Origin of the sequence: Pseudomonas boreofloridensis, assembly GCF_030580795.1 — a bacterium.
Taxonomy (GTDB): Bacteria; Pseudomonadota; Gammaproteobacteria; order Pseudomonadales; family Pseudomonadaceae; genus Aquipseudomonas; species Aquipseudomonas boreofloridensis.
This window is the reverse complement of sequence record NZ_JAUQOQ010000006.1, coordinates 172298-229968: the sequence shown is the minus strand read 5'-3', so window position 1 is coordinate 229968 and position 57671 is coordinate 172298. Positions and strand designations below refer to the sequence as shown.

50 protein-coding genes, 1 pseudogene and 1 riboswitch (2 of these 52 running past the window's edge) are annotated in these 57671 nt (G+C 62.6%); of the genes and pseudogenes, 21 read left to right on the top strand and 30 right to left on the bottom strand.

Annotated elements, in window-relative coordinates; genetic code table 11:
- The 3 genes from Q6A47_RS09930 to Q6A47_RS09920 all read left to right on the top strand — a co-directional run.
- A protein-coding gene (locus Q6A47_RS09930; RefSeq protein WP_029612011.1) for an ExbD/TolR family protein crosses the window boundary here: on the top strand, positions 1-180 show its final stretch. Its footprint begins 222 nt before the window's first position; 180 of the gene's 402 nt are visible here — the last part of the coding sequence; its start codon lies beyond the left edge, outside the window; its stop codon occupies positions 178-180.
- Between the two features lie 152 nt (positions 181-332).
- The gene (locus tag Q6A47_RS09925; RefSeq protein ID WP_304484199.1) at positions 333-1520 is read left to right on the top strand and encodes an acyl-CoA dehydrogenase family protein; all 1188 of its coding nucleotides are present in this window, start codon (positions 333-335) and stop codon (positions 1518-1520) included.
- A gap of 8 nt (positions 1521-1528) precedes the next feature.
- Complete coding sequence (locus Q6A47_RS09920; protein ID WP_162889532.1) at positions 1529-2629, top strand: sigma-54 interaction domain-containing protein; 1101 nt, start codon at positions 1529-1531, stop codon at positions 2627-2629.
- A 53-nt stretch (positions 2630-2682) separates the two neighbouring features.
- Here the strand turns inward: Q6A47_RS09920 and Q6A47_RS09915 are convergent, their stop codons facing one another.
- From Q6A47_RS09915 to Q6A47_RS09835, 17 genes are all read right to left on the bottom strand, one after another.
- On the bottom strand, positions 2683-4506 hold the full coding sequence (locus Q6A47_RS09915) for an ABC transporter ATP-binding protein (protein WP_304484198.1): 1824 nt from the start codon (positions 4504-4506) through the stop codon (positions 2683-2685).
- 83 nt (positions 4507-4589) lie between these two features.
- Entirely contained in the window at positions 4590-5102 is a 513-nt protein-coding gene (locus Q6A47_RS09910) for a GNAT family N-acetyltransferase (RefSeq protein ID WP_304484197.1), read from the bottom strand.
- Positions 5103-5253: 151 nt separating this feature from the next.
- Positions 5254-6618 carry an MFS transporter gene (locus Q6A47_RS09905; RefSeq protein WP_304484249.1) on the bottom strand — a complete coding sequence of 455 codons (1365 nt, stop codon included), beginning with the start codon at positions 6616-6618 and terminating at the stop codon, positions 5254-5256.
- A 121-nt stretch (positions 6619-6739) separates the two neighbouring features.
- Positions 6740-7948 (bottom strand): acyl-CoA dehydrogenase family protein, encoded by a 1209-nt coding sequence (locus tag Q6A47_RS09900; RefSeq protein ID WP_304484196.1) that lies wholly within the window; start codon positions 7946-7948, stop codon positions 6740-6742.
- Between the two features lie 26 nt (positions 7949-7974).
- Positions 7975-9690: a dipeptide ABC transporter ATP-binding protein gene (locus Q6A47_RS09895; protein ID WP_304484195.1), complete on the bottom strand. Its 1716-nt coding sequence runs from the start codon at positions 9688-9690 to the stop codon at positions 7975-7977.
- Complete coding sequence (locus tag Q6A47_RS09890; protein ID WP_116888328.1) at positions 9687-10550, bottom strand: ABC transporter permease; 864 nt, start codon at positions 10548-10550, stop codon at positions 9687-9689. Before Q6A47_RS09890 ends, Q6A47_RS09895 begins: the two co-directional genes overlap by 4 nt.
- Complete coding sequence (locus Q6A47_RS09885) at positions 10547-11539, bottom strand: ABC transporter permease (RefSeq protein WP_116888329.1); 993 nt, start codon at positions 11537-11539, stop codon at positions 10547-10549. The genes Q6A47_RS09890 and Q6A47_RS09885 overlap by 4 nt, the downstream gene beginning before the upstream one ends.
- Entirely contained in the window at positions 11536-13221 is a 1686-nt protein-coding gene (locus Q6A47_RS09880) for an ABC transporter substrate-binding protein (protein ID WP_304484194.1), read from the bottom strand. Before Q6A47_RS09880 ends, Q6A47_RS09885 begins: the two co-directional genes overlap by 4 nt.
- Positions 13222-13604: 383 nt before the next feature.
- Positions 13605-14144 (bottom strand): GNAT family N-acetyltransferase, encoded by a 540-nt coding sequence (locus Q6A47_RS09875; protein WP_037027336.1) that lies wholly within the window; start codon positions 14142-14144, stop codon positions 13605-13607.
- A 40-nt stretch (positions 14145-14184) separates the two neighbouring features.
- Complete coding sequence (locus Q6A47_RS09870; RefSeq protein WP_304484248.1) at positions 14185-15588, bottom strand: LLM class flavin-dependent oxidoreductase; 1404 nt, start codon at positions 15586-15588, stop codon at positions 14185-14187.
- Positions 15589-15621: 33 nt separating this feature from the next.
- A complete protein-coding gene (locus Q6A47_RS09865) occupies positions 15622-17286 on the bottom strand; it encodes a dipeptide ABC transporter ATP-binding protein (RefSeq protein WP_304484193.1) in 1665 nt (554 codons plus the stop codon).
- Positions 17283-18083: an ABC transporter permease gene (locus Q6A47_RS09860; protein ID WP_304484192.1), complete on the bottom strand. Its 801-nt coding sequence runs from the start codon at positions 18081-18083 to the stop codon at positions 17283-17285. The genes Q6A47_RS09865 and Q6A47_RS09860 overlap by 4 nt, the downstream gene beginning before the upstream one ends.
- 225 nt (positions 18084-18308) lie before the next feature.
- Complete coding sequence (locus tag Q6A47_RS09855; RefSeq protein WP_116888335.1) at positions 18309-19361, bottom strand: NADP(H)-dependent aldo-keto reductase; 1053 nt, start codon at positions 19359-19361, stop codon at positions 18309-18311.
- A gap of 37 nt (positions 19362-19398) precedes the next feature.
- Positions 19399-20751 carry an LLM class flavin-dependent oxidoreductase gene (locus Q6A47_RS09850; protein ID WP_304484191.1) on the bottom strand — a complete coding sequence of 451 codons (1353 nt, stop codon included), beginning with the start codon at positions 20749-20751 and terminating at the stop codon, positions 19399-19401.
- Positions 20748-22022 carry an acyl-CoA dehydrogenase family protein gene (locus tag Q6A47_RS09845; protein WP_116888337.1) on the bottom strand — a complete coding sequence of 425 codons (1275 nt, stop codon included), beginning with the start codon at positions 22020-22022 and terminating at the stop codon, positions 20748-20750. Before Q6A47_RS09845 ends, Q6A47_RS09850 begins: the two co-directional genes overlap by 4 nt.
- A gap of 40 nt (positions 22023-22062) precedes the next feature.
- Positions 22063-22995: an ABC transporter permease gene (locus Q6A47_RS09840; RefSeq protein WP_116888338.1), complete on the bottom strand. Its 933-nt coding sequence runs from the start codon at positions 22993-22995 to the stop codon at positions 22063-22065.
- Positions 22992-24695, bottom strand: coding sequence for an ABC transporter substrate-binding protein (locus tag Q6A47_RS09835; RefSeq protein WP_304484190.1), 1704 nt, complete (start codon positions 24693-24695; stop codon positions 22992-22994). Before Q6A47_RS09835 ends, Q6A47_RS09840 begins: the two co-directional genes overlap by 4 nt.
- Before the next feature lie 520 nt (positions 24696-25215).
- Between Q6A47_RS09835 and Q6A47_RS09830 the strand changes: the two genes are divergently transcribed.
- The 4 genes and pseudogenes from Q6A47_RS09830 (at position 25216) to Q6A47_RS09815 (ending at position 29747) form a co-directional block, all read left to right on the top strand.
- Positions 25216-27375 (top strand): TonB-dependent receptor family protein, encoded by a 2160-nt coding sequence (locus Q6A47_RS09830; protein WP_369811452.1) that lies wholly within the window; start codon positions 25216-25218, stop codon positions 27373-27375.
- Between the two features lie 86 nt (positions 27376-27461).
- Positions 27462-28193 carry a class I SAM-dependent methyltransferase gene (locus tag Q6A47_RS09825; RefSeq protein WP_304484188.1) on the top strand — a complete coding sequence of 244 codons (732 nt, stop codon included), beginning with the start codon at positions 27462-27464 and terminating at the stop codon, positions 28191-28193.
- Positions 28194-28317: 124 nt separating this feature from the next.
- Positions 28318-28659: pseudogene (locus tag Q6A47_RS09820) on the top strand (transposase); the annotation flags it as partial.
- Between the two features lie 452 nt (positions 28660-29111).
- Positions 29112-29747 carry an SEN1982 family lipoprotein gene (locus tag Q6A47_RS09815; protein WP_304484187.1) on the top strand — a complete coding sequence of 212 codons (636 nt, stop codon included), beginning with the start codon at positions 29112-29114 and terminating at the stop codon, positions 29745-29747.
- 84 nt (positions 29748-29831) lie between these two features.
- Here the strand turns inward: Q6A47_RS09815 and Q6A47_RS09810 are convergent, their stop codons facing one another.
- Together Q6A47_RS09810 and Q6A47_RS09805 are read right to left on the bottom strand one after the other, a co-directional pair.
- Positions 29832-30041 (bottom strand): beta/alpha barrel domain-containing protein, encoded by a 210-nt coding sequence (locus Q6A47_RS09810; protein ID WP_029614805.1) that lies wholly within the window; start codon positions 30039-30041, stop codon positions 29832-29834.
- A 136-nt stretch (positions 30042-30177) separates the two neighbouring features.
- Positions 30178-30960, bottom strand: coding sequence for an IclR family transcriptional regulator (locus tag Q6A47_RS09805; RefSeq protein ID WP_039577928.1), 783 nt, complete (start codon positions 30958-30960; stop codon positions 30178-30180).
- 152 nt (positions 30961-31112) lie between these two features.
- On the opposite strand from Q6A47_RS09805, the gene Q6A47_RS09800 reads away from it, so the two are divergent.
- From Q6A47_RS09800 to Q6A47_RS09785, 4 genes are read left to right on the top strand one after another with little or no spacing between them, the layout of a single operon-like run.
- Positions 31113-31871: an ABC transporter substrate-binding protein gene (locus Q6A47_RS09800; protein WP_029614806.1), complete on the top strand. Its 759-nt coding sequence runs from the start codon at positions 31113-31115 to the stop codon at positions 31869-31871.
- 45 nt (positions 31872-31916) lie between these two features.
- On the top strand, positions 31917-32573 hold the full coding sequence (gene ehuD, locus Q6A47_RS09795; RefSeq protein ID WP_029614807.1) for an ectoine/hydroxyectoine ABC transporter permease subunit EhuD: 657 nt from the start codon (positions 31917-31919) through the stop codon (positions 32571-32573).
- Complete coding sequence (locus Q6A47_RS09790; RefSeq protein WP_039577929.1) at positions 32570-33313, top strand: amino acid ABC transporter ATP-binding protein; 744 nt, start codon at positions 32570-32572, stop codon at positions 33311-33313. The genes ehuD and Q6A47_RS09790 overlap by 4 nt, the downstream gene beginning before the upstream one ends.
- Positions 33310-34593: an NAD(P)/FAD-dependent oxidoreductase gene (locus Q6A47_RS09785; RefSeq protein WP_304484186.1), complete on the top strand. Its 1284-nt coding sequence runs from the start codon at positions 33310-33312 to the stop codon at positions 34591-34593. The genes Q6A47_RS09790 and Q6A47_RS09785 overlap by 4 nt, the downstream gene beginning before the upstream one ends.
- A 93-nt stretch (positions 34594-34686) precedes the next feature.
- Here the strand turns inward: Q6A47_RS09785 and arfB are convergent, their stop codons facing one another.
- A complete protein-coding gene (gene arfB, locus Q6A47_RS09780; RefSeq protein ID WP_304484185.1) occupies positions 34687-35100 on the bottom strand; it encodes an alternative ribosome rescue aminoacyl-tRNA hydrolase ArfB in 414 nt (137 codons plus the stop codon).
- Positions 35101-35323: 223 nt separating this feature from the next.
- Between arfB and Q6A47_RS09775 the strand changes: the two genes are divergently transcribed.
- Complete coding sequence (locus Q6A47_RS09775) at positions 35324-36382, top strand: DUF1176 domain-containing protein (protein ID WP_304484184.1); 1059 nt, start codon at positions 35324-35326, stop codon at positions 36380-36382.
- Between the two features lie 20 nt (positions 36383-36402).
- Here the strand turns inward: Q6A47_RS09775 and Q6A47_RS09770 are convergent, their stop codons facing one another.
- Complete coding sequence (locus Q6A47_RS09770) at positions 36403-37149, bottom strand: sulfite exporter TauE/SafE family protein (RefSeq protein ID WP_304484183.1); 747 nt, start codon at positions 37147-37149, stop codon at positions 36403-36405.
- Positions 37150-37238: 89 nt separating this feature from the next.
- Between Q6A47_RS09770 and Q6A47_RS09765 the strand changes: the two genes are divergently transcribed.
- Both Q6A47_RS09765 and Q6A47_RS09760 read left to right on the top strand, forming a co-directional pair.
- Complete coding sequence (locus tag Q6A47_RS09765; RefSeq protein WP_304484182.1) at positions 37239-38129, top strand: LysR family transcriptional regulator; 891 nt, start codon at positions 37239-37241, stop codon at positions 38127-38129.
- Positions 38130-38256: 127 nt separating this feature from the next.
- Positions 38257-39525, top strand: a complete 1269-nt coding sequence (locus Q6A47_RS09760; RefSeq protein WP_304484181.1) for a DUF2254 domain-containing protein — start codon at positions 38257-38259, stop codon at positions 39523-39525.
- Positions 39526-39547: 22 nt separating this feature from the next.
- On the opposite strand, the gene Q6A47_RS09755 is transcribed toward Q6A47_RS09760, so the two are convergent.
- The 3 genes from Q6A47_RS09755 to Q6A47_RS09745 form a co-directional block, all read right to left on the bottom strand.
- Positions 39548-40840: an MFS transporter gene (locus Q6A47_RS09755; protein WP_116888347.1), complete on the bottom strand. Its 1293-nt coding sequence runs from the start codon at positions 40838-40840 to the stop codon at positions 39548-39550.
- Between the two features lie 112 nt (positions 40841-40952).
- Positions 40953-41558 carry a DJ-1/PfpI family protein gene (locus Q6A47_RS09750; protein WP_304484180.1) on the bottom strand — a complete coding sequence of 202 codons (606 nt, stop codon included), beginning with the start codon at positions 41556-41558 and terminating at the stop codon, positions 40953-40955.
- A gap of 33 nt (positions 41559-41591) precedes the next feature.
- Positions 41592-41996 (bottom strand): DUF2251 domain-containing protein, encoded by a 405-nt coding sequence (locus Q6A47_RS09745; RefSeq protein ID WP_295481984.1) that lies wholly within the window; start codon positions 41994-41996, stop codon positions 41592-41594.
- A 111-nt stretch (positions 41997-42107) separates the two neighbouring features.
- Positions 42108-42314, top strand: a riboswitch (cobalamin riboswitch).
- A 109-nt stretch (positions 42315-42423) separates the two neighbouring features.
- On the opposite strand from Q6A47_RS09745, the gene Q6A47_RS09740 reads away from it, so the two are divergent.
- The 3 genes from Q6A47_RS09740 to Q6A47_RS09730 are packed head-to-tail and all read left to right on the top strand — an operon-like array spanning position 42424 to position 45187.
- Positions 42424-43200, top strand: coding sequence for an ABC transporter ATP-binding protein (locus Q6A47_RS09740; RefSeq protein WP_039583185.1), 777 nt, complete (start codon positions 42424-42426; stop codon positions 43198-43200).
- Positions 43197-44165: an ABC transporter substrate-binding protein gene (locus tag Q6A47_RS09735; protein ID WP_304484179.1), complete on the top strand. Its 969-nt coding sequence runs from the start codon at positions 43197-43199 to the stop codon at positions 44163-44165. Before Q6A47_RS09740 ends, Q6A47_RS09735 begins: the two co-directional genes overlap by 4 nt.
- Complete coding sequence (locus Q6A47_RS09730) at positions 44165-45187, top strand: FecCD family ABC transporter permease (RefSeq protein WP_295481980.1); 1023 nt, start codon at positions 44165-44167, stop codon at positions 45185-45187. The genes Q6A47_RS09735 and Q6A47_RS09730 overlap by 1 nt, the downstream gene beginning before the upstream one ends.
- Before the next feature lie 76 nt (positions 45188-45263).
- Here the strand turns inward: Q6A47_RS09730 and Q6A47_RS09725 are convergent, their stop codons facing one another.
- A complete protein-coding gene (locus tag Q6A47_RS09725; protein WP_029614246.1) occupies positions 45264-45785 on the bottom strand; it encodes an acyloxyacyl hydrolase in 522 nt (173 codons plus the stop codon).
- Positions 45786-46006: 221 nt separating this feature from the next.
- The gene (gene ptrR, locus Q6A47_RS09720) at positions 46007-46873 is read right to left on the bottom strand and encodes a putrescine utilization regulator PtrR (protein ID WP_304484178.1); all 867 of its coding nucleotides are present in this window, start codon (positions 46871-46873) and stop codon (positions 46007-46009) included.
- Between the two features lie 117 nt (positions 46874-46990).
- Between ptrR and Q6A47_RS09715 the strand changes: the two genes are divergently transcribed.
- The 4 genes from Q6A47_RS09715 (at position 46991) to Q6A47_RS09700 (ending at position 52523) form a co-directional block, all read left to right on the top strand.
- Positions 46991-48376: an aldehyde dehydrogenase family protein gene (locus tag Q6A47_RS09715; RefSeq protein ID WP_304484177.1), complete on the top strand. Its 1386-nt coding sequence runs from the start codon at positions 46991-46993 to the stop codon at positions 48374-48376.
- A 257-nt stretch (positions 48377-48633) separates the two neighbouring features.
- Positions 48634-49704, top strand: coding sequence for an enoyl-CoA hydratase/isomerase family protein (locus Q6A47_RS09710; protein ID WP_304484176.1), 1071 nt, complete (start codon positions 48634-48636; stop codon positions 49702-49704).
- A 15-nt stretch (positions 49705-49719) separates the two neighbouring features.
- A complete protein-coding gene (locus Q6A47_RS09705; protein WP_304484175.1) occupies positions 49720-50871 on the top strand; it encodes an acyl-CoA dehydrogenase family protein in 1152 nt (383 codons plus the stop codon).
- 587 nt (positions 50872-51458) lie between these two features.
- Positions 51459-52523, top strand: a complete 1065-nt coding sequence (locus Q6A47_RS09700) for a 3-deoxy-7-phosphoheptulonate synthase (protein WP_304484174.1) — start codon at positions 51459-51461, stop codon at positions 52521-52523.
- A gap of 24 nt (positions 52524-52547) precedes the next feature.
- Here Q6A47_RS09700 and Q6A47_RS09695 read toward each other — a convergent pair whose 3' ends face one another.
- The 4 genes from Q6A47_RS09695 to Q6A47_RS09680 all read right to left on the bottom strand — a co-directional run.
- Positions 52548-53924 carry a hypothetical protein gene (locus tag Q6A47_RS09695; RefSeq protein ID WP_304484173.1) on the bottom strand — a complete coding sequence of 459 codons (1377 nt, stop codon included), beginning with the start codon at positions 53922-53924 and terminating at the stop codon, positions 52548-52550.
- A 51-nt stretch (positions 53925-53975) separates the two neighbouring features.
- On the bottom strand, positions 53976-55376 hold the full coding sequence (locus tag Q6A47_RS09690; protein ID WP_304484172.1) for a hypothetical protein: 1401 nt from the start codon (positions 55374-55376) through the stop codon (positions 53976-53978).
- 49 nt (positions 55377-55425) lie between these two features.
- Complete coding sequence (locus tag Q6A47_RS09685) at positions 55426-56295, bottom strand: Ig-like domain-containing protein (RefSeq protein ID WP_304484171.1); 870 nt, start codon at positions 56293-56295, stop codon at positions 55426-55428.
- Positions 56296-56358: 63 nt separating this feature from the next.
- Positions 56359-57671: the final stretch of an RCC1 domain-containing protein gene (locus tag Q6A47_RS09680; RefSeq protein ID WP_304484170.1), read on the bottom strand. 2815 nt of this gene lie beyond the right edge of the window; only the last 1313 of its 4128 coding nucleotides appear in the window; its start codon lies beyond the right edge, outside the window — the gene reads right to left on this strand; the stop codon is at positions 56359-56361.

Below are 57671 nucleotides of genomic sequence, written 5' to 3'. Positions count from 1 at the left end.
AAGGACGAGGTCCAGCCGGACCTGCTGGAAACCAACCTCAAGGCCGCTAAGGACAAAAACGCTGACGTGCGCGTGCAGTTGCAGGCGGACAACGGCGTGAATTACGGCGAGGTGGCGCGGGCCATGGCTTCGATTGAAAAGGCCGGGATTACCAAGCTGTCGGTGATTACGGCGAAGTAGCGCGCCACTGGGTATTCCCATTGTAGGAGCGCGCTTGCCCGCGATTGCGTTCAATCAGACGCTGCTGCGGCGCCTGACACCGGCAAGCGCGCTTCTACAGGGATGCGCTTGATCAAGCATCTGCATTAGCCCCCAAGGAAGAGGTATCCCCTGTGACTGTCACTTATTTAAACGCTCGCAAAGCGCCATTGGACATTGCTCGGGAACTGGCGAGTGAATTTGCCCGCACCGCGGTCGACCGCGATGCCCAAGGGGGGACGCCCAAGGCCGAACGCGACCGGCTGCGCCAGAGTGGCCTGCTGGCCTTGAGCATTCCCGCTGCGCTGGGTGGGCTGGGCGCGTCATGGTCGGAGACGTTCGAAGTTGTGCGGGAATTTGCCAGGGTCGACAGCTCCATCGGTCACGTGTTCGGTTTCCATCACTTGATGCTGGCCACGGTGCGTCTGTTCGCGCGGCCAGAACAATGGCAGACGTGGTTCAAGCTCACCGCCAGTCACAACTGGTTCTGGGGCAACACCCTGAACCCGCTGGACACCCGGACCGTCTCAAAAGGACGCAACGGCTGGCGCGAGTTTTCCGGGCAGAAAAGCTTCTGCTCCGGTGCCAATGATTCTGAAATGCTGATCGCTTCGGCAGTCGATGAAGCGGCAGATGGCAAGCTGCTGATCGCGGCCATTCCCAGCGGTCGCACGGGCATCACCCTGCACAACGACTGGCATAACATGGGCCAGCGCCAGACCGACAGCGGCAGCGTGACCTTCAAGCGAGTGCGCGTTGAAGATTCCGATCTGTTGCTCGATCCCGGCCCGCTGAGCACGCCCTTCGCCTGTTTGCGTCCATTGATCGCTCAACTGCACTTCGCCAACATTTTCCTCGGCATCGCCGAAGGCGCTTTTGAAGAAGCTCGCCAGTACACGCTCAAGGAAACCCGGCCCTGGTTTCGCTCTGGCGTGGAGAACAACACGCAGGACCCTTACGTGCTCAGCCATTACGGTGACTTCTGGGTCGGGCTGGAAAGCACTCGCATGCTCGTCGAACGTGCCGGTCAGGTGCTGGACGATGCCTGGGCCAAAGGTCCGGCGCTGACCAGCGAAGAACGTGGCGCCGTGGCCATCGCCATTGCCACGGCCAAGGTCGCCGCCAGCCGCAATGGCCTGGAACTCTGTAGCAAGGTTTTCGAGGTTACCGGCGCCCGGGCCACCCACGCCTCAGTGGCGCTGGACAGGCACTGGCGCAACCTGCGCACCCAGAGCCTGCACGACCCGCTGGATTACAAACTCCATGAGCTGGGTGACTGGGCACTGAATGGCACCCCACCCATCCCGACCTTTTATTCATAGGGATCATCATGCATCTTCTGACACTCCCCCCCTCCCCCGCGCTGGCGACGTCGATCCGCGCCACCGCGCAAGTCTTTGAAGACCCCAAGTCCAAAGCGCTGCTCAAGCACCTGCAGCAGGTTGCGCCCAGCGAAGCCAGCGTGTTGATCATTGGCGAAACCGGTACCGGCAAGGAATTGGTCGCCCGCCATATCCATAACCTCAGCGCCCGCAAAAGCCAGCCGTTCGTGGCGGTGAACTGCGGCGCCTTTTCCGAATCGCTGGTCGAGGCCGAACTGTTTGGCCATGAAAAAGGCGCCTTTACCGGCGCACTGAGTGCCAAGGCCGGCTGGTTCGAAGAGGCGAACGGCGGCACCCTGTTTCTCGATGAAATCGGTGACCTCCCGATGCAAATCCAGGTCAAGCTGCTGCGCGTGCTGCAGGAGCGAGAGGTGGTCAGGCTCGGCTCGCGCAAGAGCATCCCGATCAACGTCAGGGTGCTGGCGGCCACCAACGTGCAGCTGGAAAAGGCCATCAATGCCGGGCATTTTCGTGAAGACCTGTTCTATCGCTTGAACGTGGTCAATCTCGACCTCAGCCCACTGCGGGAACGGCCCGGCGACATCATCCCGCTGGTGCGTCACTTCATCGATAGCTACAGCCGGCGCCTGAACTACGGCGAAATCGTGCTGAGCCCCGATGCCGAGCGCAAACTGGTCGGCTACAGCTGGCCCGGCAACATTCGCGAGCTGGAAAACGTGATCCATCACACCCTGCTGATCTGCAAGGATGGAGTGATTCGCAGCGACGATCTACGCATGTCCAACCTGCGCATCGAACGGCAAGACGATCCGACCAGTCAGGACCTGTCGGCACTGGATCTGCTGGAGCAGGCCATGCAACGGCTGTTCGAAGAGCAAGTGGACAATTTGCATGAGCAGGTCGAACGCACTCTACTCGGCGCGGCCTACCGTTTATGCCACCACAATCAGGTGCACACCGCCGAACTGCTGGGCCTGAGCCGCAATGTGACCCGCACTTTGCTGATCAACCTGGGCGAGCTGAAGGTCAACAAACGCCGTCCGTCCAAGGCCCTGCTCGACGAGCGCCCTTTGCACCTGTCGATCTGAACGCCTCATCGCGTGGCCTTGAGTCTCGACATCGACTCAAGGCCACGCTTTCTTCACACCGCTTCGCCCAACTCGTCACTGAACTGCTGATTCCACAACCGTGCGTAGTGCCCGCCCTGTCGTAACAGCTGCGCGTGGCTGCCGTCCTCCACCACACGCCCCTTGTCGAAGACCAGAATCCGATCCAGGTGCGCGACCGTCGACAGCCGATGGGCCACCACCAGCACGGTTTTGTCCTCCATGATTTCGTCCAGCTTGTCTTGAATGAAGCGCTCAGTGATCGAGTCGAGGCTCGAAGTGGCCTCGTCCATCACCAGAATTGGCGCGTTCTTCAGCAGCACGCGAGCAATGGCGATCCGCTGCCGCTGGCCGCCCGAGAGCTTGACGCCTCGCTCGCCCACCAGCGACTCATAGCCCTGTTCCATGCCCTCGATGAACTCGCTGGCACCGGCGCGGTGGATCGCTTCGGCGACTTCATCCATGCTCGCGTCCAGACGGCCGTAATGAATGTTCTCGCGGATGCTGCGGTGAAACAGCCCCGGTTCTTGTGGAATGAGGCCAATCTGTTGATGCAGCGAATGCTGAGTGACGCTGCGCACGTCCACGCCGTCGATCAGCACTTCACCTTTCTGCACGTCGTACAACCGCAGTAACAGGCTGAGCAGCGTCGATTTGCCTGAGCCGGATGAGCCGACCAGACCGACTTTTTGCCCCACCGGGATGACGATGTTCAAGTGCTCGAAAATTGCCTGGTCCCCGCCGTAGCTGAAGCCCACATCACGAAACTCAATGGCGCCGTGCTTGACCTGCAGCACCTTGGCACCGGGGCGGTCGATCACTTCATGAGGCCGGATCAGCGTACGCACCCCGTTGGAGATGTTGCCGGTGGCCTCGAAAAACTCCAGAAAACGCCGCGACAGGTTGCCGACGTCGCTGATGATCAGCAGCGACAGGGTGGTGGACATCACAAACGCGGCGATATCGATGCGCTGGGTGCGCCACAGGTACAGGGCCAGCAACAGCAGGCCCAACTTGAGCAGTACGCCGCAGCCGGTCTGGAACCAGCGGATCTTTTCCATGTAGCCCAGCGATCGATAGGCCGCAGCGACCTCCTTGTCGAGAAAGCTGCCCAGATAACTGTGTTCGAACGCATGACGGGCGAAGAGACGGATGTTGGCCAGGTTCGATACCGCGTCCACCACCTTGCCCGAGCTGGTGCTGCGCGCCGCCGAATACTGCTGCGCCAACGGATGGCTGCGTCGGGCCAGCAGGTAGCACACGATGATGAACAGCGCTGACCAGCCCCCCATGAACGCCGCCATCAAAGGCGACGCGGTCCACAGCAACACGGTGGCCAGGCTCAACGTCACCAACAACGGAATCAGGTCGAACAGCAAGATGCTCAGGGTCTGGTTCACCCCTAGCGCGACTTCGGAGACCCGATGGGCCAACGCACCGGCGAATTCGTTGCTGATGAAGCGGTGGGAATGTTGCTGCAGGTAGGCGTACACCACATGGGTCACGGTGCGCCGCTGCAACGGCAGCACGTGAATATGACAGCCTGCCGCCGCCCGGGTGAACAGCACTTCGCACACCAGCAAGGCGCCGAACAGGGTCAGGGGCCATTGCAGGACCGCGAATGCCTGCTCGGCATCCAGGCCGTTGCTGACGGTGCGAGTGATTTGTCCCAAGCCGTAGGGGATGAGAATCGCGCAGACCACCGCCGCGGTCTGGAACACCAGAATCGCCAAATACCAGGCTTTGAAGTTGTTGATAAAAAAGCGCACGAACGCGCCGGGGGTTGCCGGCAACTGTCGGACGTTCCAGTTGCGCAGCCGAACGTCTCGAGGCGCGAAGGAAGAAAAGGACGAACTCATGACGGTAAACGTTCCTGAATGACGCCTGTGGCCGCGCAGCTTTCAGGCAGGAATGGACAGGCTTGCCCGGTGGTAAAGCGGTCTCAGAGCGGCGTGTGGTAGCGCACTTCCTCCAGTGTGCGGCCGCCTCGGCTCAGCTTGCGTGCCGATTCAGGCTCCGCAGTCAGGCCGACCTTGCGATAGAACGTGATGGCGCACGTGTTGGCTGCGAGCACCCAGAGGGTCAGCGTGGAAAATTCCCGGGCAATCAATGCGGCCCGAGCGTCGATCCATAGCGCGCGACCCACTCCCGTGCCCCAATGTTCGGCCAGCAGGTACACGGCGGTGATTTCGCCGGTGTGGCCTGGTATCGCATCCTCATCTCGACTCGCGCCGTAAGCGATCCAGCCCACCACTTGTCCCTCGACGATGGCGACCAGCACTTGCTCGCGGCCCTCGTCGAGGGTGCTGCGCCAGTAGCCGGTACGCCGTACCAGCGTGTCGTCCAGCGATCGCAGGTAATCCTCGGGCATGAGGGCGTGGTAAGCCTGCTGCCAGCTGCGGATGTGCACACGGGCAATCGCCGCAGCGTCCTCCGGAACGGCGGGACGGATCATCGGACAAGCTCCTGAACGGGATAGAGACTGTCAGTTATCAGGAATCGTGCCAGCCCGAGAAGGCCGTATTCCGGGGTTTTCCCACCAATACGGCGCGGAAAAGCTGGAATCTGGACAGTGGCTGTGCAACCACTGTCGTCACGCCGACAGTTCAGCGCGGGCGTCGGGCGACCACAGCACTGCCCGCACTGGTCGACAAGCGCTGATAGATCAAGGCTGACGCGACGCACAACGCGCCTGCCAGCGCCATGACCCAGGCCACATCGCTTTGCACGACAGTGGCATGTCCACGCAGCGCCATGATCAGGCTGAGCAAGGCGGCTGCCAGCCCCACTGAAACGCTCATGGTCAGCTGAATGCTCATGGCCGACAGGCTGCTGGCGCCGCTGGACTGTTCGGGTGGAACGTCAGCGTAGGTCAGCGCGCCGAGGGTGCTGAACTGCAACGAGCGAATGACCCCGCTGACGAACAGCACCAGTACGATGACCCAATACGGCGTCGAGACGTCGAACTGGCCCGTGGCGGCGAGGGTCAGCCCCGTCAGCAAGGCATTGCCGATCAAGGTGCGCTTGAAGCCGAACCGGCTGACGATGCGCACCGCCAGCAGTTTCATCACGAACGCCCCGGCGCCGCCGACGAAGCTCAACAGCCCCGCTTGCAGCGGGTTGAGCCCGAAACACAGTTGAAACAGCAGCACCAGCAAGAAGGGTTGCGCCGCACTGCCGATGCGCATCAGATTGCCGCCCCAGAAGGTGATGCCGAATGTGGGAATGCGTAGCAGTGAAAGATCGATCAACGGGTGCGCGCTGCGCCGGGCATGCAGAACATAGCCGACCGCACTTATACCGCCCAGTGCAACCAAGCACAGTGCCCAAGGACGCGGCATCAGGCCGTGGCCAAAGGCTTCACAGCCGAATACCAGTCCTGCCAGTCCCAGACCGCTGAGCAACAGGCCCGGAGCGTCCAGCGGCTGACCACGCACCCCGGGGTAATCCGGGATGTGACGCCGCACCAGCCAGACACCCAGCACGCCAATCGGCACATTGATCAGGAAGATCCATTGCCATGACAGCAGCGTCACCAGTAACCCGCCCAGCGGCGGGCCGAGCACCGGGCCGATCAGGGCCGGAATCGTCAGGTAAGACATCGCCCGCAACAGGTTGTCCCGCGATGACCAGCGCAACAAAATCACCTGCCCCACCGGCACCATCATCGCGCCCGCCGCGCCTTGAACCAGCCGTGCCAGTGACAACTGCAACAGCGACCCGGCACACGCACAGGCCACCGACGCCGCGGTGAACAACACAATCGCGCTGACGAAGACCCGGCGCGGGCCGAAGCGGTCTGCCGCCCAACCGCTGACCGGCACGAACAACGCTGCCGCCAGCAGGTACAGCGACACCACCAGGTTCATGCGCACGCTAGGTTCGCCAAACTCATGGGCCATCTGTGGCAGTGCTGTGAGCACCGCTGTCGCGTCGATCAGCTCCATGAACAGCGCACACCCGATGATCATCGGAATCCGCCGCAGGTGGGCGCCGTTCTGAGTCCGATCGTGCAGCGCTTCGGCACTGTTGGCACTGTTATTGTCGGCCCGTGTGTCGAGCCTTTGATTGATGCCCATGCCGCCTCGCTCGTCAGAACAATCCGGAGGTCGGCGGTGGCGTGCCTTTCAACTGCCAGGCGCCTACCGCAGCGGCCTTCCATTGACGCGGGTTGTGGTTGGCCACGGTGCGGGCATTGCGCCAGTGGCGATCCAGGTTATGGCTGCGACCGGTCGTGGATGCACCGCCCACGTCAAACACCAGCTCGGCCGCTTTCAACGCCGACTCGGCCGCGATGTACTGGGCTTGCGCCACATCAACGGCGGCTTGATCCACCGCCTGTGCATCCAGATCCGCCGCCCAGGCGCGGTCAATGGATTCCGCAGCCTGCAGCACCACGGCTTCGGCGGTGAATGCACGGGCCGAGACATCGCCCACGCTCAGCTCCACATAGGGATCATCCACCGAACGGCTGGCCGTGCTGTGTTTGATCGGTCGCGCATGGTGGTTGGCAAAGTCCACGGCGTCGTTCAACGCATTGCGGGCAATCCCAGCCTCGACGGCCGCCAGGAACACCTGCAGAAACGGCGTAACGATGGTGCGCTTGCCTTCCTCCACGGTGCGGGTGCGGATTTCCTCGGGTTTGACCAGCACATCGCGCAGGTGCGTGGTGCCACTGGCGGTCAAGCGCTGTCCCATGGCATCGAAATCGTCCAGCAACTCCAGCCCTTGACGGTCGCGGGGCAGAATGAACGATACCGGTTGCTCATTTTCGTCCAGCGCCACCGCGCTGACCCAGTCGGCGTACAGCGAGCCGGTGCTGTAATACTTGCTGCCTGTGGCCCGATAGTTTTCGCCGTCGCGTACGATGCGCGCACTGACCGAACCGTTGGCACCCCCAATCTCCCAACCGGCATTGCCCACCACCGCACCTTGCAGATAACGGGCAAACCAGCGCTCGCGCTCGGCCTCGGCGCCTTCGGCACGAGAGGCCAGCAGTCCTTCGACAAAACCAAACCCGGGACGCAGCGCCTGCGCGACGTTGGAGTCCGCTGAGGCGATGCGAATCAGCAGCCCGATCACGTCCTTGACCGCACCACCCGCTCCGCCGTAACGGGTGGGTATGCGCGTGGTGAATATCCCGGCCTTGGCCAGTTGCGCCACGGCTTCGTAGGGCAATTGGCGCTCGCGCTCACGTTGCGCAGCGCCTGCCGCGATCTGCGGCAACAGGCGATCGAGCCGTGCGTTGAGTTCTTCCACCGAGATCACGGCGGGTTTGGCGACAGCAGACAGCGTAGTCATGAGAAGTCCTTCATCAGCATTCAGCGCTAGATAGCGATTTTCCAGAGACGGGATTCGTCGAACAGCCAGGCCGGGTTTTCCGGTTCCAGCGGCGGCACCACCAGTGCGTTGCCCGCGCCCGGCAGCCGTGGCACCGCACCGAGCAGGCGACGGGTGTATTCGTGTTGTGGGTGATCGAACAGCGTGTCGACCGGAGCGCTCTCCACCACCTGACCGTGGCGCATCACCAGCACGTCATCGCTGACGTGACGAATCACCCCCAGATCGTGGGAGATGAACAGATAGGCCAGGCCCAGTGAGGCTTGCAGGTCTGCCAGCAGGTCCAGCACTTGCGCCTGAACCGACACGTCCAAAGCCGACACCGGCTCGTCGCAGATGATCACTTTCGGGTTACTGGCGATGGCGCGGGCAATGGCCACGCGCTGCCGCTGACCGCCGGACAATTGCAACGGGCGACGTGTCGACACCTCTACCGGCAAGCGCACCTGGTGCAGCAGTTGCGCGATACGGGGCCGCTGCTGATCGAACGGCACGCCCGCGACATCCAGTGCATCCGCCAGAATCTGTCCCACGCTCCAGCGCGGATCGAATGAACTGAGCGGGTCCTGATAAATCACGCTGATGTCCCGACGATGCAGACGGCGGGTTCGCTCTTCGATGCGCCCTTTGCCCGCCACTGACCACGGGATGTCGAGAAACTGCACGCCACCGGCATCCGGCTCCAACAGGCCCAAGGCAATGCGTGCCACAGTGGTTTTCCCGGAGCCAGACTCGCCGACAATGCCCAGCGTGCGTCCGGCGCGCAGTTCGAAGCTGACGCCATTGACCACTTGGCGAACCTGCTGATCCGGACCGATATAACGTTTGCCCAGCCCGGACGCCTTCAGCAGTACGGGCGCATCGGGACGTGACAGCCGCGTCAGTGGCTCACTCCCGCTGTCCGGCGAAAGCCGCGTGCCCCTCGCGTGTTCGGCGGGCACGGCGTCCAGCAGGGACCGGGTGTAGGCATGACGAGGATGGCGCAGGACCTGATCTGTCGGCCCTTGTTCGACCACATCGCCGTGGCGCAGCACCAGCACTTCATCGGCCAGTTGCGCGACCACTGCCAGGTCATGGCTGATGATCAGCAGCGAATCGCCACGCGCCTTGATCTGTTGCAGCACCTCCAGAATCTGTGCCTGCACAGTGGCATCCAGCGCAGTGGTGGGCTCGTCGGCGATCACCAGCCCCGGGTTCAGCGCCAGCGCGCTGGCGATCAGGGCACGCTGACGTAAACCACCCGACAACTGGTCCGGGCGTTGCCGGGCACGCAGTTGTGGTTCGGGAACGCCCACGGTTTCCAGCAGCTCGATCACGCGTTCGGCGCAGCTGACGCGATCCCCCCAGCGGTGGGTTTCCAGCACCTCCAGAATTTCTTTGCCCACCGGACGCAACGGATCCAGCGACACCAGCGCATCCTGCAACACAAAACCGATGTCCTTGCCGCGCAGGTCGCGCCAGCCACGTTCGGACAAACTCAGCAAGTCCTGCCCCGCGTAACTCAAGCGGCGCGCCGTGACGCGGGCGCCCTCCCCAGCCAGCCCGATCAGACTGCGGGCGGTCACACTTTTGCCCGAACCGGACTCGCCGACCAACGCCAGCGTCTTGCCCGGTTCCAGGGTGAACGACAGGTTGCGCACCACTGACTGCCCGGCGAATTCGATGGACAAGCCTTCAACGATCAATTGCTTCGCCGCACTCATGACAGGCGACCCTCCAGGCGTTGTTGCAGGTAACGGCCGACGACGGTGGTCGACAGCGTGGTCAGCACGATGAACAGGCCGGGGAAGAACGTCAGCCACCAGGCGTTGGCGATGAAGTCACGCCCCATGGACAACATGGTTCCCCACTCCGGCGCCGGTGGCCGCGCACCCAACCCCAGAAAGCTCAACGCCGAAGCCCAGACGATCGCCTGGCCGACGCCCATGGTCAGGGTCACGATCAGCGGACGCATGGCGTTGGGCAGCAGTTGCCGGGCAATGATGCGCAGCGGCGGATGGCCCAGCGCCCGCGCCGACTCGATGTAACCGGCGTTGCGCACGGCCAGCACCTGGCCACGCACCATGCGTGCATAACCGGGGGCGCCACCCAGCCCGGTCGCAACGATCAACGGGCCGATGCCGCTGCCGAACACCGCCACGAACAGCAGCGCCAGAATCAGGCTGGGAAAGGCGAACAGCACTTCCAGCAGCCAGCCCACGGCGCGGTCAATCCGGGCTCCGCCCAGGCCACTGAGCAGGCCGAGCACGATGGCGATGCTCATCGCGATGGCCGTGGCCGCCAGACCGATGAACAGCGACTGTCGCGTGCCGTAAATCACCCTCGAAAAGATGTCACGCCCCGACTGGTCGGTGCCGAACCAATGCGCCCAACCCGGCGGGTGGAAGGCATCGCGGGGGACGATCGCCAGCGGGTCGCTGTGGGCGAACCACTGCGGCGCAATGGCGGCCACGATCACCAGCAACAAGAAGATCACCGCCAGCAACGGCCCCACACGCAGGCGACGCGATGTCCGTTGCACGCGCAGCGCGGGCAACGGGGTGTTCAAGGTCAAATCACTCATGCCGCATTCCCCTGTTGGCGAGGGTCGACCCAGTGGTACAGCAGGTCGACGACGATGTTGGCCAGCACATACCCGGCGGCGACCACCAGACTGATGCCGATGGTCAGTGGCAGATCCTGAGCCTGCACGGCCTGGAACAACTGACGGCCCAACCCTTTGCGGGAAAAGATCACTTCGATGACCACCGCGCCGCTGATCAGCGCGCCAATGGCCCAGCCCGACAACGAAATGCCGGGGAGCACGGCGTGGCGCAACGCGTGCTTGAAACGCACGGCGACGTCAGACAGTCCCCGTGTCCGCGCGGTCAGCACAAACGGTTGCTCCAGGGTGAGGTCCAGCGATTCACGGGTGACCTGCGCGATGAATCCCGCCAGCGGGATCGCCAAGGCAAACGATGGCAGCACCAGCGTGCGCCAGCCATCGCTGCCCGCGGGCGGGAACCAGCGCAGGCCAAACGCAAACACCGCCAGAAGCAGAATGCCCAGCCAGAAATGCGGCAACGCAGCGGACACCGTCTCGGCCAGCGACGCCAGGCTGCTCAAGCGCCGACGACGGCCAGCCGTGAGCACGGTCAACGCCAGCACCAACAGCCACGACAGCGCCAGCGCCGAGAACGTCAATTCCAGCGTCGGCCATGACTGCTCGGCCAGCACGCGGGTGACCGGCAGGTGTTGGGAATAGGACACCCCCAAATCTCCCTGCAACAAGCGCCCCAGATACAGCGCGTATTGCACCGCCAGCGGTTTGTCCAGGCCGTATTCACGGGTTGCCTCGGCGATGGTTTCTGGCGTCGGGTTCCCGCTGGGGCCGCCGAGAATGGCCTGCACCGGATCGCCCGGCATCAGGCGCAAGGCAAAGAAGGTCAGTGTTGCCACTGCCCACAGCACCAGGATGCCGCCCCCCAGGCGCCACAGGGCGCGGCGTCCCAATTGCTGTAAACGCTCGCGGCGCGGATTGGCCGCCGTATCGATCAACGCAGCACTGCTCATTTGTTCACCCATGCGTCATAGAGGTAAGTCACCGCCAGCGACGGTTCAAGGCGCACCCCCTGAGTGGTCTTGTAGATGCCCAATCGAGTGCTTTGCGGGTACGTCGTCAACTGCAGGTACTGGCTCGAGGCGATCTGCTGCACCTTGTAGTACAAGGCCTTGCGCTGCTCGGGATCTTGAGTGACCAGCGCCTGCTGCACGGCCGCCTCGAATACCGGGTCGGTGTAACCTGCGGTGTTCTGGTGATAGCCACCGACGCCTGCGGGCTGGATGAAGTCGGCGCCGAAGATGATGCGCAGCACGTCGGCGGTGTTGGTGTTCCAGTAACCCAAGCGAATGTCGTAATCCCAGTCCGCCTGACGCTTGGTGGCCAACACGTCGCTCATCTGATCGATGATCAACTCGAACCCCGCCTGCCGCGTGGTGGCCTGCACTTGCTCCCACAGCGTGTATTCCGAAGGCGGTGTGCGGTTGCCCATGACCACGTAGACACGCAGGCGTTTGCCATCCTTGGTCCGATAGCCCTCGCTGTCGCGCTGGGTCCAGCCGGCTTCGTCGAGCAGCTGTGCAGCCTTGGCAGGGTCGTAATCTTGCGCATGCTGGAAGTCCGGGCTGTAAAAGCGCGTCGCCGGGCTGAGCGGACCGCCAGCACGGGGGAACTCGTTGAAATAGACACTCTTCAGCGCGCCCTCGATATCGGCGCTGCGCACGAACGCTTCGCGGACCTTGATATCGTTGAATGGCGCACGGGTGATGTTCAGCGTGCCATTGGTGGGGTTGCCGGGGCGCTGCGCAATAAGCAATTGCAGGTCAGGGTTGCGCCGGGCCGCTTCGTGGGACTCGGGCGGCAAGGCTTCGATCACGTCCACCTCACCGGCTTGCAGTGACGCGAAACGCACCGACGGCTCTTGAATGAATTTCCAGATCACCCGGTCCAGCCAGGCCGGTCCCTGATGTTTAGCGGTCGGTGGAGCCCAGTTGTAATCGGGATTGCGCACCAGCTCGACCTGGCTCTGCCGGTCCCAGCGCACCACCTTGAACGGGCCGCTGCCCACCGGGCTTTCGCAGTTGACATCCCGTGGTCGCTGCAACGCGGTGGGCGATTCGATCCCCAAAAACCCTTGGGCCAACACTTCGAGAAACGCCGCGTAAGGCGTGGCCAGATGGACCACGGCGGTGTCGTTGTCGATCACCTCGGTGCTGCGGTACTGACGAATGTAACCACCGGCGGTGCTGGACTGGGTTTTCGGGTTGGCCATGTGGTCGAGGTTGGCCTTGACCGCCGCCGCGTTGAACGGCGTGCCATCGGTGAAGTGGACGTCATTGCGCAAGTGGAAGGTGTAGGACAAACCATCCGCCGAGACCTCCCAGCTTTTTGCCAGCCATGGGCCAATGCGTCCATCGGCATCCATCGAGACCAGCGAGTCCAGATACTGCTGGCCGATGAACACTTGGGGCATGTCCCCAGCTACGTGGGGATCAAGGCAAGTCGGTTCGCGGTCAGTGGCGTATACCAGGGTGCCGCCTTTGACCGGTTGATCGCTGCGGGTGACCGAGGCGGTGTTTTGTCCGCAGCCCAGCAACAGGCTGCACACCGCAACGACGCTCGCCAGGTATGAAGGTTTGAACAACGACCTCGTGCTACTGCCAACGGGTCGTAAAAACAGAGCGGGTTCTCGCATGGGTCCTGATGCCTCTCGTCCTGGGACAAGGACCATTGCACAGGCCATGCCGGTTTTTTCAGCCCGTAGATACGGGGTTTTAGGGGGATAAGTGCGGCGCGCAAGCGACAAACTGTGAGGCTGCTGTTGGGTGGCCAACAGTGTCGTGATCAACACGAAACACCGAGGCGACTGGCTTTGCTGCGCAATTCGCTTCTGCCGAAGGCGTAGGAGCGTGGCTTGTCCCGCGATCTGGCGCGTAGAGGCAGTAAACCCTGACGACTGTGCTGACCTGACACACCACATGTTCTGGTTTCGCTGCCGCTGCGCGCCAGATCGCGGGACAAGCCACGCTCCCACAGCGTCCTGCTCAGATTAGAAAGCGGAAAACCGTCGGGCGGCGGTTACAACGCGATCCGATAACGAACCAACGGCAAAGGCTCTCCCCGGTCAATCACTGTGGTGGCCGTGTCAGGCTCTTCGACAAACCCGACCGCCTCATAAAAACCGACCGCCCGGGCGTTACCGGGAATCACCCACACGGTGACTGTATTGAACCCGGCGGCCTGCAACTGATCGCGCACGGTTTCCCACAGACGACGGCCCAGCCCTTGCGCCCAGACCTCCGGCAACAGGTTGATCGCACGCAATTCCCCGCTATCGGCTGCCGTCCCTTTATCGCGACTGAGACCAAAAGACGCCCACGCCACCACTCGGCCGCCCTGCTCCACCACCCACACCGAATACGCGTGGCGTGCGATGGCGTCACGCAGTACTTCGGCGCGCTCTGCCACTTGCGCGGTCAACGCATCGAGATAGCCATCCGACAGCAGGTTGCGGTACGTCGCCTGCCAGGTATGAAGGTTAACCTGTGCCAGGGCCGGCGCATCGTCCGGTGTCGCCGGACGTATACGCGCAGCGTCAAATAAACGTTGATCCGTCATACCGGTTCGATGAGCCTCCTTTCATGCTGAACACCGTCCCTTACACGGACGGAAAGCGCAACGGCTTCGCCGGTAGATGCAACGCAGCCGGGTCGCGGTAACGGGCACCGTAGTGGTCGTTTGGCAAGCGCGCCTGACCGGCGCCGAACAGGCGCTCGCGCAGGGTTTCGCCGTCGCGATACCCCTCCCGGAAACGCCCGCGACGGCGCAGCTCAGGAATCACCAGTTCGATGAAGTCACGGGCTGTTTCGAAGCTCAGGTATTGGCGCAGGTTGATGCCATCAATGCCATCGACATCCAGCCATTTCTCGATTTCGTCGGCCACCACGGTCGGCGTGCCCGCCACGAAAAAACGTTCACGGTTAAAGCCTTCCAGCTGCGCGAGCACCGTGCCCACCGTCCATTCAGGCTTGTAGCGTGACAGGCTTTCCCATCCTGCGACCCGACGCTCGACCAGCTCGCGGATCAACGTATCCCGTGGCCAGGCGGTGAGATCGATTTTCGCCTGAGCGTGGGCCAGCGAGGCTTCGACACTCATCAGCTTGCGGTAGCTGTCCAGCTTGCGACTGACTTCCTCATCGGTACGTCCGACGATCACCCCCGCCATGACGATGAATTTAAGCCCCGCAGGATCGCGCTCATGGGCGATGGCCTTGTTGCGCATCGCCTGAATATTGGTCCTGACCGCAGCGGTATCGATGCCACCCGTAAACACCACCTCAGCGTGACGCCCGGCGAACTCGATACCCGCCGGTGAGCCGGTGGCCTGGAACAACACCGGCGTGCGCTGCCGCGAAGGCTGGCACAGGTGTGGACCGGCCACTTTGAAATGCTCGCCGATGTGATCGATGTAACGCACTTTTGCCGGGTCGGTGTACACCCGTTTTTCGCGGTCCTGAATCACCGCATCGTCGTCCCACGAGCCTTCCCACAGCTTGTACAGCACGTCCAGATACTCGTCGGCGATTTCGTAGCGGTGGTCATGCACCACCTCCGTGTCATGGCCGAAGTTGCGCGCCGCGTTGGGCAGGTACGAGGTGACGATGTTCCAGCCCACTCGGCCCTTGGTCAGGTGATCCAGCGTGCTCATGCGCCGGGCAAAGGCGAACGGCGGCTCGTACGTGGTGGAAAAAGTGGCGCCGAAGCCCAGGTTCCTGGTCACTGCGGCCATCGCCGGAATCACCAGAAGCGGGTCGTTGCTGGGGATCTGCATGCCTTCGCGCAGCGGGGTTTCCGGACTGCCGCGAAAGGCGTCATAGGTGCCGATGACGTCGGCGAGGAATACGCCGTCGAACGTGCCGTACTCCAGCAGTTGCGCCAGCTCGGTCCAGTAATCCAGGTCGTTGAAGCGGTGCCGGTTATTTTCGGGGTGCACCCACAGGCCATGCACGATGTGGCTGACGCAGTTCATCTCGAACAGATTGACGTGCAGTTGCTTGGGCACTCCGGCCTCTGCTTTTTCGCTCATGGCCGCTCCTTAAATGGCGATCTGCAGGTAGAACTCGCTCGGCGGGTATTCCGCGTCGAGGGTCGGGATCGCGGCAATCAACGACCGGGTGTACGCCTGGACCGGTCGGTCAAATACCGCGCGCACCGGGCCGGACTCCACCACCTCGCCGTCCTTCATCACCAGCACCCGCTCGCTGACATGGTTGATGACACCCAGGTCGTGGGAGATGAACAGACAGGCCAATCCCAGACGCCGCTTGAGGTCGTCCAGCAGTTCGAGAATCTGCGCCTGCACGGACACGTCCAGTGCGGAGACCGGTTCGTCGCAAATCAGGATCTGCGGTTCGGACGCCAGCGCCCGGGCGATGGCGATGCGTTGGCGCTGACCGCCCGACAACTCGATGGGCCGACGGGACAACACCGATGGCGTCAGCCGGACCAGCTCCAGCAGTTGCAGCGCCCGGTCTCGCCAGGCCTGACGCGGCAAGCCTGCCACGGACAGTGCTTCGAACAGCACCCGCTGCACGGTATAACGCGGATCGAAGGAATTCTGCGGGTCTTGAAACACCACCTGTACGGCACGCCGGGCCTGACGTTTCTGTGCGGCGTCCAGCGCGGACCATTGTTGTCCGGCAATCCACACCTCGCCGCTGTCGGCGGTTTCCAGGCCCAGGATCAGACGCGTCAAGGTGGTCTTGCCTGAACCTGATTCACCCACGACGCCCAGTGTTTCGCCACGGCGCAGGTGCAGTGACGCCTGTTTGAGCACCGTGCGACGATGGCCGTCCGGGCCGATGAAAGATTTAGTCAGATCGCGGGCTTCCAGCAGCACGTCGCCCTCCGGCGGCACGGCTGTCGGTGTTTCGACCAGCGTCAATGGGCTGTGCGTCGGCTGAAAGTGCACGGCACGGGCTGCCCGGAGCAGCGATTGGGTATAGGCATGGCGCGGGTCGTGGAGGACTTGCTCGGTGCTGCCTTGCTCGACGATCACCCCGTGACGCATCACCGCCACCCGGTCAGCGAGCCGCGACACCACTGACAGGTCATGGCTGACCATCAACAGCGCATTGTTTTCTCCGCGCAGGCTTTCCAGCAGCGCGATCACTTGCGCCTGCACGGTGGCGTCGAGGGCGGTGGTCGGTTCGTCCGCGATGATCAATTGCGGGTTGCAAGCAATCGCCGAGGCAATCAGCGCCCGCTGACGCAGCCCCCCGGACAATTGCCACGGATACTGGCTGGCACGCAGTTCAGGCTCGGAAATGCCGACTGCACGCAGCAGCTCCAGCACCCGTAAGCGGCGGGCTTCTGCGCCGAGGCGAGTATGCAGATGCAGCGGCTCTTCGACTTCCGAGCCGACCCGACGCAAGGGGTCCAACGCGCCCAAGGCGTCCTGCATGACAAAACCGATGCTGGCCCCGCGCAGACGCTGCCACGAGCGCTCGTTCAATGAGCGCAGATCGATGCCCTGAAACGCCAGTTTCGCGGCGTCGATCTGCGCACCTTTGCCCGCCAGACCGGCCAGGGTGCGTGCGGTAACGCTCTTGCCTGAACCGGACTCGCCGACGATCGCCAGGCATTCGCCGTGTTCGATGCGCAGGCTCACGCCATGCAGCACCGGTTGGGCATGGCCGAAGCGTACGCTCAAGTCACGGATATCGACCAAAGGCCCAAGGGCATGAACATTCGTATTCATAGCGGTTTTCCTTCGCTGCGACGCAGCAATTCACGGCCAATGGCACTGATGGAAACGACAGTCAGGGTGATGATCAGCGCAGGCCAGGCCACCAGCCAGGGCGCGTTGGCCAGAAAGCTGCGACCGATGGCCATCATCCCGCCCCACTCTGGCGCCGGTGGTGGCGCGCCAAAGCCAAGAAAGCTCAACGCGGCGCCTGCGGTGATGGTGCCGCCGATACCGATGGTGGCGAGGATCAGCACCGGTTTGATGGCATTGGGCAAGATGTGTCGCAGCACCACGACCCATTGCGGCTGACCGAGGGTCACGGCGGCTTCGACGTAACCGGCCTGGCGCACGTTGAGGGTCTGGGCACGCACCAGCCGGGCGTAGCGTGGAACCCCAGCGATGCCCACTGCGAGAATCAGGTTGGCGGTGCCCTGGCCGAAGAAGGTGATGATCACCAGCGCCAGCAACAGGTCCGGGAACGCCAGCAGCACATCGATTCCGCGCATCAGGGAGGCGTCCAGCCAGCGCGGGCCTAGCCCGGACAGCAGCCCCACCAGCGTGCCCCAGGCCAGGCCCAGCGCCGTTGCGGCCAGGCCCATGAACAACGAAGAGCGCACGCCGAAGATCAAGCGGCTCAGCACGTCCCGCCCGTTCTCGTCGGTGCCCAGCCAATGCAGCGTGTTCGGCGGTTGAAACGCCTGTCGCGCCGTGGCGTCCAGCGGGTCGAATGGCGCCAGCCAATGCGGCACGGCGGCAGCCAGCAGCAGCATCAGCACGAACAACCCTGCGAGCCACAAGCCGGGTCGCACGTGCGCTCAATTGCCGAGCCTCAGCGGACGGGTGCCACCGGTGCCGATGGCCGGACCGGTGATCACGGTTTCAACGGTTTGAGACATGTGTGTCGTCCTCTCCATACACCTCTGTAGCAGCACGGCTTGCCGACGGTAGCCATTTCACAACCGCCACCGCCGGCAAGCCGTGCTGCTACAGGGTGTGTGTCGGTCATGAAACCATGGCGCCCACCGGATGGGTGTCTAAGGCGCCGGGTTGGGAACGCGCTGATGAACAGCCTGAACCTGCGCCTTGATGTCTTCGCTAAGTTCGACGTTCAGCGCGCTGAGGTTGTCCCGCAGTTGCGCCAGCGTGGTTTGCCCGGTCAGAGCGCTGGTGACGAAGGGTTTGTCGATGAGGTACGCCAACGCCAACTGCGCCGGGGTCAGACCGTGCTGGCGTGCGATTTCGACGTAACCGGCAATGGCCTCCTGAGCCGAGGGGCTGTCGTAGCGATTGAAGGTGCGATACACCGCCGACAGCCGCGACCCTTCCGGGCGGGCGCCATTGAGGTATTTGCCGGTCAGCGCGCCGAACGCCAGTGGCGAATAGGCCAGCAGGCCCACGCCTTCGCGGTGGCTGAATTCCGACAGCCCGCCCTCGTACAGCCGGTTGAGCAGGCTGTACGGATTCTGAATGCTGACAATGCGCGGCAACCCCAGGCGTTCGCTCTGCTTGAGAAATTCCGCGACACCCCACGGCGTTTCATTGGACACGCCAATGTGGCGAACCTTGCCTGCCTTGACCTGATCGGCCAGCACCGACAGGGTCTCCTCGATGGCTACGCTGCCGGTGTCGTCCTGATACGGGTACTCGCGCTGGCCAAAAATATTGGTGGTGCGGTCTGGCCAGTGCAGTTGGTAAAGGTCCAGATAATCCGTTTGCAGGCGCTTGAGGCTGCCGTCCAGTGCTTCGACGATGTTGCGCCGGTCGTGGCGGCTCAACCCGTCGCGGATGTGCCGCTGGCTGTTGGCATCCCGCGCTGGCCCCACGACTTTGCTTGCCAGCACCACGTCGGCGCGGCGTCCGCTGGCGGCCAGCCAGGTGCCGATGTAGCGCTCAGTGGTGCGCCATGTCTCGGCCTTGGTGGGTGTGGGGTACATCTCGGCGGTGTCGATCAGGTTGACGCCTTCGGCCAGCGCCAGGTCAATTTGCTGATGAGCATCGCTTTCGCTGTTCTGGTGGCCCCAGGTCATGGTGCCCAGACCCAGCACGCTGACCTTGATGTCGGTGTTGCCCAATTGGCGATAACGCATGGTGATTCCTTGCAGTGGCAAAAATGAACGCCGTGGCTCAAGCCCGCAGCGCGTATTGATTGGTCGGGAATGGCAGCCCCAGGTGTTCGCGCAGCGTGCTGCCGGTGTACTCATGGCGGAACAGGCCTCGCCGCTGCAGCAACGGCACCACCTCGTCAACGAAGATCTCGACGCCGGACGGGAACATGTCCGGCATGATGTTGAAGCCGTCGGCGGCATGAGCCAGGTACCAGTGGCTCAAGGTGTCGGCCACTTGCTCGGGCGTGCCGACCAGCAGACGGTGGCCAACCAGAATGCGCCGCGACAACTGACGAATGCTCAGGTTTTCCCGGCGAGCGAGGTTCAGCTGGGCTTCGAGAAAACCCTGCGAACCGCGCTCAAACTCCGCCACAGCGCCGATGCGTTCCCATGGCAGCGGCGCATCCGGGTCTAGCTCTTTCGCTGGAATGCCAATGCGCCCTGCCACTTGTTCCAGCAGGCCATGTTCACCGTGCCAGGCATTGAGCGCGTCGAAGCGGGCATGGGCTTCGGCTTCGGTGCTGCCGATCACGGTGGATAGCCCCGGCATGATCTTCAGGTACTCGGGGTTGCGCCCCCATCCCGCTGCACGCGCCTTCATTTCGCGATAGAACTGCTGCCCGTCCTCAAGCGTGGTCTGGGTGGTGAAGATCGCATCGGCGTAGCGTGAACCCAGTGCCTTGCCGCCTTCCGAAGAGCCCGCCTGAACCAGCACCGGTCGCCCTTGGGGCGAGCGCGGCACGTTCAGCGGACCCTTGACCGAAAAGTGCTGACCGACGAAATCGATGCTGTGCACCTTGCGCGGGTCGGCGAAATGGCCACTGCGGGCATCGCCGATGATGGCGTCGTCTTCCCAGCTGTCCCACAGCTTGAGGGCCACGTCGAGAAATTCGTCGGCGCGGGCATAGCGGTCAACATGCAGCGGTGCTCCGGCCAGACCGAAGTTCTGCGCGGCGGCGTCACCGGCGTTGGTCACCACGTTCCACGCAGCCCGTCCACCGCTGATGTGATCCAACGAGGCGAACCGGCGGGCGATGTTGAAGGGGTCGTTGTAGGTGCTGGATGCCGTGGCAATCACCCCGATGCGCTGCGTCGCCAGCGCAACAGCGGTGAGCAGCACGGTGGGTTCCAGCCGGCCACCTGGGTGTTTCGATACATCCCCTGCCAGCGCCGGGCCGTCGGCGAGGAAAATCGCGTCCAGACACCCCCGCTCGGAAATGCGCGCGATGTTGCGGTAATAGTCCACATCCAGATAGGCGTTGACGTGGACTTCAGCCTGCCGCCAGGCCCCGGAATGCGCGCCAAAACCGAGGATGTTCATGCCCAGGCTCATCTGCCCGTCACGCAGGTTGCTGTGTTGGCTCGTGCTCATGCTGCGCTCGCTTCGTCACGGGCGCCTGCGGCCTGCTTCTCGGCATCGGCTGCCTGCAGACTGCGCCACGCCGCGTTGGGGGTGATGTCGTTGAGGTAGTAGTTACCCAGCGCCCGCTCGCGGTAGATCGCCGGGTTGTGCGAGGCCAGGGTCCGGGCATTGCGCCAGTGGCGGTCGAAGCGCCGGGTGACGCTGGTGGCGGATGCCCCGCCCACTTCGAACAACAGCGTGGTGGCTTCCAGCACCTGTTCCAGCACAATCTGCTGGGCCTGGTAGGCGCGGATTTCCGCCTCGGTGTAATGCGACTCCTGGGCATACCCGCCCTGCTCCGCCTCATGGACCTCCTGCAGCACCTGCGCCACCGCCAGCACTTGCGTGCGGGCGGCATAGGCCAGACTCGACAGTCGCCCGATGACGCGCTGCACCAGCGGATCATCTTTAGGGCTGGACTGCCCCGGAATGCCGAACCCCCGCGTGCGGGCTTTGACGAAGGTGGTTGCATCGCGCAACACGGCGTTGGCGATGCCCGCCAAAGTCGCCAGATGGAACAGTTGGTAGAACGCACTCAGGTAGGATTCAGCGCGCAGTTCGTCCTTCTTGAAACGCCGCACGATGTGTTCCTGCGGCACCTTCACCGCTGAAAAACGCGTGGTGCCGCTGCCGGTCAGGCGCTGGCCGAAACCGTCCCAGTCATCCTCCACCGACACCCCGTCGGCATCGGTGGGCACCGCCAGGCTGACGAAATCCTCACCGTCCAGTGCCACGGCGGCGATCCAGTCGGCGTACAGGGTGCCGGTGCAGTAATACTTTTCGCCATTGAGCGTCCAGCCGGCATCGGCGTTGCCCGGTTCCAGCGGGTCTAGGGTCACGGAGTTACGGGTGGTGTCCGTACGCTCGGCCATGGCCGCTCCCCACAACTGGCCCGCCACCACCTTGGGCAGCCAGTAGTCCTGCGACGCCTCATCGCGGCTGGACAGTCGCCCTTCCACGAAACCGAAATGCGCACGCACGATCTGCGGCAAATTGGAATCGGCTTCACCCAGATCGATCAGCAGACGGAACAGTTGCGGCAGGCTGGCGCCCAGCCCGCCAAGGGCCTGGGGGACGCGCAACGCGCCAAACCCCGCATCGCGCAGCCATTGCACGGCCTCAAAGGCCAGCTCGCGCTCTTGCTCGCGGGCCACGGCGGTGTCGGTGATTCGCGCGAACACCTCGGCGAAACGCCGGTGCAGGTCTTCGTAGGTCACTTCGGGGACAGTCGGAGCACTCATGATTTTTCCTTGTTCAGGGACATTGCGCCCGCCCGGCGACTCATTCGTGAGCGCCTCGCGGGTCGATCCAGCGGTTGATCAGGTCGACGGCCAGGTTCACCACCACGTACACCGCAGCGGCCAGCAGGGTCACCCCCAGCACCATGGGCACGTCCTTGTTGCTGGTAGCGTCGAGCATCAGGCGGCCCAGGCCCTGGCGGGCGAACAGCAGCTCGATGACCACCGCGCCGCCCAGCAGACTGGCGAAAATGAACCCGGCCAGGGTCACCAGCGGCACCAGCGCATGGCGCAAGGCATGGCGCAGACGCACGGCGGTCTCGGACAGCCCGCGTGCACGGGCCATGGCGATGAAGGAGTGTTCGAGGGTGTCTTCCAGCGACTGGCGCAACAGTTGGGTCAAGACCGCTGCCAGGGGCAGTGCCAACGCGACGGTCGGCAGAATCAGCGAGCGCCAGCCCACCGAACCCGAAGGCGGCAGCCAGTGCCAGTGAAAGGAGAACACCAGCAACAGCACGATGCCGATCACGAATGAAGGCGACGACGAGATCACCAGTTCGCTGCCTGAGGCCAGTGAACGGACCCACGACGCACGATTGGCGGTGAGAATCGCGCAGGTCAGCGCCAGAACGATCGCCACGATCGCGGCACTGATCGACAGCTGCACGGTGGCGCCAATCTGCTCGCCGATGGCCTGAGCCACCGGGATTCGCAAACGATAGGACTCGCCCAGATCCCCTTGCAACAAGCGGCCGAGGTAATGCCCGTACTGGACAATCAGCGGCTGATCCAGACCGTATTCAGCGCGCACCCGTGCCAGCAATTCCGGCGTTGGCAGCGCTTCCGGGCCGCCGAGAATCGCCAGCGCGGTGTCGCCACCACTGAGGCTGACTGCCAGGAACGTCAGCGTGGCCGCGCCCCACAACACTCCAAGCCCCGCCAGCAGGCGCTGGCCAATTTGTTTGAACAGGCTCATGGTTGTCCCCGGTCTAGCCAGACGCTGGTGAAGTACGGCACGTTATGCGAGGTGTCGAAGATCACGCCTTTGACATCGCGTCGGTAAGCGGCGAGTACCTGGCTTTCCACCGACGGCACCGCCGGTACGGTCTCAGTCAGGCGTTGCTGGGCGATGCTGTACAGGTGCTGCAGCTCAACGGGATCTCGGGACTGGCGTGCGGCACTGAGCACGCGGTCCAGCTCGGCATCGCGGAATTTGCCCGCGTTCTGCCCGATCAGTTTGGCCGTGCTGATGGACTGACTGTGGTAAAGCACGAAGAGCCCGTCTGGCGTATTGGTGTGCCAGTAACCCGCCGCCAGCGCCTGAAACTTGCCTGCATAGCGCCGCTCGGTGACGCGGGTCAGCGGCAGCATTTCGATGGGCATGTCGAAGCCGACCTTTTTCAGGTCCGCTTGAATGGCCACCGACACGCTGGCCGGGAAGGCCGGGTTGTCGTAGGTCAGCAAAGTGGCTTTCAAGCGCTGGCCGTTTTTGGTCCGGTAGCCCTGGGCATCGCGCCCGGTCCAGCCTGCCTGATCGAGCAAGGCGTTGGCCGCGTTGACGTCGTATGCCAGGGCATCGTTGTTGGGCTGATAAAAACGGGTGTTGGCGGCCAGAAAATCCGCCTTGGCGATGAATTCGCCGAAGCCGGAAATCCACGCCAGCCCTTCACGGTCAATGGCCTTGGCCACTGCGCGTCGAATCAGCACATCGTCAAACGGCGGCTGCTCGACGTTGAAGGTCATGCTGCGGCTGGGGTTGCCCTTGCGGATACGACTGCGCAACACCAGATCCGGGTTGGCCCGAATCGCGGCGGCGTTCTGCGGCGGTGCGTCCAGTGCGAAGTCCGATTGACCGGACTCCAGCGACGTGAAGCGAATCATGGCCTCGGGCACGTAGCTCAACTCGATCCGGTCCAGATAGGCCTCGCCCTGATGACGAGTCACCGGCGGTGCCCAGTGGTAGCCCTTGCGCTTGACGAACACCGCACCCTGATCGCGGGTGTAGCTCAAGAGTGTGAACGGGCCGCTGCCGACAGGGTGCTCGGCAATGCTTTTCGGTGCCTCGCGAATCTGCTTCGGCGAAATCATGCCCAACCAGGACTGTGCCAGCACGTCCAGAAACGGCGTGTATGGTTCACGCAAATGTGCTTCGAAGGTGTACTCGTCAATGATCCGACCTCCGGTGTACGGCGCGATATAGGCGGCTGCCAGCGGCGATTTGGTGGCTGGATCGCGCATATGGTCAAGATTGACCTGCAACGCGGCGGCGTTGAATTTTTCGCCGTCGCTGAAGGTCACGTCGTCGCGCAGGTGAAAGGTGTAGGTCTTGCCGTCGTCGGAAATGTCCCACGACTTTGCCAGCCAGGGTGAAATGTTGCCCTGCTCGTCCTGCGCCACCAGGCAGTCGAACAGAATGCGCCCCATCCACTGCATGTTGCCGTTGGACAACGCGTGAATGTCGAAACTGCCCGCGTCCGACGCCGCTGACACACGAAGGGTGCCGCCGCTACGCCCCGGTGATTGCTCATGAAAGTCCGATGCCGGGTAAGTGACCACACCATTAGTCAGTGTGCCATCCGCATGGACAGCCCCCGATACCGGGGGTGTTGCTGGCGAGCACGCACTGATGGCCAGCGATAACGACATCACAGCGGTCAGTTTATAGAGAGCAGACAAAGTGCATTCCTTAAATAAACAAGCTCATCGACATCCAGCATCGATAAGTTCACTTGCTATGCAGGGAACATGCCATGCCACGGGCAACTTGTTAGAAGGAGATTATTGCCAACTGCCCACACCCGCTTGTTAGCCCGCACCACAAATGGCGCCAGGCTTGTTCGCGTCGATTGGCAAAGCGATTAAAAAGTCGGTCGCACCAAGCCCCTTTTACTAAAGGGCCTGCAGACTGATTCTATGCATAGAAGCAAATCGATTAACGCCCTGCTGTGCAACTTACAAAGTGTTTATCTTCTGTTGCTTTTTCGACACTTCGTTAAAAACACCCGAACTGTTGAGTTTTAAACACCCCTTCAAAACAAAGTGCGGCACTCAGCAGGTCTTACAGCCGAACAGGTACTTAAAACACACGAAATCTCACGGCATAAACCTTGGCACAGAAACTGCTGAACCCCTCACAGGCATGACTATACGAATAGAAAGCTGAAACTCTTTTATCTATTCATAAGGAACACCTTAGATGCATTCAGCTTTCCGGAGAGAGTTACAGACATTATCTCTGGCCATTCACAGGGCCAGTTGGCTGACACTGGGATCGGCGTTGCTGCTATCACCCGGTGTGTACGCCGACGACACTGCGCAGCCTGCCAGTGATGCCCAGCAGACCACCACGCCCAGGCTCAACACCGTGACCGTACAGGCGCAGAAGATCACCGAGGTGGAAGCGGCGAAAAGCCAACTCGCCGAAGTGCCCGGCGGCACCAGCGTGGTGGACAGCGAACAGGTCGCCAAGGGGCGAACCGCTACCCTGCAAGACACTCTGGCCTACCAGCCGGGGGTGTTCGTGCAGTCCACCGGCGGCAACGACGCGGCGAAGATTTCCATTCGCGGCTCGGGAGCCAACACCTCGCCAGGGTATTTCCGCGAGGGGATCAAATTCCTCTTCGACGGCTTGCCGATCACCGGGCCGGGGGGCACCCCCTACGAGTTTCTCAACGCCTCCGGGGTCAATTACACCGAAATCCTGCGCGGCGCCAACGCGTTTCAGTACGGCGCCCTGACCTTGGGCGGTGCGATCAACTTCGTCAACCAGACCGGTTACACCGCCCCCGGCCTGCGCCTGCGTGCCGAAGCGGGCAGCTACGGCTACCAGAAACAAAGCGTGAGCATTGGTGGGGTCGAAGGCAATTTCGACTACTACCTCAACGCCGACAACTACCGCAACGACGGTTACCGGGACTACAGCCTGTCGAAGAGCCAGGGCATCGTGGCCAACTTCGGCTACAAGTTCAGCCCCAAACTGGAAACCCAGTTGCTGCTGCGCTACCGCGACGAGTACCACAACGACCCGAGCGCTACGACGCTGGACGCAGTCAAACACCACACCCGGGATGCCAGCGCCACGGCGGCCACCAGCGGCGCGGGCAGCCGTCGTCCCGGCAGCGTGTGGGTGGGCAGCAAGACCACCTACACCTTCGACGACGACTCGAAGCTGACCTTCGGCGCCTCCTACTACGAGTACGCCCACAACAACAGCCCGAACAGCCCGGCCAACCCCAGCTACTGGGACTGGCATGACCTGTCGTTCGTTCTGGGTTACGACCGCACCGACAAGCTGTTTGGCCATGAAAGCCGGACCAACCTGGCATTCACCTCCACCGAACACCTCAAGGGTGAAGTCAACTCCACGTTCGCCAACAAGCAGACGCGCAAGTTCGTCGATTACGGCTCATCGTTCGACCACGTGTTTTCCTTTGGAAACGACCTGGAACTGGTCGACAACCTGTGGCTGACCAGCGGCCTGTCAGCGATCAACGTGCGCCGTCACGCCGACGTCAAACAAGCGCTGCAAGCCAACACCACCACCTACCCGACCGACGTGACTTACGACAATTGGAGCCTGGCGCCGCGAATCGGGGTGCGCTACGAGTTCACCCCGCAGTTGCAGGTCTTTGCCAACGTCAGCCGCTCCATCGACCCGCCAGCGTCGTGGGAATACTCAGGCTCGGGCCCGACCACGCCGTATGTGCGTCCGTTGGTGGAACAAAAAGCCAACACCGTCGAGATCGGCGTGAAAGGCGCTTCAGGCATTTTCGATGGCAGCCTGGCGCTGTATCGCTCGTGGGTGCGTGATGAACTGCTCAACGTGCAGATCGTTGCCCCGACCGCGACCACCGCCGCAGTGACGGGTGCATTCAACGCGACCCCGACCATCCACCAGGGCATCGAAGCCGGATTGAACACTCGCTTGTGGGAGAACGCGTCCGGCGAGCAGATCAACTGGCGTCAGGTTTACACCTACAACGACTTCTACTACCGGCATGACCCGACTTTCGGTGACAACCAGTTGCCGGGCATTCCCAAACACATCTATCAGGGCGAGCTGCAGTATCAGCACCCGGCGGGCTTTTACACCGGCGTGAACGTACAATCGGCCTCACGCACGGCCGTTGACTACGCCAACACCTTCTACGCCCCGTCCTACACCATATTCGGTGCAAACGTGGGCTACGAAACGCCGAATAAAAACTGGAAAGTCTCGCTGGACTTGAAAAACCTGGCGAACAAGAAGTACGTGACCGCTGTGCAACCGATCTACAACGCCAACGGTCAGGACACCGCGTCGTTGTATCCGGGTGACGGCATCGGCGCTTACGTGGCGGTGGAAATGCGCTACTGAGGATCTGCACGTTTGACGACAGGGCCTCTGCTTTCGGCAGTTGGCCCTGTTTGTCGTTCAGGCCCCGGCCTTACAAGGAATTCACCATGACCCAGAACATTTACGACACCCAGGCTTTCTTCGACGGCTACAGCCAGTTACCCCGCTCCCGCGAAGGCCTGGCGGGTGCGCCGCAGTGGCCAAGCGTGCGTGCGCTGCTGCCCGACTTCTCAGGGCAAACGGTGCTGGACCTGGGCTGTGGCTACGGCTGGTTCAGCCGCTGGGCCATCGAGCAAGGCGCCGAACGCGTACTGGCGCTGGACGTCTCGGAAAAGATGCTTGCCCGCGCGGCCTCGATCAATGCCGACGCGCGCATCGACTATCGACGTGGCGACCTGGAGAACGTGGCATTGCCCAAGGCAGCGTTCACGCTTGCCTACAGCTCGTTAGCGCTGCATTACGTGAGCGACCTCAGCGGTTTGTTGCAGCGCATTCACGACGCGCTGCGACCGGGCGGCAAACTGGTGTTCACCCTCGAGCACCCGATCTACATGGCGTCGCTGCACCCGGACTGGATCGTCGACGGCGAAGGCCGTAGGCACTGGCCGGTGGATCACTATCAGGTGGAAGGTCCACGCGAGACGAACTGGCTCGCCGATGGCGTGATCAAACAGCACCGCACCCTTGGAACACTGGTCAACCTGCTGATCGCCAGCGGCTTTCGTCTTGACCACCTCAACGAGTGGGGCCCCTCACCACAAGACCTGACCGCGCATCCGGCCCTGGTCGATGAAGTCCACCGACCGATGATGCTGATCGTCGCCGCCGGCCGCGGCTGACGCTCTTTTACTGACCTCACTGAACAGACACACCATGAATCCTTCTTTGCATCAACACTCGCGCATCCTCGTCGTGGGCACCAGCGCGGCAGGCAAAAGCACCTTGGGCGAACAGTTGGCCAACGCACTGGATGCGTTTGAAAACGGCCCTTGGGGCAAACAGTACCCAACGATAGTTGCGGCATGGAGAAGAGCCTGGGATCGAGTGATTCCATTCTTTGTCTTCCCGTCAGGCATTCGAAAAGTGATCTATACGACCAATGCGATCGAAAGCATCAACGCCCAGCTACGCAAGATCATCAAAACGCGTGGTCACTTCCCAACGGATGAGGCCGCCACCAAGCTGATCTGGCTGGGGCTGCGGAACATCACGGCAAACTGGGGCTCAGCGGCCCATGACTGGAAAAATGCGATGAATCAATTCGCGATGCTGTACGGAGATCGATTTATCAGGCCGACCTGGTAAAAGCATGGCCAGCCTGACGGCAGGCCGTTATCGGCCCGCACACAAAAAATCTGACACTCTCCGATTGCGGCATTTTCCTAGGCGACAGCCCTCATGTCGTGCCCGGTTAGTAAATATTTGGCGGCCTCCCAATAAATAGCAGTAAGTGCTTTCGATCATCCAAGGCGTAAGGGGCTGCTGCATCAAAACTCTCCATAAGTCCTGAGCTACCCTACCCCTATAAAATGAGAAAAATTGAATAACTACACTAAATATTCATTTAGTTTAGTTATCTACCAGCGTCAACCAAGCGCGGCGGCACGAAGTAAACAAGTTCCCGCTCAACTGTGCCTAGAATCAGATCTTTCCCGTCCCCACGGAACCATCACAACGCAAATCTCTCCAACCCCGCATCCGGTATTCCAGTCACTGGCAGGATGCCGGTCCATCCTAACTGACAAGGACGCTCCGCAATGCGCACCATGCTGCTCCCTTTAGCCATCGTTACCACTGCACTCGTCGGCTGCTCGGACCCCAAGAAAGCCTCCGAAGAAAACTTCGAAAAAGCCGCGCAGGCCTGGCTCGACAAGGCCTATCCAGAGTGCCTGGTCACATCGACGTTCCCGATGAACACCCAAGAGTTCGACGTCTACGGCACTAACAAGACCTTGAATGCCTTGGCCGAGGTCGGCGTGCTGACAGCCGTGGAGACGTCTCGCAAAGACTATCCCGAAAACATCTTTCAGAAAGCCCGTACCGAAATCAAATATCGGTACGAACTCACTGACGAAGGCCGCAAGTACCTCAAAGATGACGCGCGTACGAAGCCTGATGGCACCGTCATCCCGGGCCTGTGCATCGGCCGCGCAAAGGTCGACAAGATTGAGCAGTTCAGCGAGCCTGGGGACATGATGGGCCACAGGATTTCTGAGGTGACCCACACCTACAAGGTCGACGATCTGCGCAAGTGGGCCTCCACCCCGGCGTTGATGGACGTCAATAGCGACGTCAAACGCATGGTTGCCAGCCAGGAAAAACCCATCCGCGAAAAGCGCGCCTTCGTATTGACGAACAATGGCTGGATTCACGAGCGGCTGTTCCGCGAGTAACGGGCGTCTTTGCAGGCTGCGACGCCCTCGTATAGGGGGCGTCGCCCTTCCCCACTTCCTGCAACATCACTACGCCCACACGACCTAACGCGTCCCCGGCACCCAATCAAGAATCTCATCGATCCCCAGGCACCGCGGTTCCACTTCCAGCGTCCGCCCATGTTCGAGAATCCCTGCCGCCACATCACGCATGGCCATGTTGGCACTGCGCAGCATGTGGTTGGCGTAGATCACCGCGTTGAGGCCAGCCTCCTCCAGTTGGTCGAAGCTCAAGTGCGCGTAGCTGGTGGGCACACAAATCAGCGGTATTCGCGGGCACTGGCGGCGGAACAGTCGGGCGAACTCGAGGACCTCAATGCTCGGCCTTGCCCCCGGTATCGCCGTCGAAAATCATCGGCAGCGAACACAAATCGAAAATTTCGATGCCTGCTCAAAGCTGCAACGCTCGAATCGACGTGGTGATCGCGCGCGCACACTCCAGCACGGCCGGTGCCAGGCGCCGCTCGGCGTCCTCCACCGTCCAGCGGCTGGTGGGCGCTACCACGTGCACGGCTGCCACCGGAATACCGTCGCTGTTGCGCACTGGCGCCGCCAGCGCCATGTCTCCGAGGAACAGCTCCTCACAGTTGGTGGCGAAACCATTTCTGCGGGCTTGCTCGATCCGCTCGAAGATCTGCTCAAGGGTGGTCAAGGTCTGGTGGGTGTGCTGGACAAGCTCGCAGCCCTCGAGGCGCTCGAGCATCTGCGCCTGGTCGAGCGCACTCAGGTAAGCCCTGCCCGAGGCCGTGCAGTACATCGGGATGCGGCTGCCCAGCGGCAGATGGATAGGAATGAACTTCGGGCCCACGAAGCGCGCCACGTAGATCATGTCCTGCCCGACCGGCTCCGTGAGGTTGGTGGTTTCACCGGTGACCTGGGCCAACTCTGCGAGGAAGGGATTGGCGACATCCACCAGGGTGTTGGAGGCGAGGTAGTTGTAGCCGATCTCCATGATCTCGGCAGTGAGCTGGAATCGCTTGGTGACGGCGTTCTTTCTCACGTAACCGAGCGCTTCGAGGGTGTGGATCATGCGCTGGGCCGAACTCTTGTTGATACCGGCCGCCTGGGCAACCTCACTCAGATTCATCGTCCGGCGCCGGGCGTTGAACGCCTTCAGCACAGCGAGCCCTTTTCCAAGCGAGTGATTGAAAAGAATATTTTCGTCTTCACTCATGATTTTTCACCCTTTGAATATCGATATTCGATACTTATAAATCTCTTTACGATTTTTGTAAATCGCTTATAGTGCGACCAAGGCCCCTGCCCTGATCCCGAGGCCCCTTTCCACCAATAACGATAAAAATCATTCAGTCAGGAGTGCAGTCCATGCGTTCATCCCTTCGTGCTTTCAGTTGCGCCATGGCCGTCGCGGCCACTGTTCTTGCAAGCAATGCCCACAGCGCCGACGCGTATAAAGTGGGTGCAACAGCAACAGGCGTCCCGTTCACGTTCCTCGATGTGAAGACCAACACGATCCAAGGCATGATGATCGACTCGGCACAGGCCGTCGCCAAGGCCGGTGGTTTCGACGTCAGTGTCTTGCAAACCAACTTCTCGGCACTGATCCCCTCCCTGACAGCCAAGAAGATCGACATCATTTCCGCGGCGATGCTCAAGACCCCAGAACGGGAAAAGGTCGTCCAGTACTCCAAGCCCGTCTATGAATACGGTGAAGCATTGGTCGTACGCGCTGATGACACGACGCGCTACACCAGCATGGATGATTTCAAGGACGAAGTGGTTGGGGCTCAAGTCGGCACGGTGTTCATCGACGAACTCAAGCGTCGCGGCCTCTACAAGGAAGTCCGGGGTTACGACTCGATTTCCGACCTGTTGCGTGACCTGGCACTCGGACGCATCAAGGCGGCCTTCGCCGACAAACCCATTCTCACGTATCAGGCCTCCCAAGGCGTGCTGAAGAACGTTCGCCTGGTCGACAGTTATCAGCCGAGCCTCAAAGGCGAGGTGTGCTTGATCGTGCGCAAAGGCGATGAGCAACTGCTGGAGCAGGTCAATCGCGGTATCGATGCCATCAAGGCAGATGGCACGCTGGATTCGATCATCGCCAAATGGCACATCAACTGACGCGATGACCCTCCCCGGGCGCCTCTAGAAACGGCAGGTATTCCCATGCTTCTGCAGAACGTTCTGGACTTCCTCCCCATTCTCCTGGAAGGGGCGGTCGTCACGCTCAAGGTCACGGTGCTTTCCTTCGTGCTCAGTTCGGTGATCGGGCTTGTCTTCGCCTTGATGATGGTGTCTCAAAGCAAGGCGATCTCTCGGACGGGCTACACAGTCGTCAATATCATCCGCGGGCTGCCCATCATCGTGCAGCTGTTCTACATCTACTTCGTACTGCCCGATTTTGGCGTGCAACTCAGCGCCTTCCAGGCCGGTGTCCTGGGCCTCGGTATTGCCTACTCGGCCTACCAGGCTGAAAACTTCCGGGCGGGCATCCAGGCCGTTCAGCAAGGGCAGATCGAAGCAGCCGAATCGATCGGCATGCGCGGCGCGATGATCATGCGCCGAGTGGTGCTCCCGCAGGCGTTCAGGATCGCCCTGCCCCCCTACGGCAATACGCTGGTGATGATGCTCAAGGACTCCTCGCTGGTGTCAACCATCACGGTCGCGGAAATGACCCGTGCGGGTCAGCTGATCGCCTCCTCGACCTTCGAAAACATGACGGTTTACACCTTGGTGGCCGTGCTCTACCTGGCCTTCAGCTTGCCGCTGTCCTACGGACTGCGCCGCCTGGAAGCCCGCTTGGGAACGAGGAAGAACGCATGATCAGCATCAAGTCGCTGCACAAGAGCTACGGCTCGACTCGCGTGCTGGAAGGCATCGATCTGGAGGTCGACAACGGCGAAGTCGTCTGCCTAATCGGGCCTTCGGGCTCCGGAAAGTCCACGTTGCTGCGCTGCATCAACGGCCTGGAAACCTATGAAGGTGGCGATATCTTCGTTTCCGGAGCGCGCGTGGACAGGCACGGCAAGGCCATCCACACCATCCGCACCGAAGTGGGCATGGTGTTCCAGCGCTTCAACCTGTTCCCGCACCGCACGGCGCTGGAAAATGTCATGGAAGGCCCGGTGTACGTGAAGAAGGAAAGCGTCAGTGCAGCGCGCGAGCATGCCTTGGCGCTCCTTGAGAAAGTGGGCCTGTCACACCGTGTCGATGCGTATCCGGATCAGCTTTCGGGGGGCCAGCAACAGCGCGTGGCGATCGCACGAGCACTGGCCATGCGACCCCAAGCCATTTTGTTCGATGAACCGACCTCCGCCCTCGATCCGGAACTGGTGGGTGAAGTGTTGAGCGTCATGCGGGCACTGGCCAAGGAGGGTATGACCATGGTGGTCGTAACCCATGAGATGGCGTTCGCCAAAGAGGTGTCCGACAAAGTGTGCTTCCTGTACGGCGGCAACATCGTGGAATCCGGTGCGCCCCAGGACGTGTTCGGCAGGCCCTCCCACCCGCGCACCCAGGAGTTCCTGCGCCGGATTCTGAACACCGGGGAGTCGACGGGATGAGCGCGAACAGTCTTGCAATGCCGAAGTCCCTGTGGGCCGCCACAGGCGCGCCTGCACCGGCCACTCCTGCGCTCGCCAGCGACACCCGCGTGGATGTCGCGATCGTGGGTGCCGGCTATACCGGTATCACCACCGCGCTGCACCTGGCTGCGGCGGGCACAACGGTGTGCGTGCTCGATGCGGGGGAGCCTGGATGGGGGGCGTCCGGACGTAACGGTGGCCAAGTGATTCCCGGCCTCAAATACGATCCCGACGACCTGGCCAAGATGTTCGGTGCGCGTGCCGAAGCCATCATCGAGGTGGCCGGGCATGCGGCAGATGAGGTGTTTCGCTTGATCGATCACTACGGTATCGAGTGCGATGCCGTGCGCAACGGCTGGATACAACCCGCGTTCACCCCTACGGCCATGCGTGCGATCGAAAACCGCGCGCGGCAGTGGCAGCGACGCGGCGTGCCGGTGGAGATCCTCGATGCAACGGCCACTGCGAAGAGGATTGGTAGCCAAGCCTACCTGGGCGCGTGGGTCGATCCTCGGGCTGGTAGCGTTCATCCGTTGAATTTCATCAGAGGCCTGACCCGCGCCGCCCTCCAGCATGGTGCGCAGATCCATGGCCAGACCCGCGTGGTCGGGCTCAAGCGCGAAGGCGAGCGCTGGACGCTGACCACGGCCCAGGGCAACCGCGTCACTGCGCAGCGCGTCGTGCTTGCGACGGATGGCTACTCCGACGATCTATGGCCGGGTCTCAAGCAAACCGTGATCGCGGCCAACAGCTTCATCGTGTCTACCCCGCCGCTGCCCGAGGACATCGCCCAGCAGATTCTGCCGCAAGGCGAGGTCTGCTCGGATTCACGCAGGCTCCTGCTGTACTACAAGAAGGATGCGGCAGGACGTTTCCTGCTTGGCGGGCGCGGGCCTTTCTCAGAACCGAAATCCCACAACGATTTCAACCCGCTCAAGCGTGCGGTGACCTCGATATTCCCTCAGCTCCAGGGCGTTGGGTTCGAGCATCACTGGAGTGGAAGGGTGGGCCTGACCCGGGACTTCCTCCCGCACGTGCATGAACCCGAGCCGGGTTTGAGCATTCTGCTGGGTTACAACGGCCGGGGGATCGCCATGTCCACCACGCTGGCCAAGCACCTGTCGCAACGCATTCTCGGCACGACCCAGGCTTTACCGTTTCCCATTACCCGCGTGGATCCGATCCCCTTCCACAGCCTCCAGCGTTTGTACCTGGGCGCGGGTATAGCCTGGTATCGGATGCTGGATGCCATCGCTTGATGAGGCTGGCGTCAGGGCTTGCTCGGGCGTTGCCTGTATCGCGTCCCGAGCGATCCCGAGCGCGCACTGAAACTCGATCTGCCGTGCGCAGGGTTAGAAATCCACTTTGCCCCGACCCGCCTTGACCGTACTACGCCTGGCCTTGCCATCCAGGCGACGGGTCTTGGAACCCAGCGTCGGCTTGGTGGGGCGGCGTTTCTTCTCGGTCTTGCCCGCAGACACGATCAAATCGGCAAGACGCGTCAATGCATCGGCACGGTTCTGCTCTTGGGTTCGGTACTGCTGGGCCTTGATGATCAACACGCCATCGCCGGTGATGCGACTGTCACGCAGTGCCAGCAGGCGCTCTTTGTAGAATTCGGGCAAGGACGAGGCGCGGATGTCGAAACGCAGGTGCACGGCGCTGGACACCTTGTTGACGTTCTGCCCACCGGCGCCTTGTGCACGAATATAAGTGAGTTCGATGTCGGCATCGGGCAGATGCACGGTATTCGAAATGGTCAGCATCGCAGAGTCCTCGTGATTGCCACCATTATCACAGCCTCCGGGGCTAGCCCATAGCCTGGAGAGCCGGAGGCGTGAAAACACCGAGACCCATCCGGTCCACGGGCTGCGACTATTTTGACTGTGACCCCTCCCCTCATTCTTGTGCCAATCGCTCACCCAGGCTGCTTGCCACACCGGTTCATGCGTTAATCCCTGCTCCCCACTCCATTCGCACGCCCCGACCATGCGCCGTCTTCTCGCCCTGCTGACCTGCCTGATCGCCTCTACCGGCCATGCTGCCGACTCGCCGCCGCTGTCCCGAGACATCAAGGACTGGAACGTCACCTGCGACAACGTGCGCACCTGCACCGCCGTGTCCACCCGGCCTGCCAGCGCCGAGCTCGGTGAGTTGTATTTTCCACTGCGCATCGTGCGCAAGGCCGGGCCTGAAGACGCGTTGCACATCAGCGTCTTCAGCTACAACGACCTGCATGGCGATCCGCTGATCGACTACGAATCGCTGCGCATGCCGCTGGTCGAACGCAAGCGCGCGGACTTCGACGTGACCGAGGTACCTGAACTGCGCAGTGCGAGCGGTGCGGATGCCCTGACCTTCATCCACGCACTGCGCAACGCCAGGCAGTTGGCCTTCAGCACCTCGGATGGTCCCTCGAGCGCCTCGCTGATCGGCATGACCGCTGCGCTGTTGTTGATGGATGAGGTGCAGGGCCGGATCGGTACGGTCACCGCGCTCGCGCGGCCGGGAGACGCGCCGGCCAGCGACGTGCCGCCGGCCCCGCCCACGCCCACGTTGCCGACCTGGACCGCTCCGTCCTCCCTGAGTGCCACGCACACGCAGCAGCTACTGGACACTGCCATGGCTGCGAGCCGCGGCGACTGGCAGCAAGATGTCATCGAAGGCGACGAGCCCACCGGGAAGGTTTATGCGCTGACGGACGAACAAGCGCTATTGATCGTGCAGACCGGCTGCAGCGCCTACAACTGCGATTATCGGCTGTACCTGATGCCCCTGGCGCACCCGGAACAGGTTCGTCCAGCCCCCTTCCAGACGATCGCCCAGTTGCCTGACCTGGCTCCCGACGGCAGCGTCCAATTCGATAGGGCAACGGGCGAGTTGACCAGTCTGCAGTTGGCCAACGGCATGGGTGGCTGCGGCGTAACGACACGCTGGCGCTATGACGGTGAACGTTTCGTGCTCAGTCATGCCGCGCAGATGAGTGCCTGCATGGGCCTGAACGATGCCGATTGGCCGGTGCTGTGGGAGACCGCTGTGCAGCCGTGATAGGACCAGCCTCGTTGGCATCACAAAAAAGGCCGCGAGGCCAACTCCAGACCCAGCACTGCCAGAAAGATCAAAAAGCACTGCTTGAAACGCTTCGGACTGATCCGCGTTCTAATGGAGTGCCCAACGAACATGCCCACCATCGCAGGAATGACAGCCAGCGTCGAAAGACCCACCTGCTCGAATTTCATACCGCCATGCAGCAGCAACCCTGCAGCCAATGCCACCGTCGAGGTGGTAAAGGACAACCCAAGCGCCTGCACCAACTCGTCCCTTTCCAATCGCAACGACTGCAAATACGGAACCGCCGGCATTACGAACACACCAGTAGCGCCGGTGATGGCGCCCGTTACCAGACCTATGACCGGCGAGAGATAGCGTTCGGCACGCTGGGAAACAACGAAGGTTGTGGAGAACAGGGCATAAAGCGCGTAGATGAGCAGCGCACTACCCAAGGCAAACCCAGACCATGCCGGATTGACGGAGACAAGCAATGCCGCTGCCGGCAGCGTTCCCACGACAATGGCAGCCTGCATGGGCCATAAGCGACGTATCAAGTGGTAGGTCCCTGGTCCGGATACGCACTGCCAGACATTGGTCACCAATGACGGAATGATCAACAGTGCGGCAGCGGCGGACGGTGGCATCGCGGTGCCGAGCAATCCCATCGCGACAGTGGGCAACCCCATACCTGTGACGCCTTTCACTGCCCCTGCGGCGATGAACGTCAACGTCAGCATCACCACAAAAAAATAGGTCTCGTTCATCCCTCGATTGAAGGCCATCGCACCCGGTGCGCACAATCAGGACTTTTTCCGCTACCCTTCGGGCAGTCCGAAGGGTTGAGGAGACGTTGATGCGATTCGATCTAGCCGACCTTCGTCTTTTTCTCTGTGTGCTCGACGCCGGCAGCATCACGCAAGGCGCGCTGTCGGCCAACCTTGCCTTGGCATCGGCCAGTGAGCGACTGCGTAGCATGGAGGCCGATGCAGGGGTTGCCCTCCTGGAGCGCCATTCACGCGGCGTCACCGCAACCCAGGCGGGCGAAGCGGTTGCCCACCATGCTCGGCTCATACTGCAACAACAAGCCGTTCTGAAAGGTGAACTCAGGGGATTTGCATCGGGTGCTCACGGCACACTGGCCTTGTACGCGAACACGGCAGCACTGACCCATTTCCTCCCCCCGAGACTTGCGGATTGGCTGGCTGCCCGGCCACACCTGCATATGGACTTGCGCGAGCGAACCAGCGCAGAGATCGTGCAAGGGGTCACCGCGGGGTTGATCGAAGCGGGCATCGTGTCAGATTCATCCAACGCTGCGGACCTGTGTGTTCGCCCAATTGCACGGGACCACCTCGTGCTCATCGTGCCCGCCACTCACCCGCTCGCCACGCGCAAAGCAGTGCATTTTTTTGAAGTGGTCAATGAGATATTTGTCGGCCTGGCTTCGGGTAATGCCCTGCAGGATCACCTCGAGGATCAAGCCAAGGCCCTTGGCCGTCGATTGACGCTGCGCATCCAGATGAAGACCTTCGATGGACTGTGCACGATGGTCAACCGGGGGATCGGAGTGGCAATCTTGCCTCAGTGCATCGCTGCCCGACATCGACGACGCCACTCATACTCGACCTTGGCTATCGAGGATGAGTGGGCACGCCGCCAATTGTGTGTGGTCTACCGAGAGTGGCTGACATTGTCGCCAGCCATGCAAAGCTTGCTGGAGCACTTGGGTGCCTGTGCCGATTGACCCCATCGTTTCAGCATGAAGAACAGCCCATCCCCAATAAAACTTTCAGCCTCCCGCACCACTCAACCAGGCACTGCGCCAATCTCTGTACAGGGCGCGCCGTTCCTCAACTGCGTAGGTAAAAACGATGATCGCTCGATGGCGCTGGGCCTTGGGTCAAATGACCAAGCGACTGTGGTTCCGTGCCACGTTGTTCTCGTTGACCGGCGTGATCACCGCGCTGCTCGCCATCACCTTGCGCGATTTCGTACCCCCCACGCTACCGGCGAAAATCGGCGCCGATTCGGTCGACAAGATCCTGGGGATCATCGCTTCGAGCATGCTGGCGGTCACCACCTTTTCACTGAGCACCGTGGTCTCCGCCTACAGCGCCGCCAGCAATGGCGTCACACCCCGGGCGACCACCCTGGTGATGGAGGACTCCACCACCCAGAACGCCCTTGCGACGTTCATTGGATCGTTCCTGTTCAGTCTGGTCGGCATCATCGCGCTGAGTACCGGTGCTTACGGCGCGCAAGGCCGAGTCGTGTTGTTCGCCGTGACCCTGGTCATGATCGTGTTGATCATCTACACCCTGCTGCGCTGGATCGACCACTTGTCCACGCTCGGCAGAGTCGGTGAAACCATCGACCGGGTCGAGAGCGCGACCCTCGCAGCCCTTGAGCAGCGTGCCCGCTGGCCGTTCATGGGGGCCGCCCCTTACCCCGTCGACGTCGCCCTCCCCGCGCAGGCAATGACGATCGTCAGCGTGGACACCGGCTATGTCCAGCACATCGATGTGAGCGCGCTCGCGGTGGTTGCCACGCGGCATGACGTCGAGATCTACCTCGAGGTACTGCCTGGCAGCTTTGTCCACCTGGGTGCGCCCCTGGCACGCCTGCTCAACACGTCCTCAGCCAGCAGCGACCTGGAAACTGAACTGCGCCACGCGATCACCGTGGGGCTGCGCCGCACCTTCGATCAAGACCCGCGTTTCGGCCTGTCGGTGCTGGCAGAGATCGCCTCGCGCGCCCTGTCCCCGGCCACCAATGACTCCGGTACGGTCATCGATGTGATGGGGCGCGGGGTGCGCTGTTTCTCTAAATGGGCTCTTCAGCCCGCCGACACCGATGACATCGACGCACACTGCCGGCGCGTGCATGTACGCTGCGTTGAGGTACACGACCTGTTCGACGACTTCTTCACCTTGATCGCTCGTGACGGCGCGGGCCTGCTGGAAATCGACATCCGCATGATCAAGGCCTTGATCAGCTTGACCGAAATCGACTCCGCCCGCTTCGGCACGCAGTGCCGGTTGCACGCGGCACTGCTGGTCAAACGCGCCGAGACAGCGCTGGTCTTGGATGAGGAGAAGACACGGCTCAGGGCCGTGGCCGCCCCCTTGCTGACTGAGTGACCGGCTCAGCCAGCACCGGCACTTACGGCGCGGCGACCCGGCCGCGCACCGCCATCTTGCGGTACAGCACCAGCGTTGCGCTCAACGCGCACAGCGCGGCGAAGGTCACCCAGTACGCGGGCGCGGCCTTGTCGCCAGTCTCATGAATCAGCCAGGTCGACATCGCTGGGGTGAAGCCGCCGAACAGCGCCGTCGCCAGGCTATAGGCCAGCGAGAACCCCGCCACTTTCACATCTTCGGGCATGATTTCGGTCAGCGCGGGGATCATCGCGCCGTTGTACATCGCGTACAGGAACGAGAACCACAGCAGCACTTCCAGCATGTGCGCGAAGCTCGCCGCTTGCGCCAGGTAGGAAAGCGCCGGATAAGCCGTGAACACGGTCAGTACGGTCATGGCGATGAGCATCGGCTTGCGTCCGAAGCGGTCGCTGAGCGTGCCGCCAATCGGCAGCCAGAAGAAGTTCGACACCCCGACCAGCAGCGTCACCAACAAGGCATCGGTGGTGCTCAGGTTGAGGACGGTCTTGCCGAAGGTCGGCGCATACACCGTGATGAGGTAGAACGCGCTGGTGGTCATCGCCACCATCAGCATGCCGCCCACCACCACGCCCCAGTTCTGGCCGAGTGTGGCGATCACCTGCTTCATGGTCGGGCGATGGCTGCGGTTTTCGAAGGCTTGCGTTTCTTGCAGGTTGCGGCGCAGGAAAAAGATGAAGGGAATGATCAGGCACGCCACGGCGAACGGTATGCGCCAGCCCCACTCGCTGATCTGCAAGGGCTGCAGCGACTGGTTCAAGGCATAGCCCAAGGCGGCGGCGACGATGATTGCCACCTGCTGACTGCCAGACTGCCAGCTGGTGTAGAAGCCCTTTTTGCCGGGTGTGGCCATTTCGGCGAGATAAACCGAGACACCGCCCAGCTCAGCCCCGGCGGAGAAGCCTTGCAGCAACCGCCCGATTAGCACCAGCAGCGGCGCCCAGTAGCCAATGGTGGCAAAGCCGGGCACCAGCACGATCAGCAGCGTGCCACTGGCCATGATCGACAGCGTCACGATCAGGCCTTTGCGCCGACCGACGTCGTCGATGTAAGCCCCCAGCACGATGGCGCCCAACGGGCGCATGAGAAAGCCTGCACCGAAGACGGCGAAGGTCATCATCAAGGACGCGAACTCGCTGGAGGCCGGGAAGAAGGCCCCCGCGATCTGGGTGGCGTAGAAGCCGAACAGGAAAAAGTCGAATTGTTCGAGGAAGTTACCCGAGGTGACGCGAAACACCGCAGCGGCTTTGGACCGAGCGGCGTGGGGTGACGCAGGCATAGACGGTTCTCCAGCGTAAATCTTCTTGATGTTGTGCACTTTACCCTCTGGAGTATGCCGGACACATCCTGAAACGATTAATGAAATCTGCTCATGTCACCCCTGGCACTGTTCAGGGGTGCTCGGTCCAGTCGAACGCCATCTGCCGGGCCGTGCGCTCGGCCAAGGCTCGGCTGTGAAGACGCTCGACCAGGTGCAGGCTCATGTCGATACCGGCGCTGATGCCGGCCGAGGTGACCAAGGCGCCTTGGTCGACCCAGCGCACGCCCTCGAGCACGTCCAATGCCGGGAACATGGCCTTCAGATCAGCGATGTCTTCCCAGTGAGTGGTCACCTGCAGGCCATCGAGCTTGCCGGTGCGGGCCAGCAGGAACGCGCCGGTGCACACCGACGCCACCGTGCGATCAGGCCGGCACTGTTCACGGATCCAGTCGATCACCTCGGCTTTGGCCAGCTCAGCAGTGACCACACCGCCCGGCACGATCAGGCAATCCAGCGTCGGGTGGTCGTTGATGCTGTAGTCGGGATCGATCTTCAAACCTGCCCGGGCATGAACGGCCGTCCGCGTGCGGCCGAGGGTGAAGACGCAGAACAGCGGCTGCTCGCTGGCAGCGCTGCGTTCGTGCATGCGTGTAGCCGTGGTGAAGACTTCGTACGGTCCTGCAAAGTCCAGCACTTCGACGTCATCGAAGACGTAGATACCGATATTCAGCGACATTCAAGATCACTCCACTACACGGCGGACAAAGGCTCAGGCGAACAGTTGCAAGGCGTCGTCCGTCCACTCATGCCCTTGCTCGGACCAACCTTTGCCGACGGCAGGCGGGAAGCCGGTGCGGCAGTAACCCCGTTTGGCTTGGAAGTCGAAAATGGCGTGGGGGAAGTCGTTGATCAGCAGCACGGCTTTGAGGTGATCCTCGGACCAGCCGATCTTGACCTGCGAGGCTTTGTCGCGGTCGGAAATCTGCTCGACGTTATAGATGTGCAGCGCGTCCTGAATCGGGTTTTCAGCGCACGACGTGTCCAGAGCGTAGAAATAACCCGTCTCGCCATCATCTTCAAAGACCACGACATAGGCGCCCTGCTGCGCGGGGGCTTCAGCGACCAACTCGGTGCCGGGAAACAATTCGCTGTCTGCTGCTAGATAGATTGGCATCAGTTCCATCCTTGCTGTCGATAAAGAGCTCGATCATGGTTCAGGTTCGCCAATCACTGCAAGCGGCCAGGCGCGCCGGATCGGTTGACGCATGGCCGACATAAATGCTCAGATGCGCCCCTTGTTTCAGGTGTCCCCGGCCGCCGCGTCGGGGATTAAACGGGAAGCCGGTGCCTCGCCCTTGGCGAGCAGTCCGGCGCTGCCCCCGCAACGGTAGGCGAGCGAGACATTCGATACACCACTGTGCCCAGGGCATGGGAAGGTGAATGTCTCAGGTTCCTCGCAAGCCCGGAGACCGGCCTGCTGCAGCTATTGGCAACTCCCGCGGCGGGCGGGCACTGGCCGGTTTTCGCGAGCGTCTGCGCGCGTCACCCGCGTGCACCTGCGCCGTAGGGGAATCTTCAATTCCGCGATGGTCGGCTCGTGCATGTCCTGCCCTACCCTGCATCTCCACGCGCTGCACTGGTCGCCTCACGGCGCGCCACGGCCATTGCTGGACAACATCGATCTGCACGTTGGTCCTGGCGAGTTCGTCGGCCTGATCGGCCCCAACGGCAGCGGCAAGACTAGCCTGCTGCGGTGTGCCTACCGCTTCAGCCGGCCCGATGCCGGCCAGGTACGACTCGAAGGTGAAGACATCTGGCAGCGCACGCCGCGCTGGGCTGCCCAGCGCATCGCCGTGATGCTGCAGGAATTTCCCGAAGACTTCGGGCTTAGCGTGCGCGACGTGGTGGCCATGGGCCGAACACCGCACCAGGGCTGGTTCGATGGCGACGCCGATACCGCGCTGATCGACACCACGCTGGACCGCCTGGGCCTGCTGCCCCGCGCATTGGACGCCTTCACGTGCCTGTCTGGTGGTGAAAAACAACGGGTATTGCTGGCCCGCGCACTGGTGCAGCAGCCGAGGCTGCTGATCCTCGACGAGCCCACCAATCACCTGGATCCCCGCTTCCAACTGGCCCTGCTGCAACAACTGCGCGGCACCGGCCTGAGCCTGCTGGCCAGTTTCCACGACCTCAACCTGGCCGCCGCCTTCTGCGATCGGTTGTACGTGCTCGACGCCGGTCGCGTAGTGGCCCACGGCACACCGCAGCAGGTGCTCACCGAGCAGTGCCTGGCCGAGGTCTTCGGTGTGCGCGCGCTGGTCGACTGCCACCCCTTGGCGCCCCATCCACGCATCACTTGGATCAGTCCCGCATGAAAGCGTTGTTCGCCTACCTGGCCCTGCTGGCCGCCCTGCCCCTCGCCGCTCAGGCGGCGCCTTACCCGGTGACCGTTCGCAGTTGCGACCGCGACGTGACCTTCGATCACGCGCCGCAACGCGCGGTCAGCCATGACATCAACCTCACCGGCATGCTGCTGGCTCTGGGACTGCGCGATCACATGGCCGGCTACAGCGGCATCAGCGGCTGGAAGACGCTGGATCCGAGCCTGCGCCAGGCGCTCGACGGCTTGCCGGAACTTGCCCCGCGCTATGTCTCGGTCGAAAACCTGCTCGATGCCGATACCGACTTCTTCTTCGCCGGCTGGGCCTACGGCATGCGCATCGGCGGTCCGGTCACGCCACAGACCCTGGCGCCTTTCGATATACCGGTGTACGAGCTGAGCGAGTCCTGCTCCTGGATCATGCCTCAGCGTCACGCCAGTCTCGATGACCTTTACCGTGACCTGGACAACCTGGGACGGATTTTCGATGTCCGCGAGCGCGCCGCTGCCCTGGTGCGGCACATGCGCCAGCGCATTGAGCAGGTGGCGCAACGTACCGCCCACGCACCTCAGCGTGCGCGGGTGTTCCTCTATGACAGCGGCGAGGACCGGCCGATGACGTCCGGTCGCCTGGGAATGCCGCAGGCGCTGATCGATGCCGCGGGAGGGGACAACGTCATGGACGATCTGGCCGCCAGTTGGACCCATGTGAATTGGGAGAGTGTGGTAGAGCGCGACCCTCAGGTGATCGTCATCGTCGACTATGGCCCGACGACCTGGCAGCAGAAACGCGACTTCCTGCTCGCCCAGCCGGCGCTGGCCAGCGTCGAGGCGATCCGCAAGCAGCGCTTCGTGGTGCTGTCCTACCTGCAGGTCACGCCGTCGGTTCAAAACGCCGAGGCGATCGAGGTCTTGGCCAAGGCCCTGCATCCCGAGTTGTTCGCCGAGGCCCAGCGGTGATGCCGATTCGCAGCAGCGCACGCTATCGCCTGCTGATGCTGGCGCTGCTGGCCATGCTGCTGCTGTCGTGTCTGCTGTCGCTGGGCTTTGGCTCGGCCCAGGTGGCACTGGGCAAGGTGCTGGGTATCGTCCTGCACCACGTCGGCTTGGCCGAGTCGGGAGACTGGAGCCGTGGCCAGGCGCAGATCGTCTGGCAGATTCGCGCGCCACGCGTGCTGTTGGGCGCGTTGGTCGGCGCAGGCCTGGCGCTGGTGGGCGGCGCACTGCAGGCGGTGACCCGCAATCCGCTGGCCGACCCGCACCTGCTGGGCGTGAGTGCCGGCGCGGTGTTCGGCGCAGTCCTGGTGGTGCTGTTTCTCGGCCCCTTTGCCGGGGTCTTCAGCTTGCCGCTGGCGGCGTTCATCGGCGCACTGGGCAGCATGCTGCTGGTGCTCGGGGTAGCCAGCCGGGGCGGCCGACTGGAAAGTGATCGCCTACTGTTGGCGGGGGTCGCGGTGTCATTCGTCGTGATGGCCACGGCCAACTTGCTGCTGTACACCGGTGATCCGCATGCCGCAGCGTCGGTGATGTTCTGGATGCTCGGCGGACTGGGCTTGGCGCAGTGGTCGTTGCTGTGGCTGCCGGCGCTCTGCGTGCTGGCCGGGTTCGCGCTGCTGATGAGCCAGGCGCGGGCGCTCAATGCGCTGATGAGCGGCGAGCAAACCGCCGTGAGCCTGGGTTTCGATACCCGCGCGGTGCGTGCTCGGGTGTTCGTCGGCACGGCGCTGCTGACCGGGGTGCTGGTGTCGCTGTCCGGCGCCATTGGCTTCGTCGGCCTGATGCTGCCGCACATGGCGCGGCGTCTGGTAGGCGCGGAACATCGGCGGCTACTGCCCGCCTGCGCCCTGCTCGGCGCGCTGTTCATGATCTGGGTGGATGTGGGCGCGCGAACGCTGATCGCCCCGCAGGACTTGCCGATCGGCATCGCCACAGCGGCCATCGGTGGCGTGTTCTTCATCCTGCTGTTGCGGCGCAAGCACTGAGCCTGCGAGAGGAAGAAACGGGCCGCTTGCCCGAACTGCACCGCCAACTTGACGCCGGCGGTGCAGCGCTCAGCGCTTAGAACGCGGCGCTGTAGAACAGCGCATACGACTCGATACCGTCGTTAGGCTGCTTGATACCGGCGTTGGAGTAGTGCGTAGCACGGATGCCAACCTTCTGCTGACCCGGCAGCTTCACGCCGAAACCGATACGGTCTTCGAAGTTGAACGCTGAACCCAGCTTCTGATCGCCCACGTCGGTTTTAGAGAACACGGCGACACCGACACCGGCTTCGATGAACGGCACGTAGCCCGAGTCGCCGAATTCATAGGTGAACACCGGGCTGAACGACAGCGAGTGCGCGCCGCTGTAGTCACCGCCTTCCCAGTAGGTGTAGCCGGCGTCCCAGTAACCGCTGACGTGACCGACGCTGCTTTGCAGCCATTTCTTGTCCCAATCGAAAGACATACCCAGGCGATAGGTCATGTCGCCCTGACTGGTGACGCCCACGGCGCCCGACACTTGGGCGGCCTGTGCCAATTGCGTACCGGCCAGCGCCAGCACTGCCACGGCCAACGAGGTGGCGAGACGGTTCTTCATCAATGACTACTCCAGGTGGACTTCACGGGCAGGCAGTCGATGGTGGGCGGCCTGCAACAATTGGGGTTGTGCCCCTCTATTTTGCGCCTGTGCCCACAACATCCCATCTGGGACACAAGAAGTAATACATCGGCGATTATTAGCACGCCGACGCCAAGATGAAAGTCATTTGCCACTATTTCGTGAAAAAAATGTTAGCAAGACATCGATTTTGGCCAATCTCACCTGTTCGTCTGCTCTTCCAACAGCCGGATGAACATGCTCAAGCTTCGCGATACGGTACCGCGACGCCACACCAGCCAGGTCCTGAGGTAGCGAAAATCCTCACACAACGGCCAGGCGCTGACGGTGCTCGCCCCTGGCATGCTGTCGAGCATGCTGCGCGGCATCAACGCCAGACCGGCCCCGGCGCTGACGCAGGCGAGCATGCCGTGGTAGGACTCCATCTCATGGATCTTGCCTGGCACCGCGTGGTCTTTGACGAACCAGCTTTCGAAGTGATGGCGATAGGAGCAGTTGGCACGAAAGGCATAGATGTTCTGGCCGTTGACATCCTGGGCACGACCGATCGGCGCGTGGTTCAACGGCGCGATGACCATCATTTCCTCTTCGAAGACCGCAATGCCTTCCAACGTCGGGTGCAATACCGGGCCATCGACGAAGGCCGCCACCAGGCGTCCGGACAATACCCCTTCGAGCATGGTCCCCGACGGCCCGGTGGACAGGTCCAGGTCGACCTTCGGATAGCGCTGGTTGTAGGCCGCCAGCAGTGCCGGAATGCGCACCGCCGCCGTGCTTTCCAGAGAACCGAGGGCGAAGGTGCCCTGCGGATCCTCCCCGGCGACCGTGGCGCGGGCCTCCTGTACCAGATCCAGGATACGCCGGGTGTAGTCGAGAAAATTCCAGCCCGCCGGTGACAGCCGCAATCGGCTTTTCTCGCGGATGAACAACGCCACGCCCAAGTCTTCTTCCAATTGCTTGATGCGGGTGGTCAGGTTCGACGGTACTCGATGAATCTGTTGAGCCGCGGCGCTGATGCTGCCGTGCTCGGCGACTGCCTTGAACATCTCCAGTTGCACCAGGTCCACAGCCTTTCTCCATTCGTGAATGATTCGCTCAGTATTATTCAGTTTTCATCAAATCGATACGCTTTTAGTCTGGCCTCAATTGAAACGACACCGTCCAGGACAACAAGAGGAACAGCCATGAGTGCCATCAGCAGCCTGACCCATGCCATTTCCGTCGATCCCTTCACCGGCGAGCAGATCGGCGTCTACCCGTACGACACCGAGGCCGCACTGGACGCGGCCTTGCAGCGGGCCAAGCACGGATACACTCACTGGCGCCAAGTATCGCTGGCGCAACGCAGCGCTTACCTGCGTGCCCTGGCCGAGGCCTTGCAGAGCCGTCACGAAGCCTTTGCCCAGATGATCGCCCGCGAGATCGGCAAGCCGATCGTCCAGGCGCGCGGTGAAGTGAGCAAGTGCGTCGGCCTGTGCCAGTGGTATGCCGAACACGGTCCGGCCATGCTTGCCCCTGAGGCCACGCAAGTGGAGAAGGCGCGCATCGAGTACCGTCCGTTGGGCCCGATTCTAGCGGTGATGCCCTGGAACTTCCCGATCTGGCAGGTCTTGCGCGGCGCCGTGCCGGCCTTGCTGGCGGGCAACACCTATGTGCTCAAACATGCACCGAACGTCATGGGCAGCGCCTATCTGCTGGCTGAACTGTTCAATCTGGCGGGTCTGCCGCAGGGCGTGTTCGAGGTGATCAACGTCACCCCCGACGGCGTGACCCGTGCGATCAACGACCCACGTATCGCCGCCGTGACCCTCACCGGCAGCGTGCGCGCTGGCATGGCCATCGGTGCCCAGGCCGGCGCCGCGTTGAAGAAGTGCGTGCTGGAACTCGGTGGGTCGGACCCCTTCATCGTGCTGGCCGATGCCGACCTGGACGAAGCGGCCAAGGCTGCGGTGATCGGTCGCTACCAGAACACCGGGCAAGTCTGCGCGGCGGCCAAGCGCTTCATCATCGAGGACAGCATCGTCGAGGCGTTCAGCGAGAAGTTCGTCGCCGCCACCCGCGCGCTGCAGCTCGGCAATCCGCTGGACGACGACACCTACATCGGCCCGATGGCGCGCTTCGACCTGCGCGACGAACTCGACGGGCAAGTCCAGGCCACCTTGGCCGAAGGCGCTACACTGCTGCTCGGCGGCCACAAGCTCGACGGTGCGGCGAACTTCTACGCCCCCACGGTGCTCGGCGACGTCACCCCGGACATGACGGCCTTCAGGCAGGAATTGTTCGGCCCGGTGGCCGCGATCATCCGCGCTAGCGATGCGCAGCACGCGGTGGAACTGGCCAACGATAGCGATTTCGGTCTGGCTTCGACGATCTACACCGCCGATCTGGCCCTGGCCGAGCGCATGATTCCTGCGCTGGACACCGGCGCGGTGTTCATCAACGGCTACTGCGCCTCCGACCCCCGCGTGGCGTTCGGCGGTGTCAAGAAAAGCGGGTTCGGCCGTGAACTGTCGCACTTCGGCGTACGTGAGTTCTGCAACGTACAAACCGTGTGGCTGGACCGTCACTGATTCCTGTTCGAGCGAGCGACGTCGCAGCGGTGCAATGCCGCTGCGACGTCACATGATCTTCACTGGCCGCACCTTTCAAGCAAACCATTGCCCTGCCCTTGCGGTCCTATTCAGGACCCGCCCCTGACGCAAAAATGCACCCGAGCGCTGCACATTTGTCGATTGTGCCGGGTAAATATGCATGGCAGGATCCCTCGATCCTCCAGCGTATTTCCAGACTTCACATGGAAAATCAATAACAAAGCAGGGAGAACGCGATGACCGTCCACGCTCCACTTCCGTCCACCGATCATGTGCTGGCCGATGTCCGCAACCATATCGGCCACCTCACCCTCAACCGTCTCAGCGGCCTCAACGCCCTGACCTTGGAGATGGTGCGCAGCCTCCACCAGCACCTCCAGACCTGGGCGCAAGACCCACGGATCAAGGCGGTGGTGCTACGCGGCGAAGGCCCGAAAGGCTTCTGTGCCGGCGGCGACATCCGCTCGCTGCATGACAGCTACAAGGCCGGCAGCGACCTGCACGAGCGCTTCTTCGTCGAGGAGTACGCACTCGACCTGTGCATTCACCACTACCGCAAGCCGGTCCTGGTGATCATGGACGGTTTCACCCTCGGTGGTGGCATGGGCCTGGCCCAAGGCGCCGACCTGCGCATCGTCACCGAGCGCAGCCGGCTGGGCATGCCAGAAGTCGGTATCGGTTACTTCCCGGATGTCGGCGGCAGCTACTTCCTGTCGCGCATTCCGGGTGAGCTGGGTACCTACCTGGGGGTCAGCGGCACGCAGGTTCAGGCCGCTGATGCCCTGTATTGCGGGTTGGCGGACTGGTATCTGGCCAGCGACCGGCTCAGTACCCTGGACCAGGGCCTGGACGCGTTGAATTTCGGCAGTCATCCGCTCAAGGACCTGCAAGGTCTGCTGGCTAAACTGGGCACCCAAACCCTTGAGGATGCGCCACTGGCACGCCTGCGCCCGGTGATCGATCACTACTTCGGCCAGCCCGACCTGCCCAGCATCCTCGAACAACTGCGCAGCGTGCGCATCGGTGATAGCCAGCAGTGGGCGCACGCCACCGCCGACCTGCTGGAAACTCGCTCGCCTCTGGCCATGGCGGTGACGCTGGAGATGCTGCGTCGTGGTCGCCACCGCAGCCTGGAAGACTGCTTCGCCATGGAGCTGCACCTGGACCGCCAGTGGTTCGCCCACGGCGACATCGTCGAAGGGGTGCGCGCCTTGATCGTCGACAAGGACAAGCAGCCGCGCTGGAACCCACCGACCCTCGCCGCGCTGTCCAGCCAGCGGGTCGATCAATTCTTCGAAGGCCTGTGAGCCGGGAGTCGTAGCATGCAAGACCTGGAACTGAGCGAAGAGCAGATCATGATCCGCGACATGGCCCGCGACTTCGCGCGCGGCGAGATCGCACCCCATGCACAGGCCTGGGAGAAGGCCGGCTGGATCGATGACGCCGTGGTACGCGCCATGGGCGAGCTGGGCCTGCTGGGCATGGTGGTGCCCGACACCTTCGGCGGCAGCTACACCGACTACGTGGCCTACGCGCTGGCGGTGGAGGAAATCTCTGCCGGCGACGGCGCCATCGGCGCGCTGATGAGCATCCACAACTCGGTGGGCTGCGGTCCGCTGCTGGCCTATGGCACGGCCGAACAACAGCAGCAGTGGCTGCCACGCCTGGCCAGCGGCGAAGTGATCGGCTGCTTCTGCCTGACCGAGCCCCAGGCCGGCTCCGAAGCCCATAACCTGCGGACCCGCGCCGAGTGGGTCGACGGCCACTGGGTCATCGACGGGGCCAAGCAGTTCGTCAGCAACGCCAAGCGCGCCGGACTGGCCATCGTCTTCGCCGTCACCGACCCGCAGTTGGGCAAGAAGGGCCTGTCGGCCTTCCTGGTGGAGACCGACAACCCCGGCTTCAAGGTCGACCGCAGCGAACACAAGATGGGCATCCGCGCCTCCGACACCTGCGCCGTGACCCTCGACGCCTGCCGTATCCCCGAGGCCAACCGGCTGGGCGAGCGCGGCAAGGGCCTGGCCATCGCCTTGTCCAACCTCGAAGGCGGACGCATCGGCATCGCCGCCCAGGCCCTGGGCATCGCCCGCGCGGCCTTCGAAGCCGCGCTCACCTATTCGCGCGAGCGTATCCAGTTCGGCAAGCCGATCAACGAGCACCAGAGCATCGCCAACCTGTTGGCCGACATGCAGGTGCAGCTCAACGCCGCGCGGCTGCTGATCCTGCATGCAGCGCGCCTGCGCAGTGCGGGAAAACCCTGCCTGTCGGAGGCCTCGCAAGCCAAGCTGTTCGCCTCGGAAATGGCCGAACGGGTGTGCTCAATGGCGATTCAGGTGCATGGCGGGTATGGGTATCTGGAGGACTATCCGGTCGAGAAGTACTACCGGGATGCGCGAATCACCCAGATCTACGAGGGATCGAGCGAGATCCAGCGCATGCTGATCGCGCGGGAACTCAAGCACTGTGCGGTCTGACAGCCCTTCATCTCCGGCACTCGTTGCACACGCGGGTGCCTGAACGCCGCGTGCAATCGCCCCGATAGCATTTACCGATTGAACACCGCGCAGCGCTGCAGTAAGCTCGGTTTCATTCATTGGAGAGCAACATGTCGAAACACACCTGCAATCACGCCATCACCGCCGGACGCCTCGTGCGCCCTGTGCTGGCCGTTGCCGGTCGTGATGTCGCGGCCTGCTCCTATTTTGGGTATTGGTTTAGCCACTAGGCGCCGATACCCACCCGGCGCCCACCTTCGAGGGGCCGCCGAACATGAGACTACTCAAACCCCCGGTCGGCCCCCCGATCGGGGGTTTTGCGTTTAACGGCTTCTACATTCGTTCAGCACTTCTGAGGACAACACCATGAACTACGTCAGCTATCCCTACGCCTTCCCCCACGCCTGGCGATTTAGCCATTCCCGTTCGGGCCAGCCTGCCGCCTCCGTACGGACCCTGACCGGTGGCAATGCTGCACGCAACGCTCATCCGACAACCTGTCGAACACCTCGATAGGGCCGACGGCGCGGGCCCACACCCGCCGTCCGCCCAAGGAAAACCTCGCCATGCATTCTTCGAACCTCGCCTTGCCCCTGACCCAACCCGTTGCGGCCAACGCCGCCGTCAGCCAACGCCTACCCAGCCCGCACCTGCTCAAGCAGCAGATGCCGCTCTGCAGCGAACTCGCGCAACAGGTCCATGACCATCGCCAGGCCGTGCGCGCCATTCTCGACGGCCGTGACTCACGTCTGCTGGTGGTGGTCGGCCCCTGCTCGATCCACGACCCGCGCTCAGCCCTTGAGTACGCCGACCGCCTCGCCGCCCTGAGCCGTGAGCTGAGCGACCAGTTGCTGCTGGTGATGCGCGCCTACGTCGAGAAACCACGGACCACCGTCGGCTGGAAAGGCCTGGCCTACGATCCACACCTGGACGGCAGCGACGACATGCACGCCGGCATCGCCCTGTCGCGGGGCTTGATGCTGGGCATGCTCGAACGCGGTCTGCCGATCGCCACCGAACTGTTGCAGCCCATGGCTGCCGGCTACTTCGACGACCTGCTGAGCTGGGCCGCCATCGGCGCGCGTACCACCGAGTCGCAGATTCACCGGGAGATGGTCAGTGGCCTGGAACTGCCAGTCGGTTTCAAGAACGGCACCGATGGCGGCCTAGCCGTCGCCACCGACGCCATGCGCAGTGCCGTCGCGGGTCATCGTCATTTCGGCATGGACGCCCAGGGTCATCCCGCGATCATCGAGACCTTCGGCAATCCGGATACGCACCTGGTACTGCGTGGCGGGCACAAAGGCCCGAACTACGACGCCGACAGCCTTGCACTGGCCCGACAAGGCCTGGCCAAAGCCGGTTTGCAGGCTCGGATCATGGTCGATTGCAGCCACGCCAACAGCGGCAAGGACCCTGCGCGTCAGCCGGCAGTGTTCGAGGACGTGCTGGATCAACGCCTGGCCGGCGACACCTCGATCATCGGCGTGATGATCGAGGGGCATCTGTTCGAGGGTTGCCAGACATTGGGCAAAGGCGCCTTGAAGTACGGGGTGTCGATCACCGATGGCTGCCTGGGTTGGGACAACACCGCCGAGCTGCTGCGCGATGCAGCCCGGCGATTGGCCTAAACGGGATGCCGCAGCCCGGGGCCATCAGCGGTTCTGATCTTCGGGCCGGAAGATGAAGATCGCACCGGCGCCGGCCGTCAGGTTCACCCGTATCACCGGCATGAAACGGCGTGTGGCACTGAAGTACTGGCGCTGGATCAGGCTCGCCTGGTCCTCGCGTCCGTTGACCGGGTAGTAGATCGCTTCGATGGGCAGTTTCTCGGGAATGTTCGGGGGCCAGGCGGCAATGATCATCTCGTTGTGCGCCCCTCCGTTGCTGCGCACGTCCACGTTAAGTTGAAACTGCGCAGCGTCGGGACGTGGCTCCATGCTGAAGGCACAGTTGCCTGCCCCAGTGTTGCCGTACCGTGCCCGCCACTGCGCCACCGTGGTGATGCCCTGCGACAGGCAACTGGCGCGGCAACTATTGGGTGTGGAACTGGTGCCCGCATTGGCCGGGTAAGCGCACCTGAGCGTCGCGGGCTGGGTCACTGGGTAGTCGGCAGGTTTAAAGATAAGGCCCGCCTGATTATTGGCCAGACGAACGGTGCCGACGTCCGCCCGCACATAGGAGAACGAAACACCATTACGGCCGACCGAGTTGGGCGAAGGATTCCACGCGCGGAAACTGTCGGCTGCGCCTGTGGCCCGGATCAATACGCCATTGCAGTAATACGCGGGGGTGTTATTGCGACAGCGCGTGGCAGTGTCGCGGTACCGGCCGTTCAACTGGTCAGCCAGCGTATAACCGCTGTAGAGCTGATCCTGCTGGTCGAAACCGAACGCGCTCGTAGCGCGAGTCGAATCCAGGCGCAACACCGGCAGCCACTGACGTGTACGCGAGAACCAGGCCTGCTGCGCACGCTGGGCCAACAGCAGCGCATCGGAACGCCCGGCGGGGTAATACAATGCCTCGATCGCCACCTGCGCGGGCTGCGTTTCGTCCCAGTTCGCAACGTACACCTGCGCTGCGTTCGGGCGCTGCCTGACCTGATAATCCTTGCCCTGCGCCCTGGCATCCAGATGGCTCATCAGCACGTAACCGACTTGGCCCTGCCCACCTCGAGGCGCCAGGTCAGCGCGTAGATACTCCAACTGCTCGGTACCGCGGGCGCGGGCTTCGATATCGTGCTCCCAGAAGATCGCGGCGCGACTGTCCAGCACTGGCTTGACCAGAACACCGCTGCAGGCGTAGTCCGGTTGATTGCGCACGCACCGAATCGGCGTGCTGGCCAGGCGGGCGTTGAGTCCCTGCGCCACGTCCAGCCCCTGATCGGCGGCAGCCTGAGCGAGCAGCGCCTGGGCCGCCATGCTTGAGGAAGCCGTCGTGTCGGGATCGGCCAGGGGCTGCAGCGCGTAGACAGGATGGAACGCCAGGCACAATGAAAGCAGCAGTGATCTGCCAAGGGTTACGATAGTCATGACGGTGTCTCCACCTGTGCGGTGATCGATGGCTGAGAGGCGAAACCTTCGCTACTCGACGTTCTGGTCGTCGGGGTTGTAGGTCACCAGGCGGTTGGGCGGCGGTGTGGGATTCAGGAACAGCACCGGTAAATACCGGCCGAGGGTGTCGCGCACGTACTCACGCTGGAAGACCTGGGCGTTCGCCCGGCCGTTGGCTGCCGAATAGATGAACGACTCCAGCGGTAACTGCGCCGCCACGTTCTGCGGCCACACGGCCATCATTAACTCATTCCAAGCGTTGACGAAGCCCGTCTGGCGGTTGCGCAGATCGATCAGCACACGAAACGCCGCCGCATCGTTGCCGAAGGCGCACCCCGGATTGGTCCCGCTGCCGTACCTGGCGCGCCAAGCCGCTGTGGTGGTGATGCCCAGCGCTGCACATTGGCCGCGGAAGGTACAGGGATCGGCAGCGCTGCTGGTGGCGGCGTCCAGGGGATAGCCGCAGCGCAGGGTGAGCGGTTGCGTCACGGCGTAGCCTGACTCGCGCAGGATGAAACCTTGCGTGTGGTATGTCGTCGCGACGGACGTGTCCGCAGAGAACCAACTGAACGACACGCTGTTATTGCGCTGCGACCCCGGACTCGGGTTCCAAGTGCGATAGCGGCCGACGTCGGCGATGTTGGTGGTCCTGACCCAGACCCCCTGGCAGTAATAGCGCGCCCTGCCGTCAGGACAGGTGGCCGTCACCGTGGTGAAGCGCTGGTTGATCCGCTCAGCGATCAGATAGCCATCGTACAGCTGTTCGCTCTGATCGAAGCCGAACACAGCGCCAACACCGCCGCTATAGCGCAGGATCGGCAACCAGGCTGCTGTTGCCTTGAACCACTGCAGTTGTGAGCGCTGAGCCCGGAACAGGTCATTGGGAACGGCGGGATTGTAGTAGAGCGCCTCGATGGCGATCTGGTTGGGCTGTGCCGCATTCCAGTTGGTGACCTGAACCTCGCCGGGTCTGGGGCGTGCCTTGACCTCATAGGGCTTTTCGGTGGCCAGCGCATCGAACCGTGACATCAGGACATAACCGCCACGCCCTGGCAGCGCCCCCTGCTGGCGATCACTGCGCAAATAGACGAATGCTTCACTGCCTCGGGCGTTGGCCTCGGCGTCGTGCTCCCAGAAGCGAGCCGTATGAGTAGCCGCCATGGGACGCACCAATACGCCACTGCAGGCATAGTCCGGCTGATTGCGTACGCAGGCAGAAGGTGTGCTGACCAGACGTTGGTTCAGCGTCGCGGCGATGGATAGCCCTTGCTCGACCGCCGCCGTGGCTGCAGCCAGCCGGCTCTCTGTGAGCGCCTCGATCGAGTCAGAGGGGGCGACCAGCGCATGGCCTGGGGGTGACTGCAGATACGTCAGGACAAACAGTAGGCAGCAGGCCAGAGCGCTTGCCCTGGGCAGCATCGACTTTTTCATGGTGGCATTCCTCGTTGAATGCTGCTGGGTTACGCCCAATCGTGTGCGATCAGTCGATACCCACCACCTGGCGCAAATTGTTCGCTTGGGTCGACTCAGCAGTGATCTTCAGCGTCACCGGATTCAAGGTGACAGCGGTACCCGCCCCCAGTGACTCCCCCCACAACGGCGCACGGGGGTCCAAGGCCTGCGGCAGGTCAGCGCCGTAATACTCGACCATCGCCCTGAAGTCGCGCTCCTGGGGCATGGACATCCCCAGCGAATCACACAGGCGTTTGGCGTTCTGCCAGGTCACGGCGCTGGTGGAGAGCACCTCGAGGCCTCTGATGCCGGTTACGGTCAGTGAGTACGACTGAGCGCCTTGCGGCGTCCGGGCAGTGATCGTGCTCTGGCCATTGCGCAGCAAGGTCACCCTGCCTGTGCTGTTGACCGCCGCCACACTCTGGTCACTGCTGGTGTAGGCCGTGGCGCCGGGCAAGGCACGATCGTAGTACACGAACCCTGGCAGCGTTTTGGGCAGGCGGACTTGTCCGTTGGCATACAGCGGTCGGTAGAGATGCCTGCTCAGGTCGACCTGATGGTCTCCGCTAAACCCTTGCTCCACCTCAAAGGCAATGCTGGGGCTGCTACCCGCTGCGGCCAGGGTGTAATAAATCGTCAGCCGATCAGCGACGTGGTCGAGAAACAACTGTTTAGGGATACGCAGCGTAACCGGCCGGCCGCTGGTACCGATGGGCAGGTTCGCACTGGTGTACAGCCGTTGCCCGCTGCCCTCCATTTCCAGCACCAGGTTAAGCACATCACGCGCATGCGCTGCGCTCACAGTCATGACCACGGGCAGTCCGGTGCTCGGAATCTTCAGTGGATCGAGCTTGCCGTCCTGCACGAGGGCCACGGACGGTACAGTCAGATCGTTCATGAACGCTCTCCAGATAAGCCGTCGCAGTGACGACTAGAAAGTACACACGGCGTCGCAAATCGCTCAGGCCAGCGCGCGCAGGTCGTTGTCCGGGGCTACGGCATGGCCGCTGCCTGGGCGCCCGTAACGCAATGCGCGATTCAGTACAGCCTGCACCGATGCGCTGTTGCCACCGTTGGAGGGCTCGCCCCAGGTCACAGCACGCCCATCGGCCGTCAGGGCGGTGAAGCCCACGGTGTTGGCGTAGATCGCGCGGACTTGTGTCAGTTGTGCCTGTACGGCAGATGGAATCTGGCCCCCTCGCTGCGGATCACCCCAGGCGACTACCGAGCCATCGCGGCGCACCGCTGCAAAGCACAAGGTGCTGCCGGTGACCGCGATGATGTCCGGCAGGCGGGCAATTTCAGGCGGCAGAGCTCCGGCACTCCGAAACGAGCCCCACGCCACCAAATGACCACCACGCCGTCGCGCGCAGAACGCATGCGAATTACTGGTCACCTCCACGATGTCGTCGAGCAGGGCGACCGATGGCGGCACGGTTGCGGCAAAGCCGGCGCCCCAGGCAACCACATGACCGTCGTTGGTCAGCGCGCAAAAAGCCTTTTCCGACGCCGTCTCCAGGGACGCGATGTCCTGGCGCGCCGCCAACGGGGCAGGCAAGGATCCGCCGTATCCGGGGTTGCCCCAGGCAATCAGCGTTCCATTCTGGAGCCGAGCGGCAAAGGCCCCGTGGTTACCCGCCAGGTGTACGGCCCGCCTGTCAGGGCTGGAGGGCGGCGCCATCAGGCTAGCGGGCAAGGTGGCGCCGCAGGTCGCGTCGCCCCAGCCGACGAAGCTGCCATCGGCCCGCTGTGCCACGAAGCACCGTCGACCGTTGTAGATCTTCACGATGTCCGTGAGGTTGGCGAGCCCGGCCGGCAACGCCCCTCCAAGGTCGGCATTTCCCCAGCAGGCCAGCCGCCCTTGCGGATTACCGGGTGAAACCTGGACGCGTCCGGCAAACGCCATGAGGTTGCCGCGCACGTCCAGGAACACTTTGTGGGTGTCGGCTGCGTTCATCTGGCCGCCAAATGCGGTGTTGCCCCACGCATGAACCGTTCCATTGCTCAGGCGTGCAGCAAACGCGCCTCGCGTACTGCTCACTTCGACCACGGTGTCAATGTTCGTCAGCGCGCCAGGCAGGGCCCCGCCGTGGGACGCCGCGCCCCAACTGCACAGTTTGAACAGCGCGCGCTTACTGGTGTTGAGCAACGCCGTAAAGGCGGCCTTGGCCTCGTCTGGTCTGGCGTTATCCGTCACCGCAATGCCTGTGCCGAGCACATTGGTAGGGTTGAGCCACAGCGCATCGCTCGCCGTGCGGACCAGCAGCGGTCGGT

Excerpts from the sequence above, each read along its gene's own strand:
- Q6A47_RS09800 (WP_029614806.1), top strand. The coding sequence starts at position 31,113 with ATGCGTTCATCCCTTCGTGCTTTCAGTTGCGCCATGGCCGTCGCGGCC.
- Q6A47_RS09740 (WP_039583185.1), top strand. The coding sequence starts at position 42,424 with ATGTCCTGCCCTACCCTGCATCTCCACGCGCTGCACTGGTCGCCTCAC.
- Q6A47_RS09710 (WP_304484176.1), top strand. The coding sequence starts at position 48,634 with ATGACCGTCCACGCTCCACTTCCGTCCACCGATCATGTGCTGGCCGAT.
- Q6A47_RS09695 (WP_304484173.1), bottom strand. The coding sequence starts at position 53,924 with ATGACTATCGTAACCCTTGGCAGATCACTGCTGCTTTCATTGTGCCTG.
- arfB (WP_304484185.1), bottom strand. The coding sequence starts at position 35,100 with ATGCTGACCATTTCGAATACCGTGCATCTGCCCGATGCCGACATCGAA.
- Q6A47_RS09825 (WP_304484188.1), top strand. The coding sequence starts at position 27,462 with ATGACCCAGAACATTTACGACACCCAGGCTTTCTTCGACGGCTACAGC.
- Q6A47_RS09875 (WP_037027336.1), bottom strand. The coding sequence starts at position 14,144 with ATGACGGATCAACGTTTATTTGACGCTGCGCGTATACGTCCGGCGACA.
- Q6A47_RS09715 (WP_304484177.1), top strand. The coding sequence starts at position 46,991 with ATGAGTGCCATCAGCAGCCTGACCCATGCCATTTCCGTCGATCCCTTC.
- Q6A47_RS09765 (WP_304484182.1), top strand. The coding sequence starts at position 37,239 with ATGCGATTCGATCTAGCCGACCTTCGTCTTTTTCTCTGTGTGCTCGAC.
- Q6A47_RS09790 (WP_039577929.1), top strand. The coding sequence starts at position 32,570 with ATGATCAGCATCAAGTCGCTGCACAAGAGCTACGGCTCGACTCGCGTG.
- Q6A47_RS09910 (WP_304484197.1), bottom strand. The coding sequence starts at position 5,102 with ATGATCCGTCCCGCCGTTCCGGAGGACGCTGCGGCGATTGCCCGTGTG.
- Q6A47_RS09735 (WP_304484179.1), top strand. The coding sequence starts at position 43,197 with ATGAAAGCGTTGTTCGCCTACCTGGCCCTGCTGGCCGCCCTGCCCCTC.
- Q6A47_RS09760 (WP_304484181.1), top strand. The coding sequence starts at position 38,257 with ATGATCGCTCGATGGCGCTGGGCCTTGGGTCAAATGACCAAGCGACTG.
- Q6A47_RS09815 (WP_304484187.1), top strand. The coding sequence starts at position 29,112 with ATGCGCACCATGCTGCTCCCTTTAGCCATCGTTACCACTGCACTCGTC.
- Q6A47_RS09725 (WP_029614246.1), bottom strand. The coding sequence starts at position 45,785 with ATGAAGAACCGTCTCGCCACCTCGTTGGCCGTGGCAGTGCTGGCGCTG.
- Q6A47_RS09850 (WP_304484191.1), bottom strand. The coding sequence starts at position 20,751 with ATGAGCACGAGCCAACACAGCAACCTGCGTGACGGGCAGATGAGCCTG.
- Q6A47_RS09770 (WP_304484183.1), bottom strand. The coding sequence starts at position 37,149 with ATGAACGAGACCTATTTTTTTGTGGTGATGCTGACGTTGACGTTCATC.
- Q6A47_RS09690 (WP_304484172.1), bottom strand. The coding sequence starts at position 55,376 with ATGAAAAAGTCGATGCTGCCCAGGGCAAGCGCTCTGGCCTGCTGCCTA.
- Q6A47_RS09855 (WP_116888335.1), bottom strand. The coding sequence starts at position 19,361 with ATGCGTTATCGCCAATTGGGCAACACCGACATCAAGGTCAGCGTGCTG.
- Q6A47_RS09830 (WP_369811452.1), top strand. The coding sequence starts at position 25,216 with ATGCATTCAGCTTTCCGGAGAGAGTTACAGACATTATCTCTGGCCATT.
- Q6A47_RS09705 (WP_304484175.1), top strand. The coding sequence starts at position 49,720 with ATGCAAGACCTGGAACTGAGCGAAGAGCAGATCATGATCCGCGACATG.
- Q6A47_RS09750 (WP_304484180.1), bottom strand. The coding sequence starts at position 41,558 with ATGTCGCTGAATATCGGTATCTACGTCTTCGATGACGTCGAAGTGCTG.
- Q6A47_RS09730 (WP_295481980.1), top strand. The coding sequence starts at position 44,165 with ATGCCGATTCGCAGCAGCGCACGCTATCGCCTGCTGATGCTGGCGCTG.
- Q6A47_RS09865 (WP_304484193.1), bottom strand. The coding sequence starts at position 17,286 with ATGAATACGAATGTTCATGCCCTTGGGCCTTTGGTCGATATCCGTGAC.
- Q6A47_RS09845 (WP_116888337.1), bottom strand. The coding sequence starts at position 22,022 with ATGAGTGCTCCGACTGTCCCCGAAGTGACCTACGAAGACCTGCACCGG.
- Q6A47_RS09775 (WP_304484184.1), top strand. The coding sequence starts at position 35,324 with ATGCGCCGTCTTCTCGCCCTGCTGACCTGCCTGATCGCCTCTACCGGC.
- Q6A47_RS09900 (WP_304484196.1), bottom strand. The coding sequence starts at position 7,948 with ATGACTACGCTGTCTGCTGTCGCCAAACCCGCCGTGATCTCGGTGGAA.
- Q6A47_RS09895 (WP_304484195.1), bottom strand. The coding sequence starts at position 9,690 with ATGAGTGCGGCGAAGCAATTGATCGTTGAAGGCTTGTCCATCGAATTC.
- Q6A47_RS09700 (WP_304484174.1), top strand. The coding sequence starts at position 51,459 with ATGCATTCTTCGAACCTCGCCTTGCCCCTGACCCAACCCGTTGCGGCC.
- Q6A47_RS09905 (WP_304484249.1), bottom strand. The coding sequence starts at position 6,618 with ATGATCATCGGGTGTGCGCTGTTCATGGAGCTGATCGACGCGACAGCG.
- Q6A47_RS09785 (WP_304484186.1), top strand. The coding sequence starts at position 33,310 with ATGAGCGCGAACAGTCTTGCAATGCCGAAGTCCCTGTGGGCCGCCACA.
- Q6A47_RS09920 (WP_162889532.1), top strand. The coding sequence starts at position 1,529 with ATGCATCTTCTGACACTCCCCCCCTCCCCCGCGCTGGCGACGTCGATC.
- Q6A47_RS09805 (WP_039577928.1), bottom strand. The coding sequence starts at position 30,960 with ATGAGTGAAGACGAAAATATTCTTTTCAATCACTCGCTTGGAAAAGGG.
- Q6A47_RS09915 (WP_304484198.1), bottom strand. The coding sequence starts at position 4,506 with ATGAGTTCGTCCTTTTCTTCCTTCGCGCCTCGAGACGTTCGGCTGCGC.
- Q6A47_RS09840 (WP_116888338.1), bottom strand. The coding sequence starts at position 22,995 with ATGAGCCTGTTCAAACAAATTGGCCAGCGCCTGCTGGCGGGGCTTGGA.
- Q6A47_RS09685 (WP_304484171.1), bottom strand. The coding sequence starts at position 56,295 with ATGAACGATCTGACTGTACCGTCCGTGGCCCTCGTGCAGGACGGCAAG.
- Q6A47_RS09885 (WP_116888329.1), bottom strand. The coding sequence starts at position 11,539 with ATGAGCAGTGCTGCGTTGATCGATACGGCGGCCAATCCGCGCCGCGAG.
- Q6A47_RS09880 (WP_304484194.1), bottom strand. The coding sequence starts at position 13,221 with ATGCGAGAACCCGCTCTGTTTTTACGACCCGTTGGCAGTAGCACGAGG.
- Q6A47_RS09890 (WP_116888328.1), bottom strand. The coding sequence starts at position 10,550 with ATGAGTGATTTGACCTTGAACACCCCGTTGCCCGCGCTGCGCGTGCAA.
- Q6A47_RS09755 (WP_116888347.1), bottom strand. The coding sequence starts at position 40,840 with ATGCCTGCGTCACCCCACGCCGCTCGGTCCAAAGCCGCTGCGGTGTTT.
- Q6A47_RS09745 (WP_295481984.1), bottom strand. The coding sequence starts at position 41,996 with ATGCCAATCTATCTAGCAGCAGACAGCGAATTGTTTCCCGGCACCGAG.
- ehuD (WP_029614807.1), top strand. The coding sequence starts at position 31,917 with ATGCTTCTGCAGAACGTTCTGGACTTCCTCCCCATTCTCCTGGAAGGG.